Here is a 43,145-nt window from a genome sequence, read left to right as displayed (position 1 = left end):
AATATTAATTTGGTTAAAATGACCAAGGTGTAGCAATTTTCAAACACGCTCTAGTTTTATATCATTATTCTACGGTAACCGATTTTGCAAGATTTCTTGGTTTATCTACGTCACAGCCTTTGCCCAAGGCTACATAGTAGCCGAACAGCTGCAGCGGAATAATCGCCAGTGAATTAGCAAAATACTGGTTTGTCTTGGGAATGTAGATTACATAGTCCGCTGTTTTTTCTGCATCGGTGTGGTCTGCATTGGTCACAGCCAGAAGAAATGCCCCTCTTGTCTTTACTTCCTGCATATTGCTGATCATTTTTTTATAAAGGTCTTCCTGAGTGAGCACTGCTGCCACCAGGGTTCCTTCTTCGATCAGGGATATGGTGCCATGCTTTAACTCACCTGCCGCATAGGCTTCTGAATGGATATAAGAGATTTCTTTCAGCTTTAAGGAACCTTCCAGTGAAATGGCATAATCTATTCCTCTTCCGATAAAGAACACGTCCTTTGCCGCTATATAACGGTTAGCAAAGCGCTGGATCTTCTCTTTGTTATTCAAAAGCATTTCGATCTGCGCGGGGAGCCTTTTCAGTTCCCTTATATACTCTTCCATCTGGCTTGATGTCACTTTCCCCCTTACCTGGGCAAACTTAAGAGCCAGAAGATAATGTGCAATCAGCTGGGTGCTGTATGCCTTTGTGGTAGCTACTGCTATTTCCGGGCCTGCCCAGGTGTACATCACGTTATCAGCTTCCCTTGCTATGGAGCTCCCCACGACATTGACAATTCCCAGTACCTTAATGCCATGTGCTTTTGCTTCACGCAGAGCTGCCAGAGAATCGGCTGTTTCTCCTGACTGGCTGACGATAATTGCCATGGTATCCGGCTCAAATATAGGATTACGGTAACGGAATTCACTAGCCAGATCCACTTCTACCGGAATCCTCGCCAGGCCTTCAAACACATATTTTGCCGTTACACCGGTGTGATAAGCGGAACCGCAGGCAATAATATAAATTTTACGGATTGCCTTTATTTCTTCATCGGTCATGCCCAGCTCTTCGATTACGATTTCATTTCCTTTAATTCTTGGATTCAGGGTATCAGTAACCGCTTTTGGCTGTTCGTACATTTCTTTTAACATGAAATGCTCATATCCGCCCTTTTCCGCAGCGCTGATATCCCACTGTATTTCTGTGGATTCTTTATCAATCTCTTCTTCATCAATATTGTAGAAGGTCATGCCGTCTTTTGTCAGCATGGCAATTTCTTCGTTCTGAATAAAATAAACATTCCTGGTGTATTTTAACACTGCCGGAACATCAGAAGCGATCAGATTGCCATCTTTGCTGTGTCCCACGATTAAGGGGCTGTCCTTACGAACTGCATAGATTTCACCCGGATGCTCTTTAAACATAATTCCAAGAGCATAGGAGCCCTCTACACGGTGCATAATTTTCGTAATGGCCTCTAACGGGTCACCTTTATAATAATAATCCAGCAGATGGGCTATTACTTCTGTATCTGTCTCTGATAAAAATTCATACCCTTTGGACTGGAGTTTTTTCTTAAGCTTTAAATAATTCTCAATAATTCCATTATGTACAACTACAATAGATGCATCTTTATTAAAATGGGGATGTGCATTTACATCAGAAGGCGAACCATGGGTTGCCCATCTCGTATGTCCAATCCCCGCCATACCCGGCATCGTTGCCCCGCCGTGTGTCAGTTCATCCAGAATCTTCAGACGCCCGGTGGATTTCTTCATTTCAATTGAGGTACCATCATAAACTGCTATTCCAGCAGAATCATAACCACGATATTCCAGTTTTGACAAGCCGTCCAATAAAATTGGGGCTGCCTGACTCTCTCCTATATAACCAACAATTCCACACATAGTTATTCCTCCTCATAATTTGTTTAGAGCATATTTGCAAATTGCTTTTGGCAAGCTGCAAACACACTCTAGAGCGTGTTTTACAATTGCTTTCTGGCAGCTGTACGTTCCAGTTTGTGGGATGGATGTGCCAAATTTAGGACGCGTAGTGGGCTACGCAGACTAAATTAGGCACATTCAGGCCGCAAAGTGGGGCGTGCTGATGGCAAGAATGAATTTTCAAACGCACTCTAACGGTTACTTTGCTTCTGTGTCCAGTAATTAGGGCTCATCGTACATTTTAATATCAGCCATCTGGGCAGCTTCCGGTATCTTTTACCAAAGAAGTATCCCAGATATTTAAATCCGCTTTTCATGACCAGATCGGGGATCAGCCATGGTTTATGGATTTTTATAAGATATGCTGCGGTCTGCTTAACCATTCGCATCCCTTCACTTTCGGAACTTGCCATAGAAAATATCTGGGGATGGTCCGCCTGGGAAACAGCCAGGTCAAAATTGCGTTTAAACTGCATGATATTTCCATAGTTATGGGAATGATATACCATAGCTTCCGCCACATAGGCGATCTCTCTGCCGGATTGAATCATTTTCCCTGCCATAATCATATCTTCATTAAAAATGGTATGCTTTTCAAAACCACCAAGAGCAAGGTACAAATCTCTTCTGTAAGCGGCACACACATTGGAGCAGAAAAAGGTCTTAATCCCCATTGCGGGTAGATTGTCTTTGGATTTAATCACGCTTTTATCCCCGTAATTAAAGGATCTTGTGTAGCACTCAATAATCTTACAGTCCTCATTGGGAAGCTGTCTGGCATATGCCGCCCCTACCAATTTCCGGTCAAATGCTTTTACCAGGGATGAAACCAGAAATTCATCTTTAGGCATGGCATCCTGGGTCATAAACAATAAAATGTCCGTATCAGACATCGTGGCGGCTCTATCTCTAGTGCCGCCATGATTAAATTCCTTTGCAGATAAATGGTGCACTTCCACCCCTGGCATTTTTTCATAAATACCGGCCTCCGGGAAATACTTTTTCTCTGTATTCATAATGCGAATACTATGAATGGGATAGTCCTGTCCGGACAATATCTGCATCAGCTTATGAAATTGTTTTCCCGGCTTATAAGTCGGGATGATTACATCAACTGTATAATTTTTCATAGGTTTATTGAATTCCTGTTTCATTAATGATCTTGTTGCTGATCTCCTGTACGGTATTGGACGGTGTATATCCATCGCTGCCAAATAGGTACGTATGAAGTTCTTTTACATTCTGAGCCAGATTAACAGGTACTACACAGTCACCTGCTGCTATGTTAGCCGGCATCTGTTCGAACGGAAATCCGGTAGTATCGCTCATGTTATAAGCAGCGATGTCTTTTGCAAGGCTTGCCATCTCTGTAACACTTAAACTTGTAGAAATATTATCAAATACACTGTCAATGATTTCATTTAATTTTAATATGTTTGCTGTCTTCGCTTTTTTAAAGATCTGTTCCAGCACGGTTCTCTGACGCTCTGTACGCTTAAAGTCATCACCGGTTGTATAACGGATTCTGCAGTAAGATAATGCCTGTAGGCCATTTAAAGTCTGAAGTCCTGTAGATTCTACGGGTACGATCTCTAATCCCGTAACTTCAGAACCTTCCACCTGATAATTGTTCAGATGCACAATCTCATCTTCCTGAATATCGATTTCCACGCCGCCCAGTGCATTTACCACCTCTGCAACCGCATTAAAGTTAACCGTTACATAGTCGGTGATATCCATATCCAGATTCTTATTAATCATATTCATGGAACGCTTCGGTCCGCCAAACTGGTAACACTCGGTAGCTTTCCGGTATTCGCCGTTGGTATTGTCTAAGTAAGTATCCCGGTAAATGGAAACCAGTTTAATATCTTTGGTTTCGTTATTAATACTTGCAATCATAATAGTATCACTTCTGGAATCCGTTGTGGATGCATCTCTGGAGTCCACTCCAAACAGCGCTATATTCCGATATCCCTTCATGACCGCTGCCTGCTCAGAAGGAATCTCGGAGTTAATGATGATATCCCCTTCTGCAATCTTTTCTGTTTTTAATTTACTGAATTTGGCAGCCACAAATAATCCTACTGCAAGCAGCAGCAGAACAAGAATTTCAATTACAAAAATAACTCTTCTTCTGGTTTTTCTCTTGGATGATTTCCTGTCTTTTCCTCCCGGATATCCACCGGACGGCGCTCCATTTCCCGGACCATTGTAAGGCCCGTTCTGATAAGCACCATTCTGATACTGCCCGTTATACGGTCCATTCTGCTGATACTGCCCATTGTTATATGGTCCGTTGCCCGGTCCGTTATAAGGCCCGTTCTGGTATCCGTTATTCGGTCCGTTGTAGGGTCCGTTCTGGTATGGTCCGTTGTTCGGTCCGTTGTAAGGTCCGTTCTGGTATCCGTTATTCGGTCCGTTATAGGGTCCGTTCTGATATGGGCCATTATACGGGCCGCTCTGATACGGACCATTGTTTGGACGGCCCTGGTTTCTATTCTGGCTTTCGCGGTTTTTCTTTCGATCTGACATTTCATTCCCCTTCTCTAATTAATCTTTAATAGTAACAACTCAGACGAGCTGACCTGTTACTGCAAAAATCCATTCATAATCGCTTGCACGATAGGATTTTTGCACTTCTGAATCACTTTCTTACGGTATGCGCAGTAAATGCGCATACCTGTCTGAACTGTTACCTTTAATATGCATTCTTATTGACAAATCCCTTGAAAATCGTCAAAAAAAGGATTTTAATATCCAATCCCAAAGTCCAGTTTTCAATATAGTACAAGTCATAATCTATACGGCGCCTGATGGAAGTGTCTCCACGGTAACCATTAATCTGTGCCCAACCGGTCATCCCTGGCCGTACCTGATGCTTTATCATATAACGAGGTATTTCCTCTCTGAACTTTTCTACAAATTGCGGCCGCTCCGGCCTTGGACCCACCAGGCTCATGTCGCCTTTCAGGACATTAAAAAGCTGCGGAAGTTCATCAATACTGGTTTTCCGCATAAACTTTCCGATCCCGGTAACACGCGGATCATTTTTTACGGTCCAGGCGCGCTTCTCTGTGTTTGGTTTTTGTACCTCCATGGACCGGAACTTGTACATCATAAATGGCTTATTGTGAAGCCCTACCCTCTCCTGCTTAAAGATGAGAGGCCCCGGAGAAGTCAGTTTAATGACTCCGGTTACGATTAACATGATTGGAGAGAACAAAATGATTGCACAGGTTCCTCCCAGAATATCAACCGCTCTTTTTACCATCATGTTAAATGTATTTGTAAGCGGGACATGCCGGATATTTACAACCGGGAGTCCCAGAAGATCTTCGGTATAGGGTTTGGTGGGAATTATATTATTATAATCCGGTATAAATTTTGTATGGACACCTGACTTTTCACACAGGGAAACAATCCGTTCCAGTTTGTAATATTCATTCAGTCCAAGTGTAATCGCAATCTCATCCAGTCTGTTCTGAGGCAGAATTACCAGCAGATTATCAATCCGCCCGATTACCTTAATTCCTTTATACATGGTTCCGCTTTCCACATTATCATCCAGGATACCTCTAATCAGATAACCCCACTGGGGATTTTCTTTTACCCGGTCCACAAATTCTTCTGCCGCCCGGCTGTATCCAACCAGAATAATATGCTTCAGATTCATTCCCTTTGCCCGCATATTCATTAATACTTTACGTATAAAATAGCGAACCAGAATTTCCATGCCGATGTTCAGGCCATAGAAAATGAAAAGCATCTTTCGCGAAAAGTTGTTTTCATGTATCATATATAAAATAAGTATAAACAGCAACAGTGCAATACTGTTTGCTTTCATGATATTACCAAATTCTAACCGCCTGCCCTGTACCCTTTTTGGAGTATAAAGGCTGAAAGCGTAATAAAGCAGCAGCAATCCCGGTATTAATGGAATCAATGCAGACATGTAAGTTTCCATCGGAAGCTTTCCAATATCCGGATCTTCCAGAATCCAAAACTGAATAAACCATGATGCCACGTAACTGACCGCAATCACACAGCCATCAATTACAACATGAAAGCGATTTAAATACTTTTGATTATCTTTAATCACTCCTATTCACTCCTCGCTTTATCCATACGTTCTATAATACAATATCTCCCTAAAAAGGGCAACTGTCATTTTTCGTTTTGATATCTAACTTTTTTAGAACTTATCTCGTATTTTTCAGACGTTTTATGATATTAATCCACAATTCAATTTGAATTTTAACATAATTCTTAATATTTTTCTTTTTAAATTTAACTTTACTTCCTTTTGCCGCCAGTGCAAAGCCTTTCCAGATTCCCTGTAAATACTCTTTTAAATATCCTTTGCAGCCAAAAAATACTGTTTTCACCAGTATACCCGCAATTAAGAAAGGTATATTGAATAGTATTTGCAGAAAAGGCATGTTTTTATAAACTAAATAAATATTATTTCTGGCTGAGTAGCCGATTTTAAATTCGTTATATCTGGAACCGGTAGTTCCGCTTCCCACATGATGTACGACAGCACCCGGTGCGTATCGATTCTCATACCCTTCAATTCTTGCCCGGTATCCGATATCAATATCTTCCAGATATGCATAATGCATTTCATCAAAATATCCAATCTCTGCAAAGACACTTTTTCGGTATATGGCTGCTGCTGCACAGGATGCAAAAATTCTGCGAGGCTCATCGTACAGGATTGCCGGCATATCTTTTCCCCAGGCAAATGCCCATCCCAAAGCGCAGTAATAATTGCCTCCGTCATCCATCAGCGTGGGGTTATGCATCTGCAGTAATTTCGCCTGGCTGGAAAAACAGCCCGGATGCATTTCCATATCAGCCAGCAGAGCTTCCACAAAATCCGCTTCTGCTTTAGTATCATTGTTCAGCAGTATTACATAAGGGGCCTTTGCCTTCTTAATTCCTGTATTCACCGCTCTGCAGAAACCATAGTTTCTATTTAATACAATACACTTCACTTCCGGATATTTTTCTTTCACATATGAAATACTGCCGTCATCGGACCCGTTATCCACCAGAAGGACCTCAAAGTCTTTCTCCGTCTGCCTGCGCAGTGAATCCAGACATTCATCCAGATAAACCATTCCATTAAAATTTGGTATCACCACTGATACTTTACACATAAACTAGTCCTCATACGCTATTTCCGGCCAGTACGGCAGCGCCGCACTAGTCATTTTTCAATTCATAATTCCAGGTTTTCAAAGAAAAATTAGGATTATAATAAGGATCACCCTGCTTTAGCAGGGATATCCAATGGCTTCTCATATATTCAATCTCCGACTGGAAACGCCTTACTTTCTCCTTGGTATCTTCCGGTCCCCGAGTCTTTGACTCATGATGGTACATCTCCACAAAGGGATCGTAGACCACAAGATAACCGGCTCTTCCCACCTTCAGGCAAAAATCCACATCATTAAAAGCAACCGCCAGTTTCTCTTCAAATCCGCCTGCTTCTTCATAGACAGTGCGCCTAAACATCATACATGCAGCCGTAACTGCGCTTAAATCCTGCTGCAGCCTTGCTTTATGCAGATAGCCGCTATGGCTTCTGGGCAGGCCGGTAAACATACTGCCCGCTATTCCGCCGATTCCCAGGACAATTCCGGCATGCTGAATCGTATCATCGGGATAATAAAGCCTTGCGCCTACTATGCCTACCTCTTCTCTCATTCCATGTCCCAAAAATTCTTCTATCCATCCCGGTGTTATGACCGTAATGTCATTATTCAGGCAGATGATGTACTCGCCTGAAGATTTAGCAATTCCAAAATTATTGATCGCCGAATAATTAAAGCTACATTCCGAGGTATGGCTACATTCCGAGGTATGGCTACATACCTTGTCCCAATATACTACCTGAATCCCTTTTTGTCCATCCAAATTTTTATAAAATGCAAATGTTTTTTCATCTTTACTGTTATTTTCTACAATAATAATCTCATAATTTGGATAAGTTGTCTTTTCCCGGATGGAAGTTAGACAGCTCTTTAGGATCTCCACATGATCTTTGTTTGGAATAATAATAGATACCAGCGGCTTGGATGTCACTTCATAAGTTACCCGGTAAAATCCCATATCTTTCGTATGACTGACGCTGCCTTTTACCCCGCACCGGTTCAGATGCGCTTCTATAGCCCGTTTTCCGGCATCAAAAGCATAAGCTTTGCTGGCAGGATTATCTGCCGTGGACGCCTTGTGGATCCTCCAGTGATAAAGTACCCGGGGAATATGGATGACTTTTCTTGCTCTGCATCCTGCCAACCGGACCGGTATACTTTTATCATTATCCGGTAACAGCTGTTTATTATTACCGCTGCATCCAGACCCTGCATCCTTGCTTGCCTCTTCCATACAGCGGAATACAAAGTCATAGTCCTGTGCACCTTCAAATGCACTGTTTAGTCCACCTGCTTTTTCCACCAGGCTTCTCTTTACCACAAACAAATGGCAGATATAGTTGTTGGATCTTAACAGATCCAGGTTAAAGTCCGGTTTAAAATGAGGCTGGAAATGTTCCGACAAGTCCGAGGTTACTTTGTCTTCATCTGTATAGATAACCTCTGCCTCTTTATTTTTCTGGATTGCCAATGCTACCTCATACAACGCATTTGGTGCCAGAAGGTCATCATGGTCAAATAACGCAAGGAAATCTCCTTTTGCCATGGCAAATGCCGCATTGGTATTATCTGCAATCCCCAGATTCTTTTCCAGTTTCTCATATCGGATTCTGGAATCCTTTTTTATATATTCTGCAATGATCTTACCGGTCTGCAGATCGTCACCGCTGCCGTCAGCAATGCACAATTCCCAGTGGGGATAGCTCTGTTCCAGCACCGACTCAATCATCTGGCGCAGAAACAACTCCGGTGTCCGGTAAACCGGCACCACAACGCTGATTACTACCGGATCCTTCCAGTTTTGTTTTCTCTGCCGTTCCAGTTCTTCGGCTGTGGCTCTATGCCGTTCAAACCAGTCGGAATAGTCCACATCAGAATGTTCAAAACGCTCTGTAAGCTTTACGGTAAATTCTTTGAAACCATAATGCTTCAGATAAAGGCAAGCCTTTTTTATATTATATGGTGAAAGCCGTGCTAACAGCTTTCTCCAGTCAACCTTTGCATGTTTACTCATTTTTGTCCCCATCACTTATTGCAGTCTGACCTGCAATAATATCACTTCCTTTGAAGAAGCGTTTGATTGTTTTTACCACATGTTCCAAATCCTTTTCCTCCAGGCGATAATACATCGGAAGCCGCAACAGGCGTTCACTTTCCGCGGTAGTATAGCGGTCTTCTCCCGAAAACCGTCCAAACCGGATACCTGCAGGCGCCGTATGCAGAGGAATATAATGAAATACACTATGTATGCCATTCTCGTGAAGATAGTCGATTAATCTGCTTCTCACTTCCAGGCTTTCCACTTTAATATAGTACATATGGGCATTGTGTTCAGCATATTCCGGCACCCACGGCTGACGGATATATCCCTGGTCCGCCAGCTCTTTTAAGCCAACCTGGTAATATTCATAACTTTTCATTCTGTCCCTGGTAATTTCATCCGCTATTTCCAGCTGTGCATAGAGATATGCAGCATTCATATCACTTGGCAGATAGGACGATCCATAATTCACCCAGGTATATTTATCAATCTGTCCCCGGAAAAACTTACTCCGATTCGTTCCCTTTTCTCTTAGTATTTCCGCTTTTTCACGATATTCATCCATTTGGAATAAAATTGCTCCGCCTTCTCCCATAGAATAATTTTTCGTCTCATGAAAACTGTAACAGCCAAAATCCCCGATTGTGCCAAGTGCCGTGCCTTTATAATAAGCATCCACGCCCTGTGCCGCGTCTTCAATTACAACCAGATGGTGTTTTCCCGCAATTGCCATAATTTCGTCCATGGCACATGCAACCCCGGCATAATGAACCGGTACAATAGCTTTTGTTTTTTCCGTTATCGCTGCTTCGATCAGCCGTTCGTCCATATTCATAGTTTCGGGCCGAATATCCACAAATACCAGTTTGGCGCCCTGCAGTACAAAAGCATCCGCTGTGGATACAAATGTATATGCCGGCATTATCACCTCGTCTCCCGGCATGATTCCAGCCAGGAAAGCCGCCATTTCAAGTGCATGAGTACAGGATGTGGTGAGCAGTGTATGTTTTACATTAAAACGCTCTTCCATCCACCGTGAACACTGCCTGGTAAACTTTCCGTCTCCGCTGATTTTCTTTGCATCAATCGCTTCTTTTATATAATCCAGTTCTTTTCCTGTAAATGGTGGTACATTAAAATCTATCATTTCACTACTCTTCTTTCTCTGCTTATCCTTATGTTCGTAACAGTTCAGACAAGCTGCCCTGTTACTGCAAAAATCCATTCATAATCGCTAGTGCGATGGGATTTTTGCACTCCTAAATCACTGTCTTACCGTATGCGCAGTCAGTGCGCATACCTGCCTGAACGCTTTCGAATGTTCCATATCAGCATTGAAATAAATATGATACAGCTGATCATGCTTACGATTACACCTGCTTTAAAGAAAGGAGCCTCAAAAACAACTTTGACCTCGTGGCTGCCAGCGGGTGTCTGAAAAGCAATAAATCCATAGTCTGCCCTTTTTATTTCCTGCTTGATTCCATCTAAATATACAGACCACCCTTTTTCAAAAGGAATTGCCAACATCACCATGCCGTCCTCAGGCACTTCTATACTGCCTGTAAGCATGCTGTCCCTTATGGGATCTGTAAATTCAATTTTCGCTTCTTCATTATATGCAATTGCATCCTTGTATCCATATGCTGCCACATTCGTCAGCTTTGCATTCACCTTACCTTCATTAATCTGTATCGTGATCTTTTCAGTCTCTGGCAGAATGTTAAAAGCGATATCTTTCGGTTCATCTTTTCTCACATATACTTTATAATGGCGGTCATCATTGGTAGTGATCTCCACATAGGTGGGGAAATCCACCGTTAATGTAAATTCAAACCTAACTCTCTGATATTTTCCAAATGATGTTTGATTAACCGGAAGATTAATAAAATGCTGGTCATAGGCAGTAATTTCACTCCCGGAGACCTGGCACACCGATGTGTCAATTTTATCATAATCAATCAAATCTGCGGCTTTTTTCTTATTATATTTCTTTAACTGCCCGTCCGATATTCTAATTCCACTGTCAAACTCGCTATCTGGGTCATCTAATACCAGCACCTCTGACAATAACCCCTCCACATCCAGTTGACTGCGTTTGGCTGTAAATTCCTGTTCTTCCATGGTCTTGGTAAAAAATTTGCCAAGGGAAGATGTCTTTTCATTCCGATAAATATAGATGTCTCCCACTTCACGCAAAAACTGATAGCCGTCTACCTTTAAGTCATTGGTCTTTGTCAGGATGTATTTCACATCACAGAGAGCTGCAAGACTGCTGTCATGAACTGCATTTTTAAACTGATAGTGATTAATATCTCCCAGACTATACAGCTGGGGCCATACCCGGTCCACAAATGCTGCTATATTCCCGTTCTGAGTAGAATTATAAGTACTGACTCCATGATAATACTGCGCCAGTGAATCCATACTGTGGGATGCAGACACGAAATCTTTCTCTACCCGGTAAAAGGAAGGATCAATGGATTTTAAATATGCAAGAGCTTCCCCAACCGAAGAATGATAGGTATCTTCAAAATATGACGCGTCATCTTTCTTAACGGTGTCCCGGTTTCTATAGTTCAATGCCGTATCGCTGGTGATGTTAAAGAAAAGCAGTACCGCCAGCATCAGGTAGAGATTCCCGGAGGGCACCTTCCACTTTTTCTGTACAAACAACCAGAGAATCACCGCCATGCCGATTCCGCTTACCAGCATGTAAAAAGCGTTTTCTGCGTAGCCTGCTTCCCCCAGATAAGTATAAGCCTTGCCATATACCGCCAACATTCCAAGGCTGGCTGCTGCAAGCCCCAAAATATTTAACTTTTTCTCCTGAATAATGCGATCCAGCATCATCGCGCTGACCAGTGCAAAAAGCGGCATGAATAAAAAGCTGTGCCTGGAAAATTCATATGAAAACCCATTAAAGACAATGCTGCCGCATTTAAGCCCGATGCACAGAGCAATCAGTGCAACTGCCGCATACTGGGTTATTTTATGCTTTTTATTTGTATTCTGTCTGTGAATGGTAAATAAATACTGGAACAGCAAAATGACAAACAAGGTGGACATAAACAAATGAATGTCTTCATAATAATTTGAAAAGCCACTGTAGGAGTAAGTGGATCCCGACTGCATGTTACTGGAAAACAGATTGTATATTGCGGTCTTATAGTAATCTTTCGGCCATAAACTCACAGACTCCAGCAGACGTTGTGACAGGCTTGTGGTCGCATCCAGTCTTGCACTGGTTCCAAATAGCAGTGCTGCAACCGGGAATAGATTGATCGCTCCCATTCCCACACCCAACAGCATAAAGCAGCCGTCACTGATTAATAACACGATTTTTTCTTTGATTTTTCTGCCATTCAGCTGCACCAGCCGGAAACACAAATAGATACCGCCTCCCAGCAGACACATATAGCCCCAGTATAAGCTTCCAAAAACAATGATGCCACAGACTGCCGCAAGCAGCAGCTTATATTTTTTCCCAACCAGTGTTTTCTCTAAACAGAATAACAGCAGCGGAAAGAACACCACTACTGTTGCAAACTGGTAATGCTGTCCCCATACTACCATGAAACCGCTGAATGCATACATAAATCCAGCAAGCAACTTCCCATATTCCGATAGTGAAAAACAGGATAAATAATAGTATACAGCAATCCCTGCAAGCACGATCTTCAGAATCTGGAAGTAGACCAGATAAGATGCCAGATGCTCCGGCCCAAATACCACGCCCAGCAGGTAAAGCACCATCAGAAAAGGATCCGTCAGATTTAAGCCAAACATATTTACCCCAAATCCGTTATTGAAATCCCACAGTGAGAAACTTCCATTTCGCAAATGATTTACGATGGTATTGTACTGCATCAGATACTGCTGCTTTGTATCAGAACCGATGTCTCCAAAGACAAAGGTTTCATTTCCAAATAGATAACTCTGAAAAACAAGTAGGCAGGCACCTAAAATGATCAGGCTCAGAATTCCTGCCGTCTTAAAACTGCTTGTATTTTTCCCCTGTACCATACGTTCCTCCCTTTATATTGCATGTGCTGTGCCAAAATTGGGGCAGCCGCCAAATTGAAATGACAAAAGCCTGCTGCTGCAATATTGACCGGCATACGATACTGCCACTTAAACTTTCAACGAGAAATCCGCCTTGTCCAGCGATAAATTCACGTTGTAATACGGATCTCCTTTTTCCAGAATATCCGGCCATTTCCGCAGAAATACGTTGGCTTCCCTGTTAAAACGCTGTACTTTATCCGGAGTATCCTCATATCCCCTGGATTTGGATTCATAATGATAAAGCTCTGCATATGGGTTATACACCACTAACTTACCAAGTGACCTGACTTTGAGACAGAAGTCAATGTCATTAAACGCAACCTGAAGTTGCTCGTCAAACCCGCCAGTCTCATCAAACACACTTCTTTTTACCATCATGCATGCCGCTGTTACCGCACTCAAATCAGCAGCACAGATAATTCTGGAAAAATATCCGTTATCTCCCCGTAAACTGCCGATAAACGCATGACCTGCGATTCCGCCAAAGCCAATGATAACACCTGCATGCTGAATGGTATTATCCTCAAAATACAGCCTGGCTCCCACGGCTCCCACATCATCACGTTTACAATAGCCCAGCATTTCTTCCAGGCAGTCTCTATTGATAATCTCCGTGTCATTATTTAAAAACAGCAGGTATTCTCCTTTTGCATGCCGAACACCAAAATTATTGATACCGGAGTAATTAAATACATCTTCCCAGAAGACTACATGCACACACTCATGCTCTGCCTCCAGTCTCCGGTAATATTCAAATGTTTCTTTTTCCGTACTGTTATTTTCCACAATAATAAATTCTATATTGGGATAAGCCGATTTGGTTAAAATAGATTGGACACATTTATCCAGATCAGCAGAATGGTCTTTATTCGGAATAATAATCGAAATCAACGGCTTCTCATCCGGTATGACAAATCTGGTCTTATATAACCCCAGATATTCCCCGTTTGTAACAACTGCTTCGATGCCTACTCTGTCATAATGGGCCTGAACTGCGCGTTTTCCCGCCTCAAATGCATAGAGCTTGCTCTCCGGGTTTTCAGCCGTGGAATCCTTGTGGGCACGCCAATGATAAAGTGCTTTTGGAATATGGCAGATCTCTTTTGCCTGCTCCACACATCTTAAAATAAAGTCATAATCCTGTGCTCCGTCAAATTCCTGCCGCAGACAGCCGACCTGTTTTAAAAGCTCTTTTTTTACAACAAATAAATGGCTGATGTAATTCATACTGCATAGTAAATCTATGTTAAAATCTGATTTGAAATGGGGCTGGAAATATTCTTTTCCATTCATGGTGATTTTATCTTCATCCGTATAGAGCACGTCAATACGGGAATTTTCATTTATCGCTTTTATACACTCAAACAGTGCATTTGGCGCCAGCAGATCATCATGGTCTGCAAACGCAATATAATTGCCCGTTGCAATCTGAATTGCACAATTGGTATTTTCTGAAATCTGCATCTGCCTTTTTGTATAGATTACCTTAATTCTGGAATCCTTTTTCTGCAATTCATTCAATGTCTCGGTAAGAGGCGAATCCTCCCCGCTGCCATCGGAAAGACATAATTCAAAATTTTCGTAAGTCTGATTTTGCACGGATTCCACAAATTCTTTCAAATAGGGAATCGGTGTCTTATATAATGGAACCACTATACTGATCAGCGGTCTTAGCTCGAACTTGGTACGTCTTTGTTCCTCTAATTCCTCTCTGGAAATCAGGTGTTTCTTCCGCCATTTTCCATAGTTCTCTTCGATATGCAGATCCACACGCATTACTTTTTCTATTGTGCGCTTAATAGCACGCTCCAGGCCGTTTCGTTTCAGATATGCCATGCCTTTCGTAAAATAAGAAGGCTGTCCTGCCTTTCCGGCAGCGGAAGAACCCACCGTATAGCCGGACTGAAGTCCACATGCCGATACCGTGATCTTTACCTTTGCGGTGGCAGGCTTCTGATATTCTATCTGGAAGCCTGCCTGACTGCAGAGCTGCCCCTCCGGAAAATTACCAGCTAAATCCACACGCTGGTGGTATTTTATTTCTGCTTCTATCTTGGCGCCTTTTTTGTCCTGTACTTTAATTTGACAAGGCTCTTTCGATGCCGCCCATCCGCTGACGGACATTTTGCCTCCGGAACCTTCGCTGATGGCATCGATACAGAAGTTTACTTCCTTTTGCTGTTTTAAAAGATTGGAAGCCGGAAGCCGGTAAATCTGCTTCTGTTCCTCTTCCACCTTTTGGAATACGGATAATTTCTTATAGGAACCGATTTCTTTCGGAAGTTTAATCCATATAAAATATTCCCGGTCAATCTCCAGCCCCTTAGCCAGATATTTTTTCCGCACCTCTATCCCCGATAAGTCCGTTATTTTCACGGGAAGCCGCTCCCGGTCCATATATGCAAAAATATTCTTACCGGTGATTTCATCTCCTTCACAAATTCCCTGCAATACATAGCAGTCCCTGTGTTCCAGATGAAATCTGGCTATCTGTACATTAAATAATCTGTCCATCCGTATCCTCCTAAATTCATTACCGCATACTGCCGCTTACCAAAGGGTAAACGGCGCGCGGTTTACTGAGAAGTTCTCATTGTAATAAGGATCCCCTGCATCTACAACAGGTCCCCATACAGAACGGAACTTCTCTACCTCTCTCTGGAAACGCTCCTGTTTTTCCGGCGTATCCTCGTAGCCTCTGGATTTGGATTCGTAATGATGCCATAGAGAAAAAGCATTATAAACGATCAGATACTTTTTCTCCCGTACTTTCATACAGAATTCCACGTCATTTAACGCTACGGCAAAATCTTCATTAAAACATCCTACTTCTTCGAATACCTCGCGGCGAACCATCATACATGCAGCCGTTACCGCACTGTAATTACAGTTAATAACAGGCCGGAGCATAAATCCAAGATCATCCTTCCCGATTCCGGAAAAGACATGTCCTGCAAATCCTCCAAATCCCAGTACAATGCCGGCGTGCTGAACTGTATCATCCGCAAACAGCAATTTCGCACCAACGCATCCGACTTCTTTTCGCATACAGCAGCCCAGCATTTCCCGAATGCCGTCCTCGCTGATTAATTCCGTATCATTGTTTAAAAACAGCAGATAATCCCCTTTTGCATGCTTTACACCAAAGTTATTGATGGCTGAATAATTAAAACCACTTTCCCAGGTAACCACATGGACATTTTGAAACTCCTGCTGCAGTTTCTCATAGTAGGAGAAAGTCTCTTTCTTTTCACTGTTATTTTCCACAATAATAAATTCAATATTTTTATAATTGCTCCGATCCTGGATAGAGCGCACGCAAAGATCCAGGTCTTTGCTATGGTCTTTATTTGGAATAATGATAGAAACCAGGGGATCTCCCGGCGTATGGTATTTTACATGGTTCATTCCCCAGAGATCCATTCTTTCCACATCCGCTTTTACACCAACACGTTTCAGATGTTCCTCTATGGCTTTTCTTCCCGCTTCGTATGCATACATTTTGCTTTCCGGATTCTCAGCGGTGGAATTGCTGTGCATTCTCCAATAATATAAAATTTTAGGCACATGCTTAATCACCTTTGCCTTTTCGATACAACGGAACATCAGATCATAGTCCTGGGCACCGTCAAATTCTTTTCGAAATCCGCCCACTTCATGGAAAATCGTACTTTTTACAACAAAAAGATGGGTGATATAATTATGGGAACGCAGCAGATCCAGACTAAAGTCCGGCTTCAGATTGGGATCCATGTGTTCGGATAGATCTGCATTCACCTTATCTTCATCCGAATAAACGATATCCGTCTTCTTATCCTGCAGTGCCTGCACCATTTCACTCAGAGCGTTCGGTGCCAGGACATCATCATGATCCAGAAGCGCAATATAATCACCGGTCGCCAGTGGAACCGCACCATTGGTATTCTCGGAAATGCCCTTATTGCTGTCCAGCAGAACATATTTAATTCTGGGATCCTTTTTCGCATAGGACTCTAAAGCTTCTTCCAGTTCTTTATTCCCGCAGCTGCCGTCTGCAATACACAATTCCCATTTTCCATAGGTCTGTGACTGAACGGAACCGATCATCTCATGGAGATACTTCAGCGGTGTATGATATGTGGGAACTAAAATGCTGATCACCGGCTCATAGATAAACTGATGCTTTCTCTGGTTCTCTAACTGTGCCACCGTAGGAAGCTGTGCTTCAAACCAGTTCTGGTATGGGGTTTTCGGTTTTACCACTTGCGTATCCGGCTTTTGCGGCATCATCTGTTTTGCCTTGAACTTGGCATAGTTTCGCGCTGTACGCATTTTTTCCATCGCCTGGAAGCCTTTTGTCTGTTTCAGGGCATACAGCTGATTCTGCAGTTCTTTTCCCTTATCATGATAGTTCCTTGCTTTCTCCCGCAATGTCACCAATTCTTTTCTCTGGGCCGCCAGATTTTTAACCAGTTCCCGTTCATCCAGAATATCAATATGTCCCTGAATTGTAATAGTATGAAGTTCTTTAAAATTTCCATGGATCATATACGCAGGATCATAATCCCAGAAAACATCCCCGTCCCCCTGACAAAATCCATTGATCGGCTCAATCTGTGTCATACACTCCGAAATAACTTTGTCAATTCTGCAGCGGCAGATTTCCCGTTCCAGCGGGTCCCATCGAAGAGCTCTGATGTCACCCGGATTCTCTATCTTAAAAGTAACTGAAAAACAGCCGTCTTTATCTAAATATAACTTCTGATGTTCGGACCGGTCTTCAGAAAAGACTTCTCCCCCCGCATAATATAGGGTACTTACAAACTTCGTCTTAGGATGATAATTCACTCCCAGCCCATCACCTCTCAGGTCAATAAATCCCTGGGAGATAGAGCTGTACATCTCACGAATTGGCACATGTCCCCGTACTACATAATCCTGAAAAGATTTTTCCATTTCCAGATAGACCGGTATCAGATCGGGAGAGATCCCTTCCTCCTGAAAATAAGGTGCCAGATCGTGCTTCGATATATCTTCATTACCGTGTAGAAAATAGTGAATAACACGGAAAATTACAAAGTCAACCGGAATAGGAAAGTCAAAGGTCCATTCATAATCGATCAGATTCCAGCCTTTGCCCACCAAAATATTGCCCAGTACCATGTCTATATCCGATACCGGCATGGAATACAGGTCTTTTGGAAGATTTGGCGCACCAAAAATTTCTCTGAATTCATCCGTCATTTTAAAAGGCTCTGTAGCACTCTCACGAATAATTTCAATATAGATATTCAGATACTTCATGGCTTTTTCTTTCTTGCCGGACTGCCACAGATGATGCAGACCCTCTTCTAAAGTATACATCCCCTCCAGATATTCCAGTTCTACACCTTCTTCTGTCAATGCACAGTGATTAACCGAAATCTTTGTGCCCTGAAACATACTGGACAGTTCATCGTACCATCTCTTTATATTATTGACATGAGAAATTCCCTCTTCATAACAGGGTACCTTCCGGACTGTCTTTTTCTTATGTTCGTCAATCAGGATATCTGTACGAATATCAAATGCTTTACTTCGTTCATTTGAAAATTTGGAATATACCACTTTTTTCATAATAATTTTTTGTTCCTTTCTGGAGCGTATCTGTTCAAACACGCTCTAAGATCGCCAGGTATGAATTGGAATACAGCGGAAACAAGCGGCTGTCTATCAAAGAATCAAACACTTTTTCCTCATCGAATAATAGAAGCCTCTCTCTGTCAAAATTCCAGATATTTTTATTTAATTCTCCCTTTTTGGGAAGATATTCATCTGAATAAATCGTCATTGGAAGCTTGTAGTCCGGGTATGGATAATAGAAATCCACATTTGCAAAGCCGGCCTCTTTAAAGATATCTTCCAGTTCCGGTTTGGAAAAAGTATGCACGCCGCTGGTATTCGGATAATTTTCCAATCCTTCAAAATAGGTTCCCACATGATCTTCCCTGCAGCCTGCCCAGTATTTCAGCCCCAGCCGGTTTTCAATGGCAATAATCAGTTTCCCCTGGGGTTTTAAATGAGTTCCGATTAAACGTAAAAACTCGGTATATGGTTCATCTGTTCCAATATATCCTTCCGCATATTCAAAGACACCAATTAATGTGATATAATCAAACTTCTTATCCAGACTCTTCTCAATGTCTGCGAAGTTCCCTACACATATGTTAATATTGTCATAATTCCGGTTGCGGTTCGCATTGATCAGGCTTCTCTTTTTCGACAGTTCGATGCAGGTAACCTCTTTTACCCTGCGTGCGAGCGCACCGGTGATCGCTCCGCAGCCGGAGCCGATTTCCAGTACCTCTGCCTGTTTTTGAAACGGGAACCAGTCAATGATGTTCTGTCTGATATGAGACATGTGGTATAACACTGACCAGTCCCGGCTGTCTGCAATCACCTGATTTAATTCCTCTTCTTCATAACGGCTTGCTATTTCCAGAAGCATATCTTCAATTTTGCCGTCGCTGTACAAATCTTCGCCTGGATAGTATTTATAATCCAGCCGGACTTTTCCCACCTGTTCCTCCATTGTCAATCCTTTTCCTTTCCCCGTATTGGAAATGCCGAACTATTGTGCTAAACAGGCACTAGTTCAGTAACGCAACTTTCGAATTCGCATCATAGAAACCAACGGTATTCTTGGTTGATACGATCGTCAAATTGCATACCTCATATAACCTGTGATGTACAACAAAATCCACCTGGTCATAGCCGGTGCATCCAAGTGAGAGCATATACTCTCCTCCCTGCATATCCATGCGCTGTGTAAATGCTATTTCCTGATATTCTCCCGGTCCTTTGCTCTGTACATTCACTTTTTCAAACAAACTGTTGGTACCGGTTACGTCTGTTCCTTTCAGGTCAGTAATCGTAAATGCATAAATTGGATCATTAATCTTATCATGAAACTTCACACGCATCTTTATGGTGCATGTGCTTCCTTTTTCAATGGTGTTGCTGGACAATCCTTTTTCATCTATAATATTGAATCCGATAATTTCAGCTTTCTTATCTCCATATTCGTTAATATGGGGATTTACATCGAAGGACGGACTCCATTCTTCCTGGTTCTCTATATCCGCTGCCAGGACAGTTTTTTTCTCCGGTACGACTTCCGTCAGCTTCCCCTGGTCATCCAAATCCAGTTGGTTAACCAGAACCTTCTTATACATGTCCACCATCTGTTTCGGCACGCCTTCCGCCAGCTTCTTTCCCTTATTCAAGAGAATTACACGGTCACAGTACTTACTGATACTGCTCAGGTCGTGGCTTACCAGAAGAATCGTCTTTCCCATCTTCTTAAAGTCCTCGAACTTGCGGTAACACTTTGTCTGGAAAAACACGTCTCCAACAGAGAGCGCTTCATCCACAATCAAAATCTCCGGTTCTATATTAATCGCAACTGCAAATGCCAGGCGGACAAACATACCGCTGGAATAAGTCTTCACCGGCTGGTATATAAATTCCCCAATATCAGCAAATTCCAGGATATCGTCAATCTTTTTTTCAATCTCTTCTCTTGTGAAGCCAATCATGGTTCCATTCAGATATATATTTTCAATTCCGGTGTATTCCATATTGAAACCCGCTCCCAACTCTAACAGTGCTGAAATTCTGCCGTTCACCGTCAGATTTCCGCCGGTGGGATTCAATACACCTGTAATAATCTTTAAAATCGTAGACTTCCCGGAACCATTGGTTCCGATAATGCCAATCGTCTCACCTTTTTTTACATCAAAGCTGACATGCTGCAGTGCATAGTGATCTCTGGAAAGAACTTTGTTCCTGCTAAGGCCCAATGATTCCTTCAACCGGTCGGTAGGCTTGTCATACAACTTATATATTTTCGTAAGGTCTTCTACCTTAATCGCTATCTCATCCATTCATTCTACCTCTTCCTACAAAACATCTGCAAAATGTACCTTTAATTTTCTAAATAGTTTGGCACCTATAAAGAATAAAACTGCCGTAAAAACCCAGAAATAAAGTGTCTGCCAGGGATGATTCCAAAAGCCCACTTTATCGATTAATGACTCACGGTAGCCAAATACAATATAATACATCGGGTTCAGTTTAAATACTACTGCCAGGATCCCGGTAATCTTCAGGTCTTCAAAATTCCACATAATAGGCGTCATCCAGACACCTACCTGCAGGATAATATTGATAATCTGGGTTAAATCCCTGAAAAAAATTACAATTGCACTGGTAACATAGGACAGCGCCAATACCATCACAAACATGCAAAATGAATAATAAATAATCTGCAATGCATAAAGGGTTGGATAATGCCCGGACACCGTATACATAACAAGAACTACTACAATAAAAAACAAATGTACAAACAGTGCCGATATTACTTTTACCACCGGAAGAATACTGATTTTAAAAACTACTTTTTTAACCAGATAACTATACTCGATAAAAGCATTCGTCCCATTGTTCAGCCCTTCTGAAAAGAAAAACCAGGGAACCAGACCTGCAACCAGCCACAATACAAAGGGCACGTCCCGAACCGGACCGGACCTTAATTTAGAAAATACAAACGAATAGACAAGAACGGTTACAATGGGCTGGACAAATGCCCAGATAATCCCAAGATACGAACCTGCAAATCTCGTTTTGAAATCATTTTTTGCCAGCTGCATAATCAGTTTACGGTTATGGTACAGCTCTGACGGCAGGGAAATTATTCTACTTAACATTTAACTACCTCTATTATTTCTTCAGTGTCGCAATGCCGCCCCACTTCTGATCTTTATCAGAAATGATAAGCTGCATATCAGCTGGGATCGGCCATTTTACTCCTATTTCAGGATCGTTCCATGCCAGTCCGCCTTCATCATTCGGATGATAAAAATCCGTACACTTATAAGCAAATTCCGCGGTATCAGACAATACTACAAAGCCGTGTGCAAAATTTTTCGGAATAAAAAATTGTTTTTTATTTTCCGCTGAGAGTACCACACCAAACCATTTTCCATAAGTTTTGGAGCCTTCCCTCAAATCCACGGCAACATCAAATACTTCACCGGAAACGACCCGGACTAATTTATCCTGTGGGAAATTAATCTGGAAATGAAGTCCACGCAGTACGCCTTTTTTAGACATCGACTGATTATCCTGGACAAACTCCATATCAATCCCTGCTTCTTTATAGTCATTATAATTATATGTTTCCATAAAATAACCGCGTTCATCACCGAAAACGGCAGGTGTTACCACTTTTAAACCTTCTATTTCACATGTCTCTACTGTAATCTTACCCATTATTTTACCCATTTTAACTGCAGGATTGCCTGCAATACTGCCACATTCAAACAAGCCGAAAGAATCACCGTGGCTTCCTTTCTGTATCATCATTTTCTTTCAGCCTTTAAAAGTCATTTCCTTTTACACATAACCTCTATCATCTACTCTTATCATAAGATTTAAATCATTAAAAGCTCTGATCCGGACAGCTCTGCTGAATAATCATCATCACAAATTTCAGGTGCATTAAGCGAAATTACAATCCGCTTACAGACCGTTTGCAATCTCCATGAGATACTGTCCATACTCCGTCTTAAGAAGCGGCTGAGCGAGTTCAATCAACTGCTCTTTGTTTATAAATCCTCTGCGGTAAGCGATTTCTTCAATGCAGGAAATATAAAGTCCCTGACGCTTCTGGAACGCCGCAACAAAGTCTGCTGCATCTAATAAGGAATCATGGTTGCCGGTATCCAGCCATGCAAAGCCTCTTCCAAGAGTCTCTACATGAAGAGTGCCTCTCCGTAAATATTCATTATTCACACTGGTGATTTCAATTTCCCCTCTGGCAGAAGGCTTTACATTTTTTGCTATTTCAACCACGTCGTTGTCATAAAAATATAACCCCGGTACCGCATAATTAGACTTTGGATGCTCCGGTTTTTCTTCGATAGACAATGCCTTTCCATCTTCATCAAACTCTACCACACCGTATTCTCTTGGGTCTCTTACATAGTATCCAAAAATAGTAGCACCTTTTTCTCTTGACGCTACATCTCTTAAAATTTTGGAGAAACTCTGTCCATAAAAGATATTATCTCCCAAAATCAGCGCAACACTATCATTTCCAATAAATTCTTCGCCAACAATAAATGCATCCGCCAATCCTCTGGGCTCTGTCTGTACGGCATAAGTCATCTGCAATCCCAGCTGTGAACCATCTCCCAGCAGATCTTCAAAAACCGGAAGATCCCTTGGTGTGGATATAATTAAAATTTCTTTGATTCCAGCCAGCATCAAGATAGACAATGGATAGTAAATCATCGGTTTATCATAAACCGGCATAATCTGTTTCGAAATTGCCTTTGTAAGTGGATACAGTCTTGTTCCGGAACCGCCCGCTAATATAATACCCTTCATTTTATATTCCTCCTATTTAACGCAAACGAGCAGTGCCTTGGTACGGCACTGCTATATGCTTACTTATTTGTACATTTCCTGGTAATATTTCTGATAATCACCACTGGTCACATTTTTCATCCAATCTTCGTTTTCAAAAAACCATTTGATTGTCAGCTTAATGCCATCTTCAAATTTCGTTTCCGGATACCAGCCGATTTCAGCCTTAATCTTATCCGGTGCAATTGCATATCGTCTGTCATGGCCTTTCCGGTCTTCTACATAAGTAATCAGGTTTTCACTGACTAATTCTTTTCTCGGATCACCTTCCGGCAGCATTTCCTGCAGCGTGTTCAGGATAATATGAATAATCTCAATATTCTGTTTTTCGTTATGTCCGCCAATATTATAGGTTTCAAAAAGTCTTCCCTGCTCCTGTACCATGTCGATTCCCTTTGCATGGTCTTCCACATATAACCAGTCTCTTACGTTCTTGCCATCACCATACACAGGAAGTTTCTTGCCCTGCAGTGCATTGTTGATAATCAGTGGAATCAGCTTTTCCGGGAACTGGTAAGGTCCATAATTATTACTGCAGTTCGTAATATTAGCCGGGAATTTATAAGTATCCATATAGGATTTCACCAGCATATCGGAAGATGCCTTACTTGCTGAATAGGGGCTGTGTGGATCATAAGGCGTTGTCTCATAGAAGAACTCGTCCTCTTTTTCCAAAGAGCCATACACTTCATCCGTAGATACATGCAGGAACTTTTTGCCTTCCTTGAAAGTTCCATCCGGAAGCTCCCATGCTGCCTTCGCCGCATTTAACATAACCAGTGTCCCTAATACATTTGTCTTAACAAAAACTTCCGGGTTCTTAATGCTTCTGTCTACATGACTCTCAGCCGCAAAATGAACTACACGGTCAATCTCATTTTCTTCAAAAATCTTCGTAATAGCGTCGCTGTCACAGATATCTGCTTTTACGAAAGTATAATTATCACGGTTTTCTACACTTCTTAAATTTTCTAAATTACCTGCATATGTCAGACAGTCCACATTGATGATCCGAATCTCGCTGTCATATTTTTTAAACATATAGTGAATATAATTAGAGCCAATAAAGCCTGCTCCTCCTGTTACCAGATATGTTCTCACTTTTATTTCCTCCAGATTTTGTTTATAAAGCGCAAAAATGCGCCGTTTTTGAATTGCGCTACGGGTATTATATCAAATATTGCAGATTACAGCAAGGAATATTTGTTTTCGGCAGATTTACACAGTTGAATGCTATTCGCCCCAAGTCTGTTTTCCTTTTTTGATCATCTTTTCGTATTTCTGATAAGATTCTCAAACACTCTTCTTCTTTTTATTATAAATAATAATCCCCGCAAAAGAAATCACACCTATGAGCGAACACAAAAGTCCTGCCTGAAGTCCCGGTGTAAAATATTTCAACTCCACTAAGTGATTTCCCTTATCCAGCAAAATACCGCTATACATGGTATTTGTACGTAAAATCTCCGTTTTCTTACCATCCACATAAGCTGTCCATCCTTTTGAGTAAGGAATCGTCAGGCAAAGTAGCTTTGAAGAATCCAGATCAATGTTTCCAGTTATTTTATTAGCTGTAAATTCTGTATTTTCCAGATGGTCTGCTTTTAGAGCTTCTACCTGCGCCGGGTATTGATTCATTGGCTGGCAGATTACTTTCAGATCTTTAAATGAATATTTGCCTCTTCCCGTTAATTTTATCTTAATTTTAGTTACAGGTTTATCACTATAACATAAATTAATGGCATAGTCCTTCTTTCCTTCATAAAGATGACTTTCAGGTGTAATCGTTTTAAAATTCTTTTTTACATTTCCTGAACTCACTTCAATCTGCGCCTTTCTTGCCCGTGGTCCTGAATCTTTTTTTGCCTTATAAGCAAGGTTTTTAAACACAACGTAGGTTTCTGCATCTTTTTTTCCATCTAACAAAAGTGTGATTGTCCCGCTTCCTTTTTTAACATCAAAAAAACCATTTTTCAATTCTACACCTTTACCATATTTGATTTTATAAGGTATTTCAACAGACGAAAAAGACGGTTCTGCCTCTGGCAAAATATCAGCCTTTTCATCAATCACTGCTGCCTGCAGCATAGCTTCCTGTTTTTCAATCGGTGACAGACTCTTATATTTTTCTGATGATAGATAATTAGAATACGTATAACCAAATGGTAAAGCTTGCTCATTTTCATATATCTGGACAGGAAGATCAACCTTATGATCCAAAGGTTGATACCCATAAAATGGATTCTCTTGCATGCTTTGTGGTGTTACCTGATATTTCACATTGGCAAGTGTACTTAACCCTATTCGGTTATCAAGACCTTTGTAACAAAAACTTAGGTAGATTCTATTCGCAGTCTCATCAAAAAACTTTGTAATATAATTATTGGATAAACTAAAATAAAAACTTAATCCATTCACATTATTTAAAACCGATGAATTATGAGGCATAGTATATTGTGCTTTTCCATAAGTTTCAAATCTTACAAACTCCTGATCTTCCAACCTGCTGACAGCGGTAGCCGATGTACTCATCATCTTTTTATATGCGGTTCCTTTGTCGATAAAATCATATATATATCCAGCTGATTTTCCATATCTACTATTTGCCTGAAAAAAAATACCTGCTGCCATAACCCCAAAAATAACAGTATAGTTGATCCTCTTTTTTAATAAATCACTTATGTGTAAATATTTTTTAATAAACGCACACGCTCCAAAGACTAACACTGCTGCTAATAAAATATACCAGGCTGATAAAAACCTTCCATCCGGATTCTTTTTAAAAATATAATATGAAACCAAATAGGCAAACGTTAATGACATTATGATAGCCAACTGTTTTTTTGTTATTTTCATTAGCTCAGGCAACATTGTCACTAAAATAAAAGACAATAAAAATGTATATCCCCATTCCCATCGATTACTTGAATAAGAAAAGCCATTCATCACATGACCTGCAAAAGGAAAGAGAAACATAAGCGTTAATATCACAAAACTTATTTTTAATTCTTTATACTGTTTTTTCTTCATAAACAATAAAACTATTGCAGGTAATACAATAGCCGAACACCCAACAATTGTCCAACTGCCTACCAAATCCCCAGTTATCAGACTTGTAGACAATTTTTGATAATAAAAACCTTTATAAAATAAATCTATACTATTCTTTATACTAATGCGATCTCCTGATACTAATGCAAGAGCACTTGGGATAAACAATACACCAGCCAGAAGACCCCCAACCAAATAGTAACCACAAAAATTTCTCAAACACAAGAAAAATTTCTGTATTCTGTCCTTTTGATACACAGAAAAAAATCTGATCATAGCATATAGAAAGCACAAAATAGACATCATATAGAAAAAATAAAAATTACTTATCGCAGAAACAAATATAGTACCAATAAATAAATAAGGCTTTTTTCCGTGAAAAATTTTCTCTACTCCTATCAATAACAGAGGAAAATAAATCATTGGATTTATAAAAAAAGGATGCCTTGCAGATGCAAATAATGCATACGCACAAAATACATACGTTAACGTTCCACATAGTGTTGCAAAACTACCCTTTTTGGTGTATCTGCAATACATAGAAAAACTAATCCCTGCTAAGTAGAGGCGTAATAAAACTAAAAAGCTGTATAAGTATTCCGTCTTTGATGCAGGAACTAAAATAGATAATAGATTAAGTGGATCTCCAATTACATAATAATTGAAAGTTGTTAATATATCACCGCCATATCCAATGCTAAAATCCCATAAGGGGAGTGTGAAATTACCATTGGAAAATAATTCACCAACAATACCACGTAGATACTTACCATAATATGTCAGCGCAATATAATGCTGACCTAAGCCATCGCCATTCCAAATCATGGCTTTATTTAATGAAAAAAATGGCCAGTAACAAATTATAGCAAAAACAATAAAAGCTACAGTATAAGTTCCATAATATTGACCCCTGTTTTGATACCTAATCCCTAACATTAAATTTTTTTCTTTAGTAAATATTTCTTTCATAAGCTTCCTTTCCCACACAAGGTAATTCCTACATCTGATATAAACTATAGCAAACATTTTAATATACTCATTATCGGTCTTTCACAATTCTATCAAATTTCCTTCCTACATGCAATTTAAAATTTCTTAAAATTGCTTAAAACGCTATGACAATTTTCCTTTTATCCTCGGAATACTTGCCATAGCGTTATTTACTGTTTACCGTCAGTCTTTACATTTGCCCAACCTGTTTCGTAATATTGCTCATACAATTCATAAGCCTCATCCCAGCTCTTATATTCCTCTTGCCCCCGTTTGTCTTTAAAATCATAATTCTCAGCGATATAATTACCTAAATATTCCGTTACTTTTCGTGCTCCTTTAGAATTTAAATGCATAGAATTATAATAATCGGAATCAAACTCCATTCCTAATTCATTATACAATCTTTCATCATTAAAATTCAAAACATCCTGCCCATATTCACGCGCCATTTCAAAAGCTGCATTTATTTCTCCCTGTGCATTCACACTCATAGGTGCAGGCATTAGCATAAATAAATAATGAAGATCGTTTTTTTTGCCATATTCTAAAATTTCTGTCATAATATCTTTTTGCAATTGATTCAACTCACCAATTTTATTTGATACAACAGGTCTTTTTATTTTACGTATTCCAAATGCAGCTTGTTCATAAACTCCCTTCATTTTAGTTTCAGGAACCATAAAATCTTGTTGTTCCAGCTGATTCCATCTAGAATGATATTTTATAAAAGGGATATAAAATGATAATTTATCATCTAAAAATGACTTATCTTTATTATATTTTTCAACGTAATCAAACGACTTATTTAAAACATCGATTTTATTTTTAGAAAATTTCATATTATCTGTTAATCGCCTGATTTTAAATTCCTGCAGTTCCAACTTTGATGTTCGCAATCCTCTGAGATCTATAATAAAAAATTTCACATCCTGCTTTTTACGAATCTCTTCTATTATGTTTGTAACAAACGGTAATGGAAGACTATCCGATGACATTGCATACAAGGCTATGCCATGTTCATGCCATGCTAAAGGCGCCGCCCATCCCCGGTCAACAACACTGCTGCCCAGCAAAACACCATCCCATGTATTCTCAGGTTCTTCTTTATAAAAAGCTCTATATCTGGAATTTGTGCCAACAGTAGCCGGCTGAACAACAACACTGTTGATTTTCCAAAGTACGAAACCTAGTATAATAAGAAATCCTGCCACTTTAATAATATTCTTTTTTCTCATAGCTCAAGTTTACTCCTTTTAGAACTGTTGGTAAATAAATTCTGTAGCTGAATATCCGGGTCCATAAATTCCCACAACTAATAATAACACAATCGCACCAAGATAGACCAACCATCTAAAATATAGATTCTGTTTTGCTAAAGTTTCTCTGATACGTATACCCCGTTCTTGCAAAATTCCAACTACCAACATGACAATAACCATGAAAATGATTACCAGTATATTATAGATATCCAATCCTAAATTTAAAAGTGAACCGTCAAACAGTACCCATGGATTAAATTTTGTAAATGTTCTCTTCATCATATCGATTGCCACTAAAAACGAAAGTCCTCTGGAAAAAAAGCGCCCTAAACTACATAAAATAAAAGTTCTGACCATTTGAAAAAACATCCAGCTAAACGATTCCGTATTTACCTTAAATTTTTGAGCGACTTTAATATATACCGGTTCCAGTAGTATACTGGATACAATAATTATACCATTCCATAAGCCATAACCAATATATTTCCAGCTTGAACCATGCCAGACACCGACCAATAGAAATACAATAAACATTGACAAAAATGTTGGAAGTTTCTTACCGATATAATTTCCCAGTAATTTTCTTGTCTTCTTGCCAAGTTTTGAAAATTGTTTTGACAAAGACAATGGATAAAATATGTAATCTTTCATCCAAGACCCTAGAGTGATATGCCACCTACGCCAGAATTCAGATATAGAACGCGCAAAATATGGGCGTTCAAAGTTAAGTACCAGATCAATTCCTAATATCTGTGACACACCTCTTGCAATATCCATTCCGCCAGAAAAATCTGCATATACTTGAAAACCATATCCCGCTCCTGCTATAAAGAGCATAATTCCCTCATACGACTGATAATTATTAAATATCTGATCTACAATAATCGCAAGTCTGTCAGCAATCACCAATTTTTTTATAAATCCCCACAAAATTAACTGTATGCCCTGTGTAACCCGGTTATACTCAAAATGATGCTGCTCATATAACTGATGAGCTAACTGATCATATCTGGCAATTGGGCCTTGCACAATCTGAGGAAAAAAAGACATAAATAAAGCAAATTTAGGGAGATTAGAATCCGGTTCGTATTTACCACGATAAACGTCAACTACATACCCCACAGACTGTAAGGTATAAAATGATATTCCTAAAGGCAGTAATAAGTTAAGAACCGGTATTTGTGCATTCGTTGTAAATAATCCTATTACAGCGTTAATATTATCCGCCATGAAATTAAAGTACTTTAAGAAAATTAATACGCCAAAATTGATTAATATAGCACATAGCAATATTTTTCTTTTTCTGGATACCTGCTTATTTTTATAGACTTTTTTCTCTTCTCTGGTAAGATTTTTCTTTTCCGCATCTAAATAAGCTGACGTCTGTTCATTCACTTTACCAAGCCAACGTCCCGTATAAAAAGTAACCACTGTTGTTAAAAGCAAAAATATTAACAGTTTGATTCCTGAAAAAGCATAAAAAATGTAGCTTGCCACTAAAAGGACAAGCCATTGCATTTTTTTAGGAACCAGGAAGTATACTATGCACACTAATAAAATAAAAATTAAAAATGAGCCAGATACAAAAGCCATGATTTATTCCTCTTCCTGTAATTTTTTAACTAAATCAAGCATCGCGTCCACTGAATTAAAGTTTTCAGGCTGTAAATGCTCAACGTTAATTTCTATATCAAATGCATCATTTAACTCACCAACTAAAGAAACAATATCAAAAGAATCTAATACCCCATCATCAATTAATTTAACTTCCGATTCAAACTCCACATCTGGTCTTAATTCACTTAAGATCTCCATTAATTCATCTTTCATTATAAATCTCCTTTTCTCCATTCATCTTTTATAAATAAATTGTTTTGATACCATACCATCTTCTTTATAGCCACATTTTCTATAAAGATTAATTGCTGGAGTATTCTCAACATCCACCCAAAGATTACATACTTTTGCACCTTTTTCAAATGCAGTGTCAATGGCATACATAAATAACGATTTTCCTAAACCTTTTCTCTTAAAGGTCTCAGATACCGCTAAATGTTGTAACAGGCATGTCGCCCCATTCAACAAAAACTGAATGGCTGCACACAATTCACCTGTATCTGATGTAATACAAAAAACTTCACCATGCTTTATCTTAGCAATTAGTTCCATCTTATCCGGTAACGGTGTACTCCGTTCATCTAATCCCGTTTTCCAGAGTTCCAATATATTGTCGGCCAGGTTTAAATCTCCAACTTGATATGAAATCTTCTCAGACAAATCTCTTTGCTTATAATTTTCATTCAAATCTGACTTTCGTAAGGCCATTCTCTGATACAAATGATAATCCTTGTATCCGATGGATCTCCATTTATCTAGTAATTCATCCAAATTAGCTGGTTTTCTCTGATTTCTATATACAAGATCTATGATACATATCTTTTCCTGAAAAGTTTTTGCAGGGAGAGCATTTTTTTCTAAAAAAAAGTATAATCTGGTATATTCCTCTTCTTCCACAAAAAAATATAATCCACCATCACTTTCAGCATAGCTTAATTTTTCTTTTCCAATATACTCATCAATTTCTTTAGCCATAAAAAAACAATTCGTATCTGATTTTCCATACTGCCTTTGGAATTCTTTTATCAAATGACTATATTGACAAAAACTCTCAACTTTCATCATTTGTAAGAAACCTGCCTTTCAAAAAAGCCCTGTCTATTTTACCATTCTTATTTAAAGGAAGAACTTCTAAATATACTAATTTATTAGGAAACATATATTTTGGAAGGCTCCTACCCATACTTTTCAGAATCTCTTTGTCACATTGTTCTTTTGCTTGATAGAACATCACGATTTTTTCTTTTTGATTATCATAAATGCAACATGCTGCTCCTATGATCGGCAATGCATTTGCTATAACCTCAATTTCCCCAAGCTCTATACGGTGCCCCATATGTTTGATCTGATAATCTTTTCGAGATACAAACATCAGATTTCCATCTTCTGAATAATATCCCAGATCCCCCGTTCTATAAATCACCTCGGGATACATATTATTAAGAGGATTTTGACAAAAGACCTCTTTTGTCTTTTCAGGATTATTATAATACCCTAACGCCAACGAACTTCCCCTGACGCATATTTCTCCAGTAGACCCTAAATTTACACTCTTATTATTTTCATCTAACAGTAAAATATCCGTATTTTCAAAAGCAATTCCTATTGGTAATTGCTCCTCGTCTGAAAATGGTCTAGATACTTTATAGTATGTACAATTGCATGTGATTTCAGTAGGCCCATATAAGTTAACATATTGTACTTCCGGTAGATAATTACGCCAATAATTTAACACTTTGTTTGGCATGACTTCGCCTGAAAACATTATGGTATGAAGGTATTGTGGTAACTCTTTTTCTAAAGCTTTCAAGTTTTCAACAATTCTTAATGCCGAAGTTGCCCAAATCACTGTATTTATTTTTTTCTCATTTAGATATGCTATTAGTTTACCCGGAAAGGAAAACATAACTTTCGGTATAATATGCATTGTTGCACCATTTTTAATCGTTGAATAAATATCTTTAACTGAAACATCAAAGTCAAATGGTGCCTGATTACCAAATACATTTTTATGAGAAAAATTAAATTCTTTGGCAAAGTTATCCGCAAGATCCATTACAGAATGGTGTCCTACAAGAACACCTTTTGGCACTCCGGTTGAACCGGATGTGAAAATTGCATACAACGGATCGGTATCCAGAGATATTAAGTGTATATCTTCCAATTTTTGTTGATCAATTTCATACTCTTCTAAGACCTGTAGCGTCGTGATACTTTTTTTAAATCCACATTCATTTAAAACCTTAAACAGCTTCTGAGGTGATATTATCACTTCAGGCTCTAATGTATTGATGATTAACTCGATTCGCTTAACAGGCATTTGACTGTCAACAGGAACATAAAAATTACCACTGTAAACAACGGCCATAAAAGCAACGATGCTGTCTATATTCCTGTCAATCATCACAACAACCGGCTTATGTCTTTTATTTTCCATTATTGCAGCAAGTCCACACCCAGCCCTTTTAGCCCTATAACCAAATTCCTGATAGGTTATATTTTCTTTGTCATCTGAAAAAACTACTTTATCCGGATAATTGACTATAGAATTTTCCAGATACTCCAAAATATTTCTCTGCATATTTATCCCTCTTCACACCTAAATTTTAGCTACTTTATTTTGAATTTCTACTGAGTTGTCCAGCCGGCATTGTAAAAATTATTATACACTTCCCATGCCTGGTTCCAACTGGTATATTCTTCTCTTCCCCGTTTATCTGTAAAATCATAATTCTGACTTATATAATTTCCTAAATAATCTGAAATCTTTCTGGCTCCTTTTGCATTAACATGTGCAGGATCATAAAAATCTGTAGAAAAATCGATTCCTACTTTTTGATACATAGTTTCTTGATTAAAATTAATCCCATGATAACCAAATTTGTCAATAATTTGAAAAGCCTGATTGATCTCTTTTTGTTCCTTTTTGCTCATTTCACCTGGCAGCATAGTAAACAATAGTTCAACATTATGTTCTTTCCCAAAACGTATTACGTCATCCAGAAGTTCAATCTGATCGTCAGATAAACCACCTGCTTTAGTTGTAGTTTCAGGTTTTGCCTGTGCAACTGTCTTAAATGCGGATCCCTCATATACACCTTTCATTTCAGATGTTGGTTTCACAAAGTTAGACTCTTGCAATCCATTCCAATTGGTATGATATTTTATAAATGGTATATAGTAAGATAATTTATTATTAAGCATCTGATCTTTGTCTTTTGCAATATCTTTTTCTTCTATATATCGAAATACTTTTTTCAAAGCTGCAGTACGGGTTGGGGAATATTCCATATTATCTGTTAGTCTTCTGACCTTCACTTCAGAGACTCCTGTTTTACTTTCTCTTAAACCTCTTAAATCAATGATAAACAAAGGTACATTCTGTTTTTTCAATACCTCTTCCATTATATCTGTTGTCATGAGAAACAACTGGCTGTCCGTAGCCATAGAATATATTGCTAATCCATGTTCATGCCAGGCTACTGGCGGGGCCCAAGCCCTGCTCACAACGCTGCTTCCCAAGAATGCGGCATCCCACGTATTTTCCTTCTCTTTCGCATAGAAATCATGAAAACGGGAAGACATTCCACTCCCCTCAGGGCTGACAAAAATATAGCTCAACCACAAAAACAATATAATGGTACAAAGTATAAATAATATTGCTCTGATTCCCTGCCTCTTACTCATTAATCCACCTTCTTAAACATAACAATAAAACAATTATTGCTAAGATAACACATTTTTAACATATTTGCAATATTTCTTTATGATTTTCTTAATCTTTTTTAATTCTTTTTCGTTTCTTACCCTTGAAAATTCTACGCTTTCTTCTTTTAATTGTCAATATTATATATCCTGTTATCAATATAATAATAACTGTAACCACAATTATGCATAGTGGTATAAAATCAGAAACATAGATAACCTGAATTGTATGACTCCCCTGTATACTTTGAAATTCATAACTGTTCTTATATTGATCTTTACTGACAAATTTACCGTCAATTAAAATTCCCAGCAAAAAAGCCTTATCTTTATCAGCTTCATACGATATCTTAAAATTTTCTCCCCTGTAAATTTTCTTGGAGCCTTCACTGATTTTCCCACCATAAATCTTTGTTATAATTTCATAGGTAGGAACTTCTTTGAATTTAACATCAATTGCATGTTCTCCTTGTACGTTTTCCAAAATATATTGAGTTTGATCTCCTTCGATTGTGACCGATTTTCCATCCACTAAAACGGAATCTAATTCATAATGTAAGTCAGGTTTAAATGTAATTTTAAAATTGTTACCACGATATACTGATTTAGACTTACTCACTGTTCCATTTTCTGCTGAAGTCACTATTTTATATTTAGGAATCTTTTTATATTTTATTGAAATCTCATGGTCTTTTTCAACGTCAGAAAACGTGTACTCAGATGGATACTTTGTAACATCAATTTCTTCACCATCTATAGTAATACTCCCTAACTCATAATGCTTATCCGGCTTATATGTAACCTTACATTCTCCTTGTGGATCAACTTGTATATCGCTTTCATTAACAGAACCATTTACCGCATCTGCTTGAATATTGTAAACAATTGGTACGGTAACAGAATAAAATCTTATCCGCCTGGGTGCAGCAACACCTGTACTGATGATAAACTTTCCAGGTTCAATTTGACAGATTCCTTCTGCCTCTCTTTTTTCTTCATAATCAGCAAAATTCAGATAATATCGACCGACTCTTTTCTTTTGAGAAATGGAGTATATCTGTATGTAATTGTCTACTCCAGAACTTAAGCCATAAGATATACTTATAATATAATCGCCATAAACACAAAAATCCTGAAATGTAGTCCCTTTTACTCTTTTAACACCATCTATGATATATAAGATATTAAAATCTGCATCGGCAACTGCAAATGAATAGCCTCCAGACCTCCCCATTTGCAGTACATACTGATTTGTTTGACTATTGTAATCTACACCGGAAAAGAACACATCCATATCAGTTACTTTAATGGTTCTTTTATATTCCAGAGTATCTGCATCCGCTATCATCAAGCAACCCCTGTTATCGGGATTACTTGGTCCACCAGTCGCAATTATCAATTCATTTGTATTGGGGTTAAAAGTCATTCCATTTCCATGTTCATAATCAGTTTCACGAACATGTCTGGCATAACTGAACTGTGGTACGGAATACCCATCTTCGTCTTTATCTGTTTTATAGAATGCAATCAGTGTATCCGGTTCACCCTGCACCCCATTTTCCAAACAAACCAGATATTTATCAGTAGCACACATCGCCTGTGTCCAACCATTTTCATCAATTACAGATGCTTCATGATCATATGCCCATTTTACATCTTTAAAAACACTCGGACTTTTTAGCGTTTCTGCAAAAACATGTTTCATTGGAAACAACATAAAAAATAGAAAAGCAATGCCCAACATCACTCCCAATTTCATCAGGTCTTTGTTCCTTATAATCATCTTATCCCCTTTATTATTTATGCTAAAACCTCTATTCTTCTATTGTATTTTCTTTTCTACCCACTTTTTTAGATATTAAATACCGTGGACGACCTTTTACTTCTTCATAAATTTTAGATATATAATATCCTATAATTCCCAAACTCATCATTATAATACTGCCTATTAACAGTATTAACAGAATAACTGTTGTAAATCCTTCAACCGCATGTCCAGAAAAATATTTACACAGGGATTGAATCCCCAGAACAATTCCCATTACAAATACGAATACTCCCGCAACAGTAACAAATTGCATTGGTGCTGTAGAAAAAGAGACAATATTTGTAATAGCATACTTAACAAGGGACCATGTTGACCACTTTGATTCTCCATCAGTTCGTTCCTGTACATCAAATTCAACAGTCGTACCCTTAAATCCAACCCATGATGATAATGCTCTAAAAAAAGCATTTTTCTCTGGCATATTAAGCAATGCATTAACTGCTTTACGATCCATCAACTTGTAATCAGATGCTCTGGACATATCTATCTTAACTGCCTTGGACATAATTTTATAGAACATTCCCGCACTTGCCTTATGTATAACACTTTCTTTTCCCCTGCTTTTCTTTATCCCTTCAACGATCTCATACCCTTTTTCCCATAATCGATACATATCAATCAGAGTTTCCGGCGGATGCTGTAAATCACAATCCATAACTACACAGCAATCACCATTTGCATTCGCTAATCCCGCAAAAATAGCAGATTCCTTCCCAAAATTTCTGGAAAAGTGAACACCTATTATATTTTTCTCTATCTGGCTAATTTTTTCAATTTGAGCCCATGTGTTATCTTTTGAACCATCATTTACAAAGATTATTTCATAACATATATTTTCTTTTTCTAATACTTTACCTATTGCCTCCGCCGCTTTCGGAACCATTCGCTCCTCATTGTACGCCGGAATAACTATGGATAACAACGACATATCTTCTATATTCCTTTCATTATATAAATAGCATTTGGATTAATATTACACCAAAAAATTCTTACCGTCAAAGAATTTTGCATTAATTTTTCTTAAGTTGCCATTTTTCATGTTCATTTAACTTGATATATGTTATACTGTCCTTATTATGAAAAACAAAATCAAGGAGAAGAATTATGAAAAACACAACACTGGTAATCATGGCTGCCGGTATCGGAAGCCGCTTTGGGGGCGGAATCAAACAACTGGAACCTGTTGGACCGGCCGGAGAGATCATCATGGATTACTCCATACACGATGCGCTGGAAGCCGGATTTAATAAAATCGTATTTATTATTCGCAAAGATCTGGAGAAAGATTTCAAAGAAATCATTGGAAAACGTATTGAAAAAATCGCAGACGTATCCTATGCATTTCAAGAATTAGACGACCTTCCGGAAGGCTTTCTCAAACCCGCAGACCGGACAAAACCCTGGGGAACCGGACAGGCAATTCTCTGCTGTAAAGGCCTGCTGAATGAACCGTTTATTGTAATCAATGCAGACGACTATTATGGTAAAGAAGCATTTGTAAAAATTCACGACTATCTGGTAAACTGGACACCAGTCCCCGGTAAATTTAATTTCTGCATGGCAGGATTCATTTTAGGTAATACATTAAGCGACAATGGCGGAGTAACCAGAGGTGTTTGCAACATTGACGAAAATTACCATCTTGCAGATGTAGATGAAACTTCTGATATTATAAAAACAAAAGAGGGTGCTGCAATCCGTATGGCAGATGGCTCCCTGAAACCTATCGATGCAAAAAGCTATGTTTCCATGAATATGTGGGGCTTTACACCTGATTTACTGGACGAGCTGGAAACTGGCTTTGCGAAGTTCCTCTCTGACATCAAAGAGGGGGATATAAAAAAAGAATACCTGCTTCCGATTATCGTTGATCAGCTGATCAAATCGGACAAAGCTCAGGTTACTTTATTGGAAACAAATGATAAATGGTTTGGAGTTACATATAAAGAAGACAAGGAAACCGTAGTAGAATCCTTCCGAAAACTAATTGCTGAAGGCATTTACTCAAATCCTTTATTGCCGTAAGCAAATAGCCGGATGGACACTCGCACTTGTGAATTCATTTGGCAACTGCGGCGTGGGTTTTACCCCCGCTGCCTGGTAACAAATGTGATGCCCCGCTGCCTGCGGCGGGGTTTATGACTTTAGGAGTGATTTAAATGAAAAAATCAAAATTAGCATTATCTCTAATTTTGAGTATTTCACTTACCACCATGGCTCCGGCAGATCTTATAATGGCTGCCGGTTCTCCCGGAGGTGTCAATACTCAAAATCAAAAAGCTTCTGCAGCCCAGACAGCTGAATTCGAATCTGAAACTTTAACAACTACTGACATAGTAAATAAATCGAAAGAATCCAATACCACTCAGAAAAAAATCAACTCAGAATATAACAGTGATGCCAAAACAAACAGCAAAGCTGAAACATCGCATACATCAGATGAAACCGAAATACAGGAAGAATTTATAACAGAGACGGAGTCTTTCCTTACAGAAGCTCCTGAAACAGAACAGTCAGGTTCACTGGAGTCCTCCATACAGACCGAACCCCAGACGATTACAGAGGGTGAATCGGACACGATGAAAGAACCTGGAACTGAGGATTCCGGTTCTTTAAAGAAAAAAGCCAATCGTGCCGGAAGCACGGAAACCGAGACAGAGAAAATTCCGGACTTGGATTACGTACTTGGGCGGCCCATGACCCAGGATGAACTGGACCAGCAGCATTCCATGGCTCCCCAAATGATTACGCTTCCTTCCTTTGGAATGCCAGCCTTAAATGCAAACGACAACTCTGCAAGCCGCGCCAGAGCATCCTTCCCGTCTTATTACAGCAGCCGGGATCTGGGATATGTTACAGGAGTACGGGATCAGAGGCCCTGGGACACTTGCTGGGCATTCGCTTCTCTCGCCTGCGGGGAAACATCCTTATTAAAGAAAGGACTAACTACATCATCACTGGATCTTTCAGAACGCCATTTGGCATATTTTTTCTATAATACGCAGATTGACCCACTTCAGCTTACATTAAATGACCGAAACCTTCCCATTACTTCCAAAAACTATTTGGAGACAGGAGGAAACAATCTATTTACTATATTTACACTAGCAAAGTGGATAGGCGCAGCAGATGAATCTTTAGCTCCTTACAGCAATGATTCCACTATAGGTGGGTTAAATTCAAATTTGGCCTATTTAGATAAAGCACATTTACAAAATGCTTATATCATTCCATCGGCCTCCACGGATGATATGAAAACACTGATCTTGTCACAAGGTGCCATCGCTGCAAATTTATACATTGACTCTGATAACTACTTCAAATATTATAACCCCAACACTGCATCTTATTGTTATGTGGCAAAAGGAACCCTTAACAGTCAAAACCACACGGTAGAAATTGTAGGCTGGGATGATAATTATAAGAGAACGAATTTTCTCTCCGGAAAGCAGCCATCCCGCAATGGTGCATGGCTAGCCAAAAACAGCTGGGGAAGCAATTGGGGAAAAGACGGTTACTTCTGGATCTCTTATGAAGATGCTTTTATAAGCAGCGGAAATGGCGATGCAACGGGTGTTGCATTTGATTTTGAATCAGCTGATAACTATGATCACAATTATCAGTATGATGGGTCCAGCGGTAATTCCTATAACATGTATCAGGGAAAAACGTCCATTTCTAATGTTTATACTGCCAAAGGAAATGCTAAGGGCGCTGATGAGCTCTTAGAAGCCGTATCTTTTGCCCATTATACACCTGGAGTAAATTATTCTATCCAGATATATAAAAACCTCAAGGATTCAACCAATCCTACGAGCGGAACAAAAATGTTAGCAAAACCTCAAAAAGGTGTAAGCCAGTACGCGGGCTATCAAACAATTAAGCTGAAACAGCCCGTTACTTTGGCCAAGGGAGATACCTTTGCTATTGTAATTAAATTAACGCCTCCCGGCGATTCTCCCCTGTATATATTTATAGACCGTACATATACCAATGGCTCCTGGGTAAGATTTATCTCTGCCTCAGACAAAAACCAAAGCTTTATAAAAAAGACTTCCGACAAAACCTGGCAGGATGCACACAGTATGACCGGCTCCAAAGGTGATACGGTACGAATCAAAGCATTTACCTCTGATTTAAAAACCGTTTCTCCCAGAAAATTATCAATAAAAGCAAGTAAGACCTCAACTTATGTGGGCAGAAAGATAAGCCTAGATGCTGCATTTTCCCCCAAAAAAAGCACGGTATCTTCTATCACCTGGAAGTCATCCAATTCAAAGGTAATTAAAATAACTTCTTCCAGTGGTAAAAAAGCAACTGCTGCTGCCGTTGGCTACGGAAACGCTACTGTAACGGCAACTACATCAAACGGACTGACTAAAGATATTACCATCAAAGTAACAAGACCTAATTTTGAAAAGGTAACATCCCGAGGTTATAAAAGCGTTAATTTGAGCTGGTATAAAGTATATGGTGCAAAAGGATATGCAGTTTATCGCAGTACAAGCAAAAATGGAACCTATACTAAAATAGCTACCATTAAAAATGGCAGTACTACAACCTATATAGACAAGGGGCTGACGACAGGACGGACTTATTACTATCAGCTACGCTCTTATAAAGTATCAAGCGGAAAAAATGTCTACAGCAACCGGTCCTATATCAGTTCCTGTAAACCAGCGCCACAGGCTCCAAGATTAAATGAGCTTTCTTTATCAGGCAGCTCGAAGGCTAAAGTGACCTGGAAATCAGTCTCCGGTGCCAGCGGTTATCAGGTATACCGCAGTAACGCTAAAAAAGGTGAATACAAGCGTGTCCGAACAACTACCGGGAAATCCAGTACCTCATATTATAATAAACTGATAGATAATGGAACGTACTATTATAAAGTGAGAGCTTACCGGGTAGTAAAGGGTAAGAAAGTGTATGGGGCTTATTCAGAGGTGAAGAGTATTACGAAATCTTAATTTTACACTCGTTTTAAAACAGTAGGTAAGAATAATGGGCCGGTGGATCATATTAATTATAATCCGCCAGCCCATATATTTTCATATAAAAATAAACTTTTTTATTTTCTATTATTTCTACTTCTTCCAATATTTCTGTATCTCATCGGTCCAGTCACCCATGGCATAAACAAATTCATTTTTATCCAACGGAATACACTGATAACCCATTTGATACAACTTTTCCACTTCCGCGCTATTACTAAAGATAATTGCCTGGTCATCTTCTTTTTCCGGAAGCTCGGGTATAATCTCATATCGGTTTAACATAAACTGATAAAGGTAGAAGATCTGGTGATCTGTCTTTTCCGTAGCATCATAGACATATAATTTCTTTGGAAGTTCCACCTTATTTTCCATTTTCTGAACTAAAGCATATCCGGCATTTGCTTTCTTCATATTTTTTTTAGACGCATATTGATCAAAATAAACGCTGGTATATATATACTGAAACATACAAAGACCACACACAAGCAATACCGGGATAATTGTTTTATTCTTTTTATATAGATAAATAATCAGTAAAAAAACAACAATTGTAATTATAACGCCCGGCAAATACGTCATCAAGTCAACTTTCTGTCCCGGTTTTGAAAGCGACAATGCTATAAATACTTCTTTTGTCACCCCATTATTCTTTATAAAAGGAAGAATAGCTGTCGTCCAAAATACCTGCAGTACAATAAAGATAATCAGCGCCGGCTTAAAATACCGCTTAAACCATTCTCTGTTTTTGTAACCGCATACAAAGCCAGCCATAATACCCGGTCCCAGATATGGTCCGAAATAACGGATATATGTGATTGCTTTCATAGAATAAATTTCTGTGCCAAAGCCATCCCGAACCCCTTCAATTACGCCGGGAAGCCAGCTGATCGTCTGGGCGACAATTGTCATTCCAACACAGGATAATAAATAGACAGAAATTATAAAATAAAGTTCTTTATCCTCAACAATTATAAGATTTTTGTTTTTGACTCTATCGCGAAGCATACCAAAAAACAGCCAGGTCATAAAGACAAAGCACAAAATCATGAAGCCTCCGGTGAACACGGATATGGTGTTTAGCTGGCCCAATACCACAGATAATGCTGAGAACCAGGTAGTCGGATCCAGTATTTTAAAATTGATTGAGACATTGATAGCACCATTACGGACCGTCTCACCATTTTCAGCCGCCCATACTGTCTTCTGTACCAATGATACAAACTGAGTTCCGGCAATATAACTGAGAATGCCACCGAAAAGGACTACCGGTCTTGATATCAGCCATTTTTTATACAGATAAAAGTATAATAGGACTACGAATGCACAGGCTATCCATAGGGTTAAAGCCCTGGCATGTACGGTCAATCCATACGCCAATACCAATAATAAAATTGCTGTCAAAATACGTGTCTTTACTTTTTGCCCCATACATCTTTTTAATTCTAAGAAGAGTAGAACTACAATCCAGGTTAATAAAACTAATATATGCTCATTATAAGTTCTATTTGGAAATGTAACCACCATATAGGAGCAGGCAACAGAAAATATACACAAAACTTTTACATTCTTAATCAAAAAATGTCTCTGCATTATAACAAAAGCAACAATAGCAACTAAAGCCTGAGCCAGTGACGCGCCTATTAACATACATTTGTAAATAATGAAGGGATTCTCTGTAATTTTAAACAACCAGAAAAACAATCCGTAAAACCCACTTCCATAATATCCCGCTTTAGAGATCACCGCTGACCAATTCAACCCGGCAAAATGGGCTGCTCCTGACAGGGTTGCTATCTCATCTGATATCATGCGTACCGGGTATTCCTGCATACACAAAAAAACCCTTGGTAAAAAAGCAATTAAAAAAGCAATTGTCAGATATATATAGTATTGTTGTAAAAATGTTTTTTTCAATGTTGATTCCTTTCACAATTATTTACTGTACATTTCTTCTCTATTCTTAAATTTACTATCGCTTATCTAATTAAAGCTCAACTAAGCTTCTTTTGTGAAATTTCCGGGAAAATAGATGTACTTTATCTGCTTAT

28 protein-coding genes are annotated in these 43,145 nt (G+C 39.2%); 2 read left to right on the top strand and 26 right to left on the bottom strand.

The genetic code is table 11. The features are described 5' to 3' along the window. Window positions 1–64: 64 nt before the first annotated feature. From glmS to ACH2DQ_RS26115, 25 genes are all read right to left on the bottom strand, one after another. Window positions 65–1,891, bottom strand: a complete 1,827-nt coding sequence (gene glmS / locus ACH2DQ_RS26235; protein ID WP_394913488.1) for a glutamine--fructose-6-phosphate transaminase (isomerizing) — start codon at window positions 1,889–1,891, stop codon at window positions 65–67. A 230-nt stretch (window positions 1,892–2,121) separates the two neighbouring features. Then, window positions 2,122–3,060: a glycosyltransferase family 2 protein gene (locus tag ACH2DQ_RS26230; RefSeq protein ID WP_394913489.1), complete on the bottom strand. Its 939-nt coding sequence runs from the start codon at window positions 3,058–3,060 to the stop codon at window positions 2,122–2,124. A gap of 4 nt (window positions 3,061–3,064) precedes the next feature. Then, window positions 3,065–4,465, bottom strand: coding sequence for an LCP family protein (locus ACH2DQ_RS26225; RefSeq protein ID WP_395028648.1), 1,401 nt, complete (start codon window positions 4,463–4,465; stop codon window positions 3,065–3,067). 166 nt (window positions 4,466–4,631) lie between these two features. Then, complete coding sequence (locus ACH2DQ_RS26220; protein WP_394913491.1) at window positions 4,632–6,032, bottom strand: undecaprenyl-phosphate glucose phosphotransferase; 1,401 nt, start codon at window positions 6,030–6,032, stop codon at window positions 4,632–4,634. A gap of 100 nt (window positions 6,033–6,132) precedes the next feature. Next, window positions 6,133–7,095 (bottom strand): glycosyltransferase family 2 protein, encoded by a 963-nt coding sequence (locus ACH2DQ_RS26215; protein WP_394913492.1) that lies wholly within the window; start codon window positions 7,093–7,095, stop codon window positions 6,133–6,135. Between the two features lie 46 nt (window positions 7,096–7,141). Then, the gene (locus tag ACH2DQ_RS26210) at window positions 7,142–9,118 is read right to left on the bottom strand and encodes a glycosyltransferase (protein ID WP_394913603.1); all 1,977 of its coding nucleotides are present in this window, start codon (window positions 9,116–9,118) and stop codon (window positions 7,142–7,144) included. Then, window positions 9,099–10,280: a dTDP-4-amino-4,6-dideoxygalactose transaminase gene (rffA, locus tag ACH2DQ_RS26205; protein WP_394913493.1), complete on the bottom strand. Its 1,182-nt coding sequence runs from the start codon at window positions 10,278–10,280 to the stop codon at window positions 9,099–9,101. The genes ACH2DQ_RS26210 and rffA overlap by 20 nt, the downstream gene beginning before the upstream one ends. Before the next feature lie 140 nt (window positions 10,281–10,420). Continuing rightward, window positions 10,421–13,159, bottom strand: coding sequence for a YfhO family protein (locus ACH2DQ_RS26200; protein WP_394913494.1), 2,739 nt, complete (start codon window positions 13,157–13,159; stop codon window positions 10,421–10,423). A gap of 108 nt (window positions 13,160–13,267) precedes the next feature. Further along, the gene (locus tag ACH2DQ_RS26195) at window positions 13,268–15,715 is read right to left on the bottom strand and encodes a glycosyltransferase (RefSeq protein WP_394913495.1); all 2,448 of its coding nucleotides are present in this window, start codon (window positions 15,713–15,715) and stop codon (window positions 13,268–13,270) included. Between the two features lie 36 nt (window positions 15,716–15,751). Beyond that, the gene (locus ACH2DQ_RS26190) at window positions 15,752–18,796 is read right to left on the bottom strand and encodes a glycosyltransferase family 2 protein (protein ID WP_394913496.1); all 3,045 of its coding nucleotides are present in this window, start codon (window positions 18,794–18,796) and stop codon (window positions 15,752–15,754) included. A gap of 34 nt (window positions 18,797–18,830) precedes the next feature. Beyond that, window positions 18,831–19,751: a class I SAM-dependent methyltransferase gene (locus ACH2DQ_RS26185; protein WP_394913497.1), complete on the bottom strand. Its 921-nt coding sequence runs from the start codon at window positions 19,749–19,751 to the stop codon at window positions 18,831–18,833. Window positions 19,752–19,809: 58 nt separating this feature from the next. Further along, window positions 19,810–21,105, bottom strand: coding sequence for an ABC transporter ATP-binding protein (locus ACH2DQ_RS26180; protein WP_394913498.1), 1,296 nt, complete (start codon window positions 21,103–21,105; stop codon window positions 19,810–19,812). A gap of 15 nt (window positions 21,106–21,120) precedes the next feature. Continuing rightward, complete coding sequence (locus ACH2DQ_RS26175) at window positions 21,121–21,927, bottom strand: ABC transporter permease (protein ID WP_394913499.1); 807 nt, start codon at window positions 21,925–21,927, stop codon at window positions 21,121–21,123. A gap of 13 nt (window positions 21,928–21,940) precedes the next feature. Next, window positions 21,941–22,492, bottom strand: coding sequence for a dTDP-4-dehydrorhamnose 3,5-epimerase (gene rfbC, locus ACH2DQ_RS26170; protein WP_394913604.1), 552 nt, complete (start codon window positions 22,490–22,492; stop codon window positions 21,941–21,943). Between the two features lie 249 nt (window positions 22,493–22,741). Further along, window positions 22,742–23,611, bottom strand: a complete 870-nt coding sequence (gene rfbA / locus ACH2DQ_RS26165; protein WP_394913500.1) for a glucose-1-phosphate thymidylyltransferase RfbA — start codon at window positions 23,609–23,611, stop codon at window positions 22,742–22,744. 63 nt (window positions 23,612–23,674) lie between these two features. Then, the gene (gene rfbB / locus ACH2DQ_RS26160) at window positions 23,675–24,751 is read right to left on the bottom strand and encodes a dTDP-glucose 4,6-dehydratase (RefSeq protein ID WP_394913501.1); all 1,077 of its coding nucleotides are present in this window, start codon (window positions 24,749–24,751) and stop codon (window positions 23,675–23,677) included. A gap of 192 nt (window positions 24,752–24,943) precedes the next feature. Beyond that, window positions 24,944–27,670 (bottom strand): YfhO family protein, encoded by a 2,727-nt coding sequence (locus tag ACH2DQ_RS26155; RefSeq protein WP_394913502.1) that lies wholly within the window; start codon window positions 27,668–27,670, stop codon window positions 24,944–24,946. 191 nt (window positions 27,671–27,861) lie between these two features. Continuing rightward, the gene (locus ACH2DQ_RS26150) at window positions 27,862–28,929 is read right to left on the bottom strand and encodes a hypothetical protein (RefSeq protein ID WP_394913503.1); all 1,068 of its coding nucleotides are present in this window, start codon (window positions 28,927–28,929) and stop codon (window positions 27,862–27,864) included. 18 nt (window positions 28,930–28,947) lie between these two features. Next, entirely contained in the window at window positions 28,948–30,546 is a 1,599-nt protein-coding gene (locus ACH2DQ_RS26145; protein ID WP_394913504.1) for an MBOAT family O-acyltransferase, read from the bottom strand. Window positions 30,547–30,549: 3 nt separating this feature from the next. Further along, window positions 30,550–30,783: a phosphopantetheine-binding protein gene (locus ACH2DQ_RS26140; RefSeq protein ID WP_394913505.1), complete on the bottom strand. Its 234-nt coding sequence runs from the start codon at window positions 30,781–30,783 to the stop codon at window positions 30,550–30,552. Between the two features lie 21 nt (window positions 30,784–30,804). Beyond that, window positions 30,805–31,635 carry a GNAT family N-acetyltransferase gene (locus ACH2DQ_RS26135; protein ID WP_394913506.1) on the bottom strand — a complete coding sequence of 277 codons (831 nt, stop codon included), beginning with the start codon at window positions 31,633–31,635 and terminating at the stop codon, window positions 30,805–30,807. Beyond that, window positions 31,622–33,151, bottom strand: coding sequence for an amino acid adenylation domain-containing protein (locus tag ACH2DQ_RS26130; RefSeq protein WP_395028647.1), 1,530 nt, complete (start codon window positions 33,149–33,151; stop codon window positions 31,622–31,624). The genes ACH2DQ_RS26135 and ACH2DQ_RS26130 overlap by 14 nt, the downstream gene beginning before the upstream one ends. Window positions 33,152–33,198: 47 nt before the next feature. Further along, window positions 33,199–33,963 carry a hypothetical protein gene (locus ACH2DQ_RS26125; protein ID WP_394913508.1) on the bottom strand — a complete coding sequence of 255 codons (765 nt, stop codon included), beginning with the start codon at window positions 33,961–33,963 and terminating at the stop codon, window positions 33,199–33,201. A 382-nt stretch (window positions 33,964–34,345) separates the two neighbouring features. Next, window positions 34,346–36,034, bottom strand: a complete 1,689-nt coding sequence (locus tag ACH2DQ_RS26120; RefSeq protein ID WP_395028646.1) for a hypothetical protein — start codon at window positions 36,032–36,034, stop codon at window positions 34,346–34,348. A gap of 55 nt (window positions 36,035–36,089) precedes the next feature. Then, entirely contained in the window at window positions 36,090–37,031 is a 942-nt protein-coding gene (locus ACH2DQ_RS26115; protein ID WP_394913510.1) for a glycosyltransferase family 2 protein, read from the bottom strand. Window positions 37,032–37,207: 176 nt separating this feature from the next. Here ACH2DQ_RS26115 and ACH2DQ_RS26110 point away from each other — a divergent pair, with 176 nt between their 5' ends. Both ACH2DQ_RS26110 and ACH2DQ_RS26105 read left to right on the top strand, forming a co-directional pair. After that, the gene (locus ACH2DQ_RS26110) at window positions 37,208–38,128 is read left to right on the top strand and encodes an NDP-sugar synthase (RefSeq protein ID WP_394913511.1); all 921 of its coding nucleotides are present in this window, start codon (window positions 37,208–37,210) and stop codon (window positions 38,126–38,128) included. 134 nt (window positions 38,129–38,262) lie between these two features. Then, window positions 38,263–41,070: a lectin like domain-containing protein gene (locus ACH2DQ_RS26105; protein ID WP_394913512.1), complete on the top strand. Its 2,808-nt coding sequence runs from the start codon at window positions 38,263–38,265 to the stop codon at window positions 41,068–41,070. Window positions 41,071–41,187: 117 nt separating this feature from the next. Here ACH2DQ_RS26105 and ACH2DQ_RS26100 read toward each other — a convergent pair whose 3' ends face one another. Continuing rightward, window positions 41,188–42,927 (bottom strand): hypothetical protein, encoded by a 1,740-nt coding sequence (locus ACH2DQ_RS26100; protein WP_395028645.1) that lies wholly within the window; start codon window positions 42,925–42,927, stop codon window positions 41,188–41,190. Window positions 42,928–43,145 lie beyond the last annotated feature (218 nt).

Source organism: Robinsoniella sp., assembly GCF_034124845.1.
The sequence above is the reverse complement of the archived record's forward strand: the minus strand, read 5'-3'. Positions and strand labels throughout refer to the sequence as shown.

What these genes read in the sequence shown, in the direction of transcription:
- ACH2DQ_RS26185 (WP_394913497.1), bottom strand. Translation starts at nt 19,751, where the DNA reads ATGGAGGAACAGGTGGGAAAAGTCCGGCTGGATTATAAATACTATCCA.
- ACH2DQ_RS26135 (WP_394913506.1), bottom strand. Translation starts at nt 31,635, where the DNA reads ATGATGAAAGTTGAGAGTTTTTGTCAATATAGTCATTTGATAAAAGAA.
- ACH2DQ_RS26115 (WP_394913510.1), bottom strand. Translation starts at nt 37,031, where the DNA reads ATGTCGTTGTTATCCATAGTTATTCCGGCGTACAATGAGGAGCGAATG.
- ACH2DQ_RS26230 (WP_394913489.1), bottom strand. Translation starts at nt 3,060, where the DNA reads ATGAAAAATTATACAGTTGATGTAATCATCCCGACTTATAAGCCGGGA.
- ACH2DQ_RS26130 (WP_395028647.1), bottom strand. Translation starts at nt 33,151, where the DNA reads ATGCAGAGAAATATTTTGGAGTATCTGGAAAATTCTATAGTCAATTAT.
- ACH2DQ_RS26215 (WP_394913492.1), bottom strand. Translation starts at nt 7,095, where the DNA reads ATGTGTAAAGTATCAGTGGTGATACCAAATTTTAATGGAATGGTTTAT.
- rfbA (WP_394913500.1), bottom strand. Translation starts at nt 23,611, where the DNA reads ATGAAGGGTATTATATTAGCGGGCGGTTCCGGAACAAGACTGTATCCA.
- glmS (WP_394913488.1), bottom strand. Translation starts at nt 1,891, where the DNA reads ATGTGTGGAATTGTTGGTTATATAGGAGAGAGTCAGGCAGCCCCAATT.
- rffA (WP_394913493.1), bottom strand. Translation starts at nt 10,280, where the DNA reads ATGATAGATTTTAATGTACCACCATTTACAGGAAAAGAACTGGATTAT.
- ACH2DQ_RS26175 (WP_394913499.1), bottom strand. Translation starts at nt 21,927, where the DNA reads ATGTTAAGTAGAATAATTTCCCTGCCGTCAGAGCTGTACCATAACCGT.
- ACH2DQ_RS26225 (WP_395028648.1), bottom strand. Translation starts at nt 4,465, where the DNA reads ATGTCAGATCGAAAGAAAAACCGCGAAAGCCAGAATAGAAACCAGGGC.
- ACH2DQ_RS26200 (WP_394913494.1), bottom strand. Translation starts at nt 13,159, where the DNA reads ATGGTACAGGGGAAAAATACAAGCAGTTTTAAGACGGCAGGAATTCTG.
- ACH2DQ_RS26145 (WP_394913504.1), bottom strand. Translation starts at nt 30,546, where the DNA reads ATGGCTTTTGTATCTGGCTCATTTTTAATTTTTATTTTATTAGTGTGC.
- ACH2DQ_RS26100 (WP_395028645.1), bottom strand. Translation starts at nt 42,927, where the DNA reads ATGCAGGAATACCCGGTACGCATGATATCAGATGAGATAGCAACCCTG.
- rfbC (WP_394913604.1), bottom strand. Translation starts at nt 22,492, where the DNA reads ATGGGTAAGATTACAGTAGAGACATGTGAAATAGAAGGTTTAAAAGTG.
- ACH2DQ_RS26180 (WP_394913498.1), bottom strand. Translation starts at nt 21,105, where the DNA reads ATGGATGAGATAGCGATTAAGGTAGAAGACCTTACGAAAATATATAAG.
- ACH2DQ_RS26190 (WP_394913496.1), bottom strand. Translation starts at nt 18,796, where the DNA reads ATGAAAAAAGTGGTATATTCCAAATTTTCAAATGAACGAAGTAAAGCA.
- ACH2DQ_RS26120 (WP_395028646.1), bottom strand. Translation starts at nt 36,034, where the DNA reads ATGAAATTGGGAGTGATGTTGGGCATTGCTTTTCTATTTTTTATGTTG.
- ACH2DQ_RS26150 (WP_394913503.1), bottom strand. Translation starts at nt 28,929, where the DNA reads ATGAGAAAAAAGAATATTATTAAAGTGGCAGGATTTCTTATTATACTA.
- ACH2DQ_RS26210 (WP_394913603.1), bottom strand. Translation starts at nt 9,118, where the DNA reads ATGGGGACAAAAATGAGTAAACATGCAAAGGTTGACTGGAGAAAGCTG.
- ACH2DQ_RS26155 (WP_394913502.1), bottom strand. Translation starts at nt 27,670, where the DNA reads ATGAAAGAAATATTTACTAAAGAAAAAAATTTAATGTTAGGGATTAGG.
- ACH2DQ_RS26110 (WP_394913511.1), top strand. Translation starts at nt 37,208, where the DNA reads ATGAAAAACACAACACTGGTAATCATGGCTGCCGGTATCGGAAGCCGC.
- ACH2DQ_RS26105 (WP_394913512.1), top strand. Translation starts at nt 38,263, where the DNA reads ATGAAAAAATCAAAATTAGCATTATCTCTAATTTTGAGTATTTCACTT.
- ACH2DQ_RS26195 (WP_394913495.1), bottom strand. Translation starts at nt 15,715, where the DNA reads ATGGACAGATTATTTAATGTACAGATAGCCAGATTTCATCTGGAACAC.
- ACH2DQ_RS26140 (WP_394913505.1), bottom strand. Translation starts at nt 30,783, where the DNA reads ATGAAAGATGAATTAATGGAGATCTTAAGTGAATTAAGACCAGATGTG.